This is a genomic window from Desulfatiglans sp. (genome assembly GCA_012513605.1).
In the GTDB taxonomy this organism is placed as follows: Bacteria; Desulfobacterota; DSM-4660; order Desulfatiglandales; family HGW-15; genus JAAZBV01.
Genome location: JAAZBV010000094.1, coordinates 1 through 57,671, shown reverse-complemented (window position 1 = coordinate 57,671; position 57,671 = coordinate 1). Strand labels below are relative to the sequence as shown.

Sequence of the window (57,671 nt, the reverse complement as noted above, 5' to 3'; positions counted from 1 at the left end):
ACCATAAAGATATCAGCCTGAACCTTGTATATGTTAAGGATGATCTGCTTGATGTAAGCCTTTATGCCGATTATGTGGATCGTGAGATGGGCAGGCCCGGTGTAAGGCCTCCAGCAGGTACAACAGATTTTTATGTCGGCACTACAAAGCTCTATGATGGCGAGGCCTCAAATCTGCTTAACCGCCAGGGCGATGAGAATATGTCAGCTTCATTAAGGATAAAAAGCAGGCCATTTGATAAGGCAGGCATAAATTTTAGTGCAAGTTATCTGGATATGGAGAACTATAACCTTAACAGATATAATAGCATGAATTATGAAGGGGAAGAACCTGTACCAGTGATCGCCGGGAGTGATTCATGGGTTACCAATAATGTTTTTACTGTTGAGGCCAATACAGATATTGAACCTGTTGATGATCTGAAATTCCTTTTTGGGGCAGAGTATAAAAGGTATGACTGGAAAAATTCAACTATCTCCCTCAATGAAAACGGCACTTTTTCAGCCCCTTCCAGGGCATCTCAGCATCTTGATACAAAGGGATATTATGGTGAGGGGCAGTACAGGGCATGTGACTATTTCAAGATGATTGCCGGTTTAAGACTAACTGATCACTCAGAATTTGGTAGAAAGTATGTGCCACGTTATGGAGTTATAATAACCCCGAATAAGGATAAAGCAATAAAGATTAATTATGGCAAACATTATAATGCCCCAACACCTAATGACCTCTTCTGGCCCCTTGAAGACTGGGGCTGGGGCATGGGCGCTCAAGGAAACATCAATCTGCGTCCTGAAACAGGAAAACATATGGATGCAGGGATTGAGCAGGGTTTTCTTGATAATAAACTCTCCATTAACCTTACATATTACAAGTGGGACATCAATGACAAGATAAGGTGGGTGCCTGATGAGAACTATTTTTACACACCTCAGAACCTCGACAAGTATACCGGTGATGGATACGAAGCAGGGGTGAATTATACCATTAATGAAAGTGTTTCTCTGAATCTTAACTATACCTATTCTGATGCAAAAGAGGAGCAGATTGGGGGTGTAACAAGAAAGGCGCGTTATACTGCTGATGATTACCTTAAGTTAGGGGTAAATTACTTTAATGAAAAGGGGCTTGGTGTATCTGCTGCACTCAGGTATACCGGAGAGAGACCCGGCTCATATGCCCTTGATACTGATGTGAACCCGGATGTCATGCTTGATTCCTACTACACAGTTGATATCAATATCAACCAGCGCCTGTATGATCACTGGTTGCTGGCGTTGAACATCTTAAACATGTTTGATGAGGAGTATGATACATACACAGAGAGTTTCAGAAATCAGTCAACCTCTGTAACTTCAATGGGTTATTACCCTGGAGCAGGTAGATCCATGTTTTTAAGCATCGCATATGAATATTAAAAAGGTTTTACATATCCCGGTACGAGAGAAATATATTGCTTGCCTGGCAATAATTCTGTTCGTAATTACTGCCTCCCTTAAGACAGGTCACTGCTATCCCGTGAATTTTCGGGATAGCAGTGGCAGGGATATTTCTATAGCTAAAGAGCCAGTATCGGTTGTTTCTCTTGTCCCCTCAATAACAGAGATAATCTGCCGTATCGGGGCAGGGGATAAAATCAAGGCAATCACCTACCACAGCACATATCCTTCTGAAACAGCTTATATGAAAACAGCAGGTGGGTTTCTGCATCCTGACCTGGATATTGTATCAGGGATAAAACCCGGTATTATTTTTTACAATGATATTCAGAAGGGTGTGGTTGAAAGATTTGAAAAAGAGGATGTGGTTCTGATCAACCTGAAAACCACAGGTATTGAAAACAGCTTTTGGCAGATCGAACTGCTGGGGCAGATATTTAACAAACAGGCAGAAGCCAGTGCAATTATTAAAGAGAACAGGCGATATATAGATATTATTCAGGAAAAAGTTGCCAGGATACCCTCTGAAAAGAGAAAGAGGGTTATGCGTCTTATGGGACGAACAGAGATCATGACCCCAGGGGATGATTCCTTCCAGAATGAGATTATTTCTCTGGCAGGAGGAATACCCGCTTCTCTCGGGAAAAAGGGGGCGGTGGTAGAGGTAAGTAATGAGGAATTTATTAAATTTAATCCCCAGTTTATCTATGGGTGCGGAGGAGATAAAAAGGCAGCGGACAGCATTTTTCCATTACCTGTATACAGAGATGTAGAGGCGATAAAAAATCGCAATATCCATTTTTTCCCATGTGATCTTACCTGCAGGGCAGCAACAAATACAGGTTATTTCATATCATGGCTCTCAGCAGAGATATACAGGGATGAATTTGCAGATAGGAATAATCTTGTATTGGCTGAAAGGATAGTAAAATCAAAAAATCTGGATGTTAAGCTTGATTACATCAATAACTGCCGGGTAGATTATATTGATTTTTATGATTATCCAAACAAGTCACTGGTTGTTGAGTTCAACAGACCTCTTAACATAGTATCAACGCTGGATGGATTGCGAAAGGGGATAACTGCTGTAGGGAACCACTATGCCCCTCTTTCATGCTGGACAGTAGCCCACAGGGAGGATATCAGCGTTATTAGGAAGCGGGTACTTGATATCCTTGGCAAATCAGAGAAGGATACCAGCCTCCTTTTTACAGGTGCGGACGTTGATAATCTTTCTATTGTAAAAAAACGTTTCAGGGATATGGAAATTACAGCCCTTGTCACCGGGGGTGTGACATCAAATGCAATGAGGATGTCTCGTGATGAAGGCAGTTTCTATGAACCGGGCACTATAAATATTATAATCCTGCCTAACATGAAGCTCAGTGAACCTGCAATGACAAACTCTCTCATTACTGCTACTGAGGCAAAATCCGCAGCCCTGCAGGACCTTGATATCAGGAGTTCCTACAGCCCGGAATATCAGGCAACAGGCACTGGAACAGATAATATCGTAATAGTTGAAGGGAATGGCGAGGTTACGATCGATACTGCCGGAGGTCATACAAAGCTTGGGGAGCTGATTGCAAAGGCAGTATATGAAGGGGTTAAAGAGGCTATATACAGGCAGAATGGCTTAACAGAAAATCGAAGTATCTTTCAAAGGCTTAAAGAAAGAAACATAGATATTTCTGATGATATTTCACCTGCGGAATGCGACTGTGGTATAAAAAAGGATTTCTTTTCAGGCAAGGTAGAAAAAATTTTAAATATGCCCCGGTATGCCTCATTTATAAGCTCTGCCCTTTCAATAAGCGATGATTTTGAAAATGGTCTGATTAAGGATCTGACCCAATTTAATGCATGGTGTTATGATGTGGCATATGATATATCAGGGCGGAAAATAGCGAAAATGGAGGAGTTTTATAATGACGAAAAAATACCTCCTGTTGTACGAATGGCCATTAATGCCCTGTTAAATGGCATATATCAAAAGGAATTGAAAAAAGAGTGAATAGAGCAGTTATAATTTTTTATCTGTTGCTGTTTTTTTTAGGGTTAGATGGTAACCTCTATGGTAAAACCTTTAGAGATGCCGTGGAGAGAGAGGTTGTTATTAACCATAACCCTGTGCGTATTATACCACTTGCCCCCAGCCTTACAGAGATACTCTATTATCTGGGACTGGGAGACAGGGTTGCAGGTGTAACAACATATAGCTATTATCCCCCTGAAGCCCTCAATAAACCACAGGTCGGGGGTTACCATGATCTGAATATCGAGAGAATAATAACCCTTAACCCTGATCTGGTAATAGGTACAAAGGACGGTAACAATCCCGGTATTGTGGATATGCTTGAACAGGCAAAGATACCCACATATATTGTAGACCCCAGGAATGTTGTTGAGGTTATTGAGACTGTCCGGATAATAGGCCGCCTGTGCGGTGTTGAAGAAAAGGCTGACCAGCTTGCGGACGGTCTTGAAAAAAGGCTTGACCGGATCAGGGAGGCCATTAAGCAAAAGGAAAAGCCTCTTGTTTTTTTGCAGATCAACCTGCATCCCATTATGAGTGTAAATAAAAACACCTTTCATCAGGATATTATATCCATTGCTGGCGGAATTAATATGACTGCTGATTCAGCCATAAGCTACCCCAGGATCAGTATTGAGGAGCTGATCAGGCGCAAACCTGAGGTGCTTATTATCTCTTCCATGGACAGGGGAGGGGAGTTTGAAAAGGCAAGGCAGGAGTGGCTTAAATGGAATGCCATACCAGCCGCAAAAAATGGCCGGGTCTATCTTATTGACTCTGACCTTATAGACAGGCCGTCACCAAGGATACTGGACGGGATAGAGGCAATGGCAAGTATGATACATCCGGAGGTGGAGTGGGGGAGAGTCAATGATCAATGATAAATTATCAGTAGGGGCAGACCTATGTGTCTGCCCGTCTGAGGCGGTAAGAGGAACATAACAGGGCTGATACACAGGTCAGCCCCTACATATGACAAAAGGCATATGAAAAAAGAATATAAAATAAAAGGCATACTGACACCGGGAAAGGTTATCTCTGTAACTATTATAATGTGCATTATACTTGTTATTGTTGTTGCCCTTTCACTTGTGCTGGGAACCGCTGATGTAACATTGAAACAGGTGATAGGGCTCATAACCGGTGCTGTTGCGCAGGAAGACCCTGTAAGGCTTATTATTTTCAAGATAAGGCTTCCCAGAATATTACTCGCCGGGCTTGTAGGCTTTGCCCTCTCCCTTGGCGGTGTAACATTTCAGGCTATATTGCGTAACCCGCTTGCTGACCCTTTCATTCTGGGGGTATCAAGCGGTTCGGCATTCGGGGCTGTTCTGGCAATCACCTTTGGCCTGAGTTTCAGCCTTGGTGTCCCTGTAATGGCATTTATGGGGGGGCTTTTAACCATCTATCTTGTAATGTCTCTGGGTGCAAAAAAGATGGGCATGGAGTCATCAACCATACTCCTTACCGGGGTTATAGTTAATGCCTTTTTTACCGCCATAATCATGTTTTTTATATCCACCTCTGCCAATGACCGTCTCCACACAATGCTTTTCTGGCTCTATGGTGACCTGAGCCAGAGCCAGTACACTCAGCTTCTTATAATCGCCCCATTTTTACTGCTTGCTTCTATAATAATCTTTGGTTATGCAAAGCATCTCAATATCATAACAACAGGTGATGAGATAGCATCCCAGCTTGGTGTCAATGTTGACCGGACTAAAAAGGTAGGGCTCCTGTTAATATCACTTATAATGGGTCTGGTGGTGGCCTTTTCAGGCCTGATCGGTTTTGTCGGGCTTATTGTGCCGCACCTTGCCAGGATGGCATTCAGGTCAGATCACCGCATTCTCATACCTGTTGCCTCAATCGGAGGGGCAATCTTTCTTATTGCAGCAGATACACTTGCAAGGACAATAATCTCCCCAAGCGAACTACCTGTTGGCGTTATAACCGCTTTTCTCGGTGCGCCATTCTTTTTAATACTTTTAAGAAAAAGAGGAAGCCAATGGAGCCGATCCTGAAAATTAGCAATATAGGCTTCAGATATGATGATAAACAGGTGCTTGATGATATCAGCCTTGATGTTTATCCGGGGGAGATCATCGGAATACTTGGCCCCAACGGCTCAGGAAAGAGCACACTCTTAAGGGTAATGGATGGGGTGCTTGCGCCTCAAAGGGGAGAGCTGGAGATAAACGGAAAACCATACGGCCATTTGAGCAGAAAAGAGCTTGCAAGGGAGGTGGCAATGGTTTCCCAGGAACAGCATTTCAGGTTCAGCTTCTCATGTATTGAGGTTGTTATGATGGGCAGATTCCCGCATCTCAACGCCATGCAGTTTGAAAATAATCATGATCTAAGTATTGCAATGGACGCACTGAGAGCAACCCATGCCCTTGAATTTTTAGAAAGGTCAATATATGACCTTTCTGGCGGTGAAAGACAGAGGGTACTTATTGCGCGTGCCCTTGCGCAGGAGCCAAGGATAATGCTCCTGGATGAACCCACCTCTTTTCTTGACCTGAAATTCAAGAGGGAGGTATTCAGGCTTGTCTCATTCCTCAGTAAAGAAAAGGGGCTTGCAGTGGTTATTGTCTCCCATGATATTGATCTGGTTTCACAATATTGCAGCAGGGTTATCCTGCTAAAAAAGGGGAGCGTGTACCGTGCTGGCGCGCCTGATGATGTGATAAGATCGGAAAATATAGAGGATGTTTATGAATGCCCTGTGCTGGTGGATCAGAACCCGCTGTCAGGCAGGCCGAGGGTAAGTGTAAGATAAAAATGGTTTACGGTGTCCGGTTTGAAGTTTACGGTGTCCGATTTGAGGTGTTAGGTTTTTCCGTATACCTCAAACCTTAGACCTCAGACCATTCAATATATGGGTTGGGATTTCATGAAATATTTGATGAATATGTAAGGAGAGTTCATGGTTAATTTCTTTTTTAAAGGCGGGCCAGTCATGTACCCGCTGTTATTATGTTCCATAATTTCACTGACTGTTATTATTGAAAGGGCTATCTTCTGGATAGGCGTGGGCATGCGCAAGAACCATGCGCTGGTTGATGAGGTGCTTGAGCTATCCAGAAAAGGGGATTGGGAAAGCATAAGGGTTAAAGCTGCTCACTCAAAAAATTATGTGATCAGGGTGCTTATAAGCGGGATACTTCACAGGGAATATTCATTAAGCAAGGCCATGGAATCTTCTGCTGCTGATGAAATTGGAAGGATGGGAAGATTTATGGGTGTGCTGGATACCATGATCACGGTTGCTCCCCTGCTTGGCATACTGGGCACAGTGATTGGTATTATAGAGTCATTCGGTATGCTTGGTTCAATGGGTTTGGAAAACCCGCAGGCTGTCACCGGAGGTATTGCAGAGGCGCTTATTACAACAGCAACAGGGCTTATAATAGCCATCGCAACCCTCTTCCCATATAACTATTTCAACTCACTTATCGATAAGGCCGCCAAGACAATTGAAAAATATGCAACAAGCTTTGAGATTGTCTATGAACGTATTGTATTGGCAGACGATAAAAAGGAAGAGAAATAATGAAGGTCAAACTCCCGACAACAAGCAGGAAAAGCCGTGTTGAGATTATACCCCTCATTGATGTGGTATTTCTTCTGCTGGTTGTATTTATCTATACCATGCTTTCAATGGCTGTTCATCGCGGACTGAATTTAAACCTGCCAAAATCAGAATCAGCAGAGATTGAAAAACAGGTTATGCTCTCTGTGAGTATAGATGAATCCGGACATGTTTATATAGATAAGGAGAGGGTTGAACTGGAAGCGCTCACCGGAAGGTTGGCTTCCATGACAAATAATCAGAAAAATCCCGGTGTGCTTCTGTTTGCAGATAAGGTGATTACATACCAGGAGCTCTTCAGGGTGCTTGATAAAATAAGGGAAGCAGGGTTGACCAGAATATCACTCCAGGCTGAGGCTGAATAACAGATGAAGAGGATGGCTGCGGCTGTTGTTATGGCCCTGTTGTTTCATGGCCTCTTATTTTCCCTTAATACCGGGTTGTTAAGGAGCAGCAAAAAGGTTATAACCCGGCCTGATCAGATTACTGTGACCATGTCATACAGAAAACCGGAGATGCCGGCGCCTGTTAAACCTCCTACCGTTGAGACAAAAAAGAGAGAAATTAAAAAACTTCAAAAACCGGATAATGCGCCAGCACCTGTAAAGGTGCAGGAAATATCTGATGCACCGGTGCCGGTTTCAGAAGAGAGAGTTGAAATAACAGAGGATGTGGATTATCCTGCAAGCAGCTCTTATGAGGAATCGATTGAATCACAAATCGATACTGAACCCGTTGTATATGAAGAGATTTTTGAAGCAGAGCCCTTATACAGGGTCAACCCTGAACCTCCATATCCCAAGATGGCAAGGAAGAGGGGATATCAGGGGAAAGTGCTGCTGAGTGTCCTGGTAAACAAGGAGGGCAGGGTAGACAATTTATGGGTATTTGAATCAAGCGGATATAATATCCTCGATAATGCTGCGCTTGAGGCGGTCAAGGATTGGCTGTTTGAACCGGGCAGGCAGGGTGATAACCCTGTTGAAATGTGGGTGCAGGTGCCGGTGAAGTTTGAAATTAAATAACTGTGTACGGTCTGAGGTCTGCGGTGTACGGTTTGAGGTTTGCGGTCTGAGGTTTAAGGCAAGACAGGCTTTTCCGTATACCGTAAACCTCAGACCGTAAGCCTTATATCATAAACCAGTTAGAGCATGAAAAGAATTGATTAGCAAGAAGAGTTTAATTTTTATGACAAAATCAATAATGTTCTTAGGCACCGGCAGTGATGTTGGTAAATCTATTACAACCGCTGCCTTTTGCAGGATATTAAAGCGGCGTGGATACAATGTTGCACCATTCAAGGCACAGAACATGTCCAATAACTCATATGTTACAGTTGAAGGTGGGGAGATCGGGCGTGCGCAGGTGGTACAGGCAGAGGCAGCAGGGCTCCTTCCATCCGTGCATATGAACCCTGTTCTCCTTAAACCATCTACAGCGCTGGGCGCACAGATAGTGCTCCAGGGAAAGGTCTTCAGCCAGATGGATGCGGTAAATTATCATGAATATAAGCCAATGCTCAAGAAGAGCGTTATGGAGTCATATAATACACTGGCAGAGAGTTATGACATTGTTGTTCTTGAAGGTGCTGGAAGCTGCTGCGAGATGAACCTCAAGAAGAATGACCTTGTAAATCTTGCAATGGCTGAGGCGGCTAATGCAAGATGTATACTTGTTGCAGATATAGATCGGGGCGGTGTATTTGCACAGGTGATAGGAACATATGAGCTCATGACCCAAAAAGAAAAAAAGATGATCATCGGTTTTATCATCAACAAGTTCAGGGGCGACCCAGCGCTTTTTGATGATGGCATTAAATATATTGAACAAAATACAGGTAAGCCGGTATTCGGACTCGTCCCATATTTTTATGACATACAGATTGATTCTGAGGATTCTGTTGCTGTCCAGTATGATAAGTTACCCGTGAAGCCCGTTGGGCGGAAGACTGTTAATATAGCTGTAATAAGGCTCCCTGCTATTTCCAATTTTACTGATCTTGAGATACTGAATGTGGAGAGGGATGTTATTGTAAACTATCTCTCGAATAAAAAAGAGCTTACAGATGATTATGACTGCCTCATAATGCCAGGGACTAAAAATGTCATGGAAGATATGGCATGGCTTTCCCGAACTGGCTGGAAAAAGAGGATTAAGGAATTTGCCTTAAGCGGGAAATTTATTTTGGGCATATGCGGAGGTTATCAGATACTGGGTAAAAAGGTATATGATCCATATGGTGTGGAATCAAATAGAAAAGAGATATCAGGTTTAGGCATGCTTCCTGTTGAAACCACCCTTGAGGCAGAAAAGGTGGTGAGAAAGGTTACCGGAAAGAGTCTGAAAAATAATAAGCCTGTAGCCGGATATGAGATCCATATGGGCCAGACCAGGATTATTAATGATACAGGAATACCCCTTTTAAGATTAAAAGGAGAAGATGGTAATGATAGCTGGGAGGATGGCTGTTATTTAATAGATAAGGAAATTGCAGGGTCATATCTGCACGGGATTCTTGATTCACCGGGTTTCAGGGGGGATTTTTTAAATAGTGTAAGAAGAAAAAAGGGGATTAGGGAGAAAAGACCCGGAAAGGGCAGGGCAGCAAGGTTTCGTGAGTATGACCGTTTGGCAGACCATTTTGAGAAATATTGTAATGTGGAAAAGATTTTAAAAGAGATTTGATTATAAAATGTAGGGGCAGGCCCCCGTGCCTGCCCGGTGAATCGATAAATCCAACGGGCAACCACAGGGGGTTGCCCCTACAGTAAAAAAATGAATAAGGTAAATGAACCAAATAGAAAATCCATCAGGTTGAAGGGGTATGATTATTCTACACCTGGGTATTATTTTGTAACTGTATGTACAAATGATAGAAGGTGTTTGTTTGGCGAGATAATTGATGATGTTATGATATTAAATGATGCAGGCAGGATGGTTAAGTCGGTGTTGTGTGAGATTCCAATATTTTATGCAGGTATAGATATAGATAAGTTTGTGGTGATGCCAAACCATATACATTGCATAATAATTATCAATTCTGTAGGTGTAGGCCCCCGTGCCTACCCGGAACACCACGTTGCAACCGACGGGCAACCACAGGGGGTTGCCCCTACATATTCAAACTTATCCTTGTCGGATGTTGTTCACAGGTTCAAATCATTGACTACCAATAAATACATCAAAGGTGTAAAACAAAACAGGTGGGAATCATTTAATGGTCAACTCTGGCAACGAAATTACTATGAACACGTCATTCGAAACGAGATTGATTTATCAGAAACAAGAGAATACATACTAAACAATCCTAAAAAATGGCATCTTGATAAATATAACCCGCAAACAATGGAAACACAGAGGATATAAAATGTTTAAAACAGAATTTACGCATGGGTGCATGCTTGTGCTTGGCGGTGTGAGGAGCGGTAAAAGCTCACTGGCCCTTGACCTGTGCAATAAAATGGAGGGTAACAGGTACTTTCTCGCCACGGCCCAGGCCTTTGATGATGAGATGGAATACCGGATAAAACGGCATCAGGAGGAGCGGGGCAGCAGTTGGACAACAGTTGAAGAGAGTATTGAGATAGTAAAAAAGATCAGGGAATTGGATGATGAAAAATCTATAATACTTGTTGACTGCCTTACACTGTGGCTCAGTAACCTCTATATGAAATATGAATCTGATACTGATATGGTATACAAGGAGATTGAGAAGCTTGTCACAATGTTACCTGGCATCAAGGGGAGGCTTGTATTTGTGAGTAATGAGGTGGGTATGGGTATTGTGCCGGAAAACAGGCTCGCGCGGATGTACCGTGATGCATCAGGCACAATGAACAGGAAGATAGCAGGGGTTGCTCAAAAGGTGGTTCTTACATTTGCAGGGCTTCCGATGGTGATTAAAGAGATTTGAGATTTGATATTTCAAATTTGAGATTTGAAATTTAAAATGAATATTTTCGCATGCCGGGGGATTGAATGAAAGGATATATTCAGGTTTATACAGGTGATGGCAAGGGTAAAACAACAGCAGCGCTTGGCCTTGCCATGAGGGCGTATGGCGCAGGGCTTAATGTGTATATTGCCCAGTTTGTAAAGGGCATGAAATACAGTGAGCAGGAGACCTTCAAGGTTTTATCCAAACACATCACTGTAAAGCAATATGGCAGGGGATGCTTTATAAAGGGTGACCCTACTGAAGAGGATATAAAGGCAGCAAGGGCCGGGTTAAAAGAGGTGAGAGAGATCATGCTTTCAGGAAAATACCAGGTTGTAATTCTTGACGAGGCAAATATTGCCACATATTACAAACTGATAAGTGTTGATGACCTGCTTGAGTTAATAGCTGATAAACCGGAAGGGATGGAGTTAATTATTACCGGAAGAAATGCTGATCCCAGAATTATAGAAATAGCCGACCTTGTTACAGAGATGAAAGAGGTAAAGCATTATTACCATAGTGGTGTAATGGCAAGGGAGGGGATAGAGAAATAGGTATAAAACAGGTCTAAGGTGTTAGGTCTACGGTCTTCGGCCTTCAACATACAGTAACTGCTTTTCCGTAAACCTGAGACCGAAAACCTTAAACCCTTTTTTGCTTGTCTGGATGCCCGTTTCTCTGGCATGACTTACATATAGCATTACGGCTTGTGAACTATCTTTCCCCTGGTGTCATATTTAACACGATCTTCCACATTGGCCTTTCTTCGGTTGTTTTCAAATGCCTTTCTCTTCTGGTTAATCTCTTCATCAGGAAAATAAGAGAGTATCCAGTCAAAGTTTTCCTTTACCTCTTCTTTCATTTCTGCATGGGTGAATATAAAGAGATCCCTGTTTTTCATCCCTTTTAAGATCCTCTCGCCAACCTCAAGGGGTGACATGCCAGGAAATTTTTCAGGGTCTTCCATATCCAGATACTTACCTTCACCAGTATTGTAGCCGCTGTTTTTAAACCTGTCGGGTCTTAGCTCTTCGGTCTTTCCTATCTTTGAATTAACAAAACCGGGGCATACGATCGATACCCAGATATTCTGAGGCGCGAGGTTGTACCACAAGGTCTCTGACATGCCCCTTATGGCCGCCTTTATGGAGCTGTGGATTCCTGTACCATGTGATGTAACAAATGCCGCCATAGATGATGTGTTTACAACATGACCGCCTTCACCGTGTGCCTTTATCTTCGGCAGAAAATTAACAATGCCATTTACCTGTCCCCAGAAGCAGACATTGAACATCCAGTCCCAGTCGTCGAATGTCGCCTCATCAAGCGGGCCAAATATATTTATACCGGCATTATTACAGAGGATGTGGATTTTGCCGAATGCCTTTTCTGCTTCATCAGCAGCCTCTTTCATGGCCTTTCGGTCTGAGACATCGACCGCAATGGTATATACATTTTTATTATATTTTTTAACCTCTTCGGCTGATTTATCAAGGTCTGCTTTTCTGATATCACTCATTATGACATTAATGCCCTCTTTTGCAAATGCGATGGCCATACCCAGCCCCACACCATTTGCAGCCCCGGTGATAAAGGCCGTTTTTCCTCTGTATTCACTCATCTTCTACACCCCTGAATTGGAATTGATATTTTCAATCGAATATAGGAGTTTAGACCAATGGTGTCAAATAAATACATAAGGTTTACGGTTTAAGGTCTAATGTGTACGGAATGTAATTATGGTTTATGAAACGAGTAAGATAATGAAAAAGTTTGACAAAATTGGTCGCTTTGTATATCTGTTTATTGAATTGTAAAAAGATTCTTTAGACCGTAGGCCAAGACCTTAAACCTGTTTCTTAAAACTAAGCAAGGTCATTTAATTACGATCTAAAGTAAAATAGAAAAGTTGTTAAACAGACAATCATTCTTCATACGGAATCCCGTTAAAATCGGGAACGGTCCCGCCGCTGTGACCCCGTAGAGAGCCCTCAGGCATTAATCAGTCACTGTTTTGATTTATCAAAATGGGAAGGCAGCCGGAAGGTAAGGGGAAGTCAGAAGACGAGTTGAATGACTGTAATATAAGAACTTGATGGTAAAGGGTTCTGAAAGGCCTAAACTGCCTTTCAGAACCCTTTTTTTTTACATGATTTGTTATGTAAAAAATAACCACAGCGTAGCTCGATAGAGCAAAGCCGGGTTAGTTGTTGTAAAATAGTGTAGGGGTAGACCCCTGTGTCTACCCGGTATTTGAAAGGCAAATAATGAAAGCAGCACTGATCACAGGTCTTAATCAACTTGAAATCAGGGAAATCCCTGATCCTCTTCTCCCATACGGCGGTGTCATCGTAAAAATGGTGAGCGCTGCTATATGCGGCACTGATGTCAAGATGTTACTGAATGGACACAGAGACCTTGTACTCCCAAGGATACCAGGCCATGAAGGGGCAGGGGTTGTGATTGAAACCGACAATGAAAGTTTTAAAACGGGTGATGTTGTAGCTGTCTACCCGGGCATATATTGCGGCAGATGTCTTAACTGCCTTGATGGCAATACATCACGCTGTGATTCAATAAAGATATATGGTTTTAACCAGGACGGGCTGTTCAGAGCATTAGTGCCCTTTGACAGTAATGAGATAAAAAGCCTTGTACATGTAAGAGAAAGCGGGAACATTGAGAATATGGCGCTTGCAGAACCTCTTGCCTGCTGTATATCGGCTTATAACAAAGTGCATGTGAAGAATGGATCAGCCCTTATTATTGGCGCAGGTTCAGTTGGCTCGATTTTTGCCGCACTGCTGTTATCAAAGGGATTTAATGAGGTGGTAGTTATTGACAGGGAGAGGCAAAAGCTTGAGGGTCAGATCCCTGTAAATGCAAAGACAATAGAGACAGATGTAAATTCCATTGAATCATCCTTAAAGGCCCATAATCATGTCAGGGGGTTTGATCTTATTGTCCCCTGCTGCCCTGACGGGCTGAACTGGGATTTCTGGCGTTTTATGAAGCCTGGAGGTTCTGCGCTCCTGTTTTCAGGAAATAACAGGGGCGTGGATAATAACAATATAGACATGAATGAAATACATTACAGGGAGCTTGTTCTGGCTGGTTCATACGGGTGTAATGCCCGTGATTTCAGGGATGCCATCAGGATGATAGAGGATGATGAAATCGATCTCTCATTCCTGTCACCACGTTTTGCATCACTTGATGAGATACCTGAGTGTATATCAGCATTAAAGAACAGCACTGTTAAAAAGGTGATTATCAATAAGTTTTAGGAGGCAGATATGGCATATAATGAAAATTCTCTTAAGCGGTTTGGTGATAATATTGCCATGCTCATGGCAGGGAATAATATATCAAAAGAAACAGCAAAGGAGATGATGATAGAGACATTAAAGGGGGATCAGCCTGATCTTCAACAGGGGGCATTTCTTGCAGCGCTCAGGATGAAGGGCGAGACTGATGATGAGATAGTAGGCTGTTTTGAGGCGATAATTGAATCCGATACAAACAGCATAAGCCTTGGGGATCTGCCAGTTGTTGAGAACTGCGGCACGGGTATGGATACACTTAAGACATTCAACATAAGCACCATTTCCGCCATTGTTGCCTCATCCCTGGATGTGCCAATAGCAAGGCATGGTGCAAGGGCCATAAGTTCAAAATGCGGGACAGTAGACCTGTGTGAAACCCTTGGCGTGGATGTTGATTGCAGTGTGGAAAAGGTAAAGGAATCCATAGAAAGGTGCGGCCTTGGCCTCTTTAATGGGACAAGCGCAGAGGTTCACCCGATGGGTCTTGGGAGGATACTATCTCAGATACGTTTCGGAACAACCCTTAACATTGCCGCCTCTCTGGCCAACCCCGCATTACCCAGGATAGCTGTAAGGGGCGTTGGGGCGCCTGAACAGATTGAGCCTACACTTAAGGTAATGCAGAGGATAGGGTATGAGAAGGGGATAGTGTTTCATGGGTTTAACAATGACATGAGCGCAGGCATGGATGAACTCTCAACTCTCGGTATCTCAAGGATAGGGCACTTTAATAAAAATGAGGTTGAATATTTTGAGATAACGCCGGAGGCGGCAGGGCTTTCAAATGGAGATTACAATGATATAAGGCCGGAAACCGACAAAGAAATTGAGGCAGCTAAGGCTGTATCTCTGCTGGCAGGTAAGGGTGATAAGAGCCGGTCTGATATTGTGGCATTAAATGCCGGTGCAGTTTTATGGATGGCAGACAGTGTTAATAGTTTAAAGGAGGGTGTTTCAGCCGCTAAACAGATCATTTCTAAAGGAAGCGCCATTCAAAAACTTTTAACATGGGTAAGGGCTCAAAACAGGGAACCTGAATCAGGATATGAAATAATAAAAAGGCTATGCAATAGATGCAATATAGAAATGCGTTCTATACAGTAGTTTTTTAAGATGAAAAGGAGAGATCAAATGTACAGAAGGATAATAGATGAGATAAAACCAGTCTCAAAGGAGTGGATAACAAAGGCTTGGTCAAGGCTTGATAACCTGAGTAAACCAAAAAGGAGCCTTGGTTATCTTGAGGAGATGGCAGCAAGGGTTGTTGCAATGTATGAGGATGAAAGGCCACGGATAAAGAAAAAGGCAGTGTATATATTTGTTGGTGATCACGGCATTGTTGCTGAGGGTGTAAGCGCATATCCTCAGGAGGTTACTGCCCTTATGGTGAAAAATTTTCTGGCCGGGGGCGCTGGTATAAATGTCCTTTCAAGACGAGCGGGCGCTGATGTCTATGTGGTTGATATTGGTATGAAGGAAGAGCTTTCAGATTCACCGGGTTTTATTAAGAAAAATATAAAAAGGTCCACCGCGAATATGTCAAAAGAGGCAGCCATGACAAGGGATGAGGCTGAAAAGGCAATTAATACAGGAATTGAACTGGCTATTAACGCATGGGAAAATGGTGTAAATATGATTGCCACAGGCGAAATGGGCATTGGTAATACGACACCATCCTCTGCACTTTATTCTCTGCTTCTCCCGGCAGACCTTGCGAATGTTACTGACAAGGGCACTGGTCTTGAGGATGAAGGCGTAAGACTAAAAATAAAGGTTATTGAAAAAGCCCTTGAAATAAACCGCGGTTTATTGGATGATCCGGTCTCGATTCTTGCGGCTGTAGGCGGGCTTGAAATCGCCGGGATTTGCGGGCTGTGTATCGGCGCTGCATCGAGAAGAATGGCGGTTGTGGTGGATGGCTTTATATCCGGTGCAGGGGCACTTGTGGCGATGAGGATCTGTCCTGCGGTCAAGGATTATCTCTTCTTCTCGCACAAGTCCTCTGAAAAGGGGCATATGATTTTCTGTGAAAAGGAGAATGTAAGGCCGATACTTGATCTTGATCTGAGGCTTGGCGAGGGTACAGGGGCAGCATGTGCCATGCAGATTATAGAGGATGCAGTATGTATATATAATGAAATGGCGACATTTGATGATGTTGGCATAGAGGCAGGAGCTTAAGTAAAAGTAAATATGTTTAAAGGGTTGATAACAGCAATAAGGACACTCACAGTATTACCTGTTCCGGGAAAGGAGGGTGATGATTTTTCATCGGCATTGCCCTGGTTTCCGGCAGCAGGGTTATTGCTGGGGCTGATGCTCTACCTGCTCTCGTATCTGTGGGCTCTTCTGCCATTTGATAAATGGACATGGGGCTGCGCTGTGGTCCTCACTGCTCTTATTATATGGCTTACCAGGGGCTTGCACATGGACGGTCTTGCTGACTGGGCAGATTCCCTTGGCGGGTTTGGCAGGGAGCGAAGACTCGCAATTATGAAGGATTCATCCCTCGGTGCATTCGGGGGAATGGCCCTTGTTTTAGGGATCATCCTCAGGCTTGTTGCATTTGAGCGGGTTATTGCATCAGGGACTTTTATATTTTTTATCATCATCCCCGTGATATCAAGAGACATGCTTGTTGAACTACAGACCACCATGCCCTACGCCAGAAGCGAACAGGGGATGGCAGGCGTGTTCATTAAAAACGCAACTAACGGCCACCGAATTATTTCGCATGTGGCCGCAATCGTCATTTCCGCATGTTTTGGAATAACAGGGATATTGCTTTTTCTTTTGGCATTTGCAATTACACTTTTATTAAAAGGTATGTTCAGGAGACAGTTCAATGGCATAACTGGTGATCTTTTAGGGGCATCAAATGAGATTATAGAGGTTGTGCTTCTTATGGTAATAGCCGTTCCAGGTAAAATGATTTTTTGATCCCTTTAGACGGGAAACCACAGGGGGTTGCCTCTACAAAAATAAACCTGGATCAAAAATATATTTATTAAATAATGTAGGGGCAGGCCCCCGTGCCTGCCCGTTTTAAAAGGTGTCAGAAGGTAGCGTGAAAAAAGAATATGACAACTGAACACAAACATGGCGGAAACCCCCTTGCTGATCTTGCAAGGCTTCATCTGTCTGAAACAAAGATAATAGATTTCAGTGTGAACCTTAATCCCCTTGGTATGCCTGATGTTATAGCTAAAAACTGGCAATACCTTTTTAATGCGGTGCAGGATTATCCCACCATCAATGGCCAGGGAATCACCGATTTTTACACACATAAAACAGGTGTAAAACATGATGAATTCCTTGCAGGTAACGGGTCAACCGAACTCATATACCTGATACCGCGTGCGCTCAAGTTTAAAAAGGTGCTTATTCCTGCGCCATCATTTTATGATTATGAAAGGGCCTCGACACTGGCAGGGGCTGAGGTAGTCACCTATCCACTTAAACTAAAAAATAATTTTGCGCTGCCTTCAGTGGACGAGCTTGAAGCTGTTATTAATAATGTTGATGCCATCTGGGTGGGCCGCCCCAACAACCCGACAGCAGGCATGTTTAAGCGGGATACGATAATCTACCTTAGAGAAAAATATCCTGATAAGTATTTTATAATTGATGAGGCGTTTATTCAGTTTGTTGACAGGTGGAAGGATGAAAGCCTTATTTCATGCAATAGATATCCAAATCTCATAATTATCCATTCATTTACAAAGTTTTACTCCATTGCCGGGCTTCGCATGGGGGGTGTAATCGGCCACAGGGATACGATAGGGCTGTTAAATGAATTTAAGGAGCCCTGGACTGTTAATGGCATAGCAGAAAATGCGGCCATCCTTTTAAAGGATTGTGAGGATTTTGAAAGAGATACTATTGTTTACCTGAATTATGAAAGGGAAAGGATATTTACTATTTTGAAAGAGATGGATGGCTTAGAGGTGTTCCCATCCTGTACTAACTTTTTTTTATGCAGATGGAAAATGACAGAAAACCTTGATGATCTTTTAAAATATCTGCTCGGTAACGGGGTCTTTGTAAGGGATTGCAGGAACTTCAGGGGACTTGAGGATAACTATTTCAGGTTTGGCATCCGCTCTGTTAAAGATAATGACAGACTGTTATCCCTTTTATCATCATTTAGAAAATAAAAGAATATGGAAGATTACATACCTCTAATAATACTCATTTCAGGATTTCTTTTTGACCTTATTCTGGGAGACCCGAACTACAGGTTTCACCCTGTAAGAATCATTGGCAGGTTAATAGACCTGCTGCATTATTTTTTTATAGGCAGGTCTGTGAACATGAGGTTCAGCGGGGTGCTTCTAACATTGCTGACGATCATTATTTCTGTTACTGTCTATTTATTTATTATAATGCTTTTAAATCTGGCCCATCCGATTTTGGCCATACTCATGAATATCTATTTTGTCTATTCCCTGATTGCACTTAAAGACCTCTTTAACCACTGCCGTCCTGTTACAGATGCACTCAAGAACAATAACCTTTTAAAGGCCAGGGCGTCTGTTGCCATGATTGTTGGCCGGGATGTGAACTCTCTTGATGAAAATGGGGTTATACGCGCTGCCATTGAAACACTGGCAGAAAACTTTGTGGACGGGTTTCTTTCCCCTGTTTTCTGGTATAGTGCAGGATGTCTGATCGGTATTTATGTTGACATTGACCCTGCCTTTTCCGGCATTGTCTTACTCATAATATTCAAGGTGGCATCAACCCTTGACTCCATGATAGGTCACAAGACAGAGGAGTTGATAGAGATTGGCTGGGCAGGCGCAAGGCTGGATGACCTTATGAATTTTATACCTGCGCGCCTCTCTCTGATACTGCTTTTCTTTGGAGCCCTCTTTTCAGGATTACACCCTCTAAGCGGATTAAAAATCTCTTTACGTGACAGGCTTAAACATGATTCTCCAAACTCCGCCCACTCTGAAAGCTTTGTGGCAGGGGCAATCAGTGCTAGACTAGGCGGGCCTGTAAGGTACCCTGAAGGGCTAAAGGAAAAGCCCTGGCTGGGGGAAGAGTTCCCTGACCCCGATCTTCTGGATATCAATCGTGTTATAAGGCTCCTCTTGATCACAGCCTTAATTATTGTTGCATTGTTTCCTCTTATTATTTTAATAGTAATTTAAACAGGTAATGCACATTTTAGTGTGCATGATGCACATAAAGAGATGCAAATTTCAGAATCATTTGCTTATTAAAATAATGGCCTCTTCTCAGCAGGTTATGCCCACTGATTAACTAAAATAATTAAATCAGTAAGTTATAAAATTTATACTGAAAAAAATCCGGTCATGAAAGGATTTGGTATGTTATTTGTAATGCTTTCTAATATCTCAGGGGCGCGTGCATCTGTCAGTGCGATCTTCAACAGGGTTGAGATACAGGGCCTGATAAAACGACTCAATGGGAATTTTCATTTATAGATTATGCTTCGGTATCGATAGGACCTGTTTCAGGGATACCGTCTTTCTTTACTTTCCTCCAGGGTTTTTCTTCACCCAGTTGTTCATCACACCATTTTGCAGCCATGTTCAGGCTCTCTTCAAGCTGTTTCCTGTACATTTCAAGATCCTCATCAGAGGCTGATTCCGGCACCAAGATCGGCTCAGTATGACAGTATACTATCTTTGCAAAGGGTTTTGGAATAATAAATCTGTCCCAACTGTTTAAGACCCAGCATCTGTCTGTTCCCCACATAACAGGCATAAGCGGTGTCCTGCTGTTTTTTGCAAGCAATACAGCCCCCATTTTAGCAACACGTGCAGGGCCAAGGGGGCCGTCAACCACCATGCCACCGTTTGTTTCACCGGCAAGGATCTTCTGTTTGAGTTTTATCAGGGCGCCTAGACCGCCACGGGTTGAAGAGCCTCTTACATCACCCAGGCCAAGCGCGTTAATAAACCTTGCGGCAAACTCACCGTCACGACTCTGGCTGACCATCACGGTTACCCCTCTTTTTGAGAGGTATAAGGGATGAAATGCCAGCCTCTGATGCCATGAGCAGTAAACGGCCTTTCCTCCTGATCTTGCGAGTGCCTCTTTTTCAAGTTCAGTACCTTCAACCCTTATGAGTCTGTATGAGGATAGAAGAAGCTTAAGTAAAGAGGTGATTAAGGGAAACAGTATATAGAAAATGAGTGGGTCATACCATCGGTATGACGTTGTTCTTTTACTTCTTTTTGGCATCATGCTCCCTTGTTTAAAAAAAAGAGAAAACATACAGTTAACCTTGCCTTATGTAAAGTGGAAATATTTCGATTTGTGATGTTATAAATGGTTATTAATAGTAATAAACGGTAAATAAAATAAGAGAAAAAAATATAAGAAAAATAACTTGACAATAAATATCGATGAAAGGTATTAGGGTACACTTTACATCATAGAATTATTTGAACTTAGTATTTCAAGCTGTGCTAATTAAAATTATTTTAAATTAAATAGTTACTGATTAAATTACGTTAAATTTTTTTGTAATGCTTTATGTTAATATTGATATAATAGAGTTATTAATAAATAATTAAAAAAATGCTTGCAACGCTTTATTATTCCATATTTATTCTCTATTTTCTGCTTCTTCTAACCTGCATCATTGGTTTTAAGAAAATAGAATTGGTCACTTGCATATGCGCTGTAACAGTAAACCTTGCGGGACTTTTATATATCTATACCTCTTCAGGCACCCTGCCTCTATTTAACATCTACGAATCATTCCTTTTTAGTTCGTTTATAATGGGGGCAACCGGGCTTTTTTTCTTGTTCAAAGGTAATTTTGCAATAAAGGTACGCAGGTGGGTATGGGCAGGTAGCATTGTCCTGCTGCTGGTAATGAGCTTCTTCCCAAAAGAGGTAAGCCTGCCTGTCTACGACCACGGGTATTCTTATATCGTGATGTTTCATGCTTTCAGGTGCATAGCGCTCAGCCTGATGCTTGTATCAACTGCATGGTTTGTTCAGTTTATTATTCAGCGTGAAATGGATGAACGCACGAGCATGCTGTCACATATGGGCAGAAACTATCTTGTGCTTGCTTCTGTTTTTTATCTTGCTGCTGAATATGTCGGAATCATCTGGTGCCAGAAGGGATGGGGTGATTTCTGGATGTGGAGCCAGACCTTTTTCCAGTCAACACTTGTTGTTATTTATCTAATGCTAGCCTTTCATATCCCAGGAAAAGGCAGAAAGGCAGAGGATATAAGGTCTGTAATAGGAGCTCTATCCGGTATCTTTTTCCTTACTCTGATTATTTTAAGGAGCACATATTGAGCAGGGTTTCTGAAAAACTTTCTTCAATGTACCTCACCGTATGGACACTGGTTTTTCTGGCGGTATGGATCGGGCTTGGATTATACCTGGCTGGTTCAGATGCATATATAAAAGATTTCAGGGTTATGAATAATATCCTTGTTCGTGATTGGCTGTTTTCCGAAAAATCAGGTTCTGGGTTTCTGAAGATATGGTTTGCGGTGCTGTGTGCTGTCATGGTTGTAATGGGCATAAACCTTATCTTCTGCTCATGGAGCAAGATATTCAAAATAATGAGGGCAAGATTTAGCAGAAACCAGTTATTCATGCTGATAGTGCACGGCATATTCGGGTTTGTCGCCCTTGGCCACCTTGGCGGCTTTATGCTTGGTTTTGAATACAATGATATCAGGCTTGGGAAGGGCATTAAACATCATATTAAAGAAGGGTATGAAATTGAAATAAAGGATGTACTCTTTGTTGGCAATAGAAAGGCTCTTGCCAAATCCAAAAGGGATATTAGCAGGGATGACCTCGATTATACGAAAAGTTATGTGGATGTTTCCCTGTCCAGGGATGGTGAGTTATTAAAGGAACAAAGATTATACCTTTTAAAACCAATGAATCACAAAGATGTGCATGTAACACTCAGAAGTTTTGTGCTGCCGGAGGGTTTTATAGGTGAACCAGCCCCTGATACAGAGGCATGGGCCATGTTTACCCTTTCAAGAAATCCTGCGCTCAAGACCTTCTTGATCATATACCCGGTAATGATTGCCGGTATATTTATTTACCTGGTTATGACATGGCGAAAGCCCCATATTAACCAAAATAGCAATAATAAATAGAAAAATAGGAGGAGTTTTTATGATAAGAGCAAAGTTGTTTTTTATTTTATGTATCCTTGGATCTTTCTTTTTAAGCGGGTATGTAACTGCTGAAGTACAGAAAGAAAAGTCAGGAGAAGTCTTTGAGCTCGGTGAAATAGTTGTAACAGCCAATTCCGAGGCAATATCAAAGGTCGCTACAACCGAGACAATAGACAGGGATCAGATCCAATTAAACGATTTTAATAGTATCGCAGACGCTCTTGATGCAATGCCCGGCTTGGCTATCAGCACAGGTTCTAGAAATGAGGCATATGTCAATGTAAGGGGATTCAATCAGAGGTATGTGCCTATTTTTTTTGACGGGATACCCTGGTATATCCCCTACGATGGTTATGTTGATCCGGGCGAGATCTCAACAGGAAATATTTCTAGAATTACCCTCAGTAAAGGGGCTTCATCAACACTGTATGGAGCCAATACAATGGGCGGTGTTATCAACATAATTTCAATGAGGCCGACAGAGTCTTTTGAAGGATCAGTAAAGTTTAATTATGGTCTGGATAATTACAGGGGTACTGTAAATTTAGGTTCCATGATAGGTAAGTTTTATATCATGGGTGGTTTTACAGGCCTCAATAGTGATTACTTTGAGATGTCCGAAGATTATGTGCCACCAGATGAACCAGATCAAGATTCACCTGAAAGAGGCGACGAAAGGGACAACTCTTATGTAAGAAGTCATACAGAGTCTATAAAGGTAGGTTTCATGCCAACTGAGGGCCATGAGTATGCATTAGGTTATTATAAAACCAGCAGTGATAAGGGTTTGCCTCCAAACGTTTATCCTTCCGAACGTCCCCGTTTCTGGCGTTTTCCTGAATGGGAAAAGACAACCTATTATTTTATAGGTGACAGCAGGATAACCGATAACCTGTCAGCTAAGGTCAGGCTGTATCATGATGAATATTACAATGTTCTTGACGCATTTGACGACGCTAACTATACAACGCAGAATGCCCGTTCTTCCTTTCACAGCACATATGATGACCATACAGACGGCGGTTCATTGATTCTCAGGACTGATTATTTTAATAAAAATATCCTGAGCTTTTCATATCATTTAAAGAATGATGTTCATAAATCACAGGGCAACACCGGTGATCCATGGGAAAAATGGGAAACAAGGACATCATCATATGGGGTTGAGGATTCTATTGAACTGACTGAAAAGGCCTTTCTTGTAGCAGGAATGAACTATGATGTTCAGGAGGCAAAGTATGCAAATGGCGGACCGACAAGGGATGATGATGATTCATTAAATGGTATCCTGGGATTGACCTACGGGTTAACAGACAAGACTGAACTCCATGTTTCTGCAGCTAAAAAGACAAGATTCCCCACTCAGAAGGAATTATTTTCGGCCTATCAGGATACTGCCATACCTAACCCGAATCTTAGAAAGGAAGAGTCTATAAATTACGAAGCAGGGATATCAAGTGCTGTTCCTTTTGAAAGCATTTTAGATTTTACCCTTTTCTATTCAGATGTAACAGATTTAATCACACAAATAACTGTAGGCGAAGACCTGGATTTCAATGACAATATAGGTGAGGCGAGTTACAAAGGTTTTGAATTTTCACTTTCTAATACATATTTTGATAAAAACAAAATCCAGTTGGCCTATGCCTATGTTGATGCTCAAAATGAAAGCCCCGATAGAGATAGTGATTATCTCCCTGAAACCCCAAAACATCAGTTTAAGATTACTGACCTGATCACATTTAATGATTATCTCTCCTTATTAGTCAAGGCAAGATATGACAAGGGTCAGAAAGAGGAAAAAAGGAATGGGGATTGGGTTGAACTTGATGACTACTGGGTATTTGACATTAAAGGTATGTTTCAGATGACCAAAAATTTTCAGGTTAACATGAGTCTACAGAATCTACTTGATGAAAATTACAGTACAGGTTATGGTTTTCCGAGGGAAGGAAGAAGTCTTTTTATTGGACTTGAAGCAAATTTTTAATTTTTTATTTGGAATATTTGAAATCGGTTAAAGGTAAACTTCCCCGCGCTTTTTGGCGGGGATGTTTATTTTTAGAGGTAGTTGTATCTTAAACCCTGTAACAAAAGGGGGAGCATATGAAAAAATTTCTATTATCAGTTATTATTTTTTTCTCAGTTTTTATATGTACTAATATATATGCCGCATCCATCAGCATCACAGGTGCGGTAAAGCAGCCTTTGAACCTTTCAATGGAAGATATCTGCAGGTTCAAGACCGTCCGCATCCAACTGAATGAAATATTAAAAGACAAATCATACAGGGGTGCGTGGTATTATAATGGTGTGCCCCTCCGCACACTGCTTGAGACAGCCTTTGTTGCAAAAGAGGAGTCTGCATATAATAAGGCAATTGATCTGGCAGTACTGGTCAGGAACAGTGAAGGGCAGGAGGTTGCCCTGTCATGGGGTGAGATATTTTATAAAAACTCCTATGACATCATAATAGCAACCTCTGCCACACCGATCAGGCCACACCATGACTGCAGTTCATGTCATAAGCCAGAGGAATCAGAACCAAGGATGAAGCAGTTTGACAGAAAAATAGGTTTCCCAAAACTGGTTGTGGCATGTGATGAATATACTGACAGGTCTATTGAGAATATCGTAAGTATAGAGGTCATTGATCCTGCTCCCAGGATGCCCGCTGATAAATCCGCTAAACTTGATGCGCCATCATTTACTGTGACAGGCAAGGTAAAACAGGAGTTGACAATAACCGATCTTTCAGGATTTAAAACGCGTAAAGATATGCATGTACTGCACATGGGAGAAGGGAAGGGGTATCATGGAAGTGATGATTATTCCGGGGTGTTGTTTAATGAGATCATAAACAAGGCGGGTATAGAACCTGTACTCTCACAGATATTCCATATATCAGCCCCGGATGGCTACAGGACAACCTTCTCATATGGAGAGGTATTCCTTAACAGAGTTGAGGATAACACCATAATAGCTGACATGAAAAATGGAAAAAAGATTGATAAGGAAGGAAAATTCATATTTGTCCCTTCTGATGACATCATGGCAGATCGTGATATCAAATCAGTTAATAAAATAGAGGTAATTGACCTGAAAAGGAGACCAAAGCTTACATATATCGGGATAGGCCCTGGCGATACAGACCTTATAACCATAGAGGCCATTACTGCCATGTCAAGGGCAGATGCATTCATATGCTCACCGGACATAAAGAAGAGGTTTGGCAAATATATGGGTGATAAACCTGTTCTCTTTGATATCTATGATTTTTCACCACCTGAGGTGAAAAAGAAAAATCCGGGTGCATCTCAGGATGACCTGAAAAAGATAGTAGAAGATAGACGAGCTGCAATGGCTGATTCTATAAAAGCAGAGCTGAGCAAGGGCAAACACGTTGCAATCCTTGAATATGGCGATCCTACGATATGGAGCGGGTCCGAGTATATCAGTGAACATTTTGATAAGGATATGTTTGAAACAATCCCTGGCTTGAGTTCATTTAATGTCGCAAGCTCCCTGTTAAACAGGCATACAGGTTGTAAGGGGTCTATGATTCTAACCACATCAAGGGGAATTCTTGAAAACAAACCCCTGTTTGAGGCTGCTGCTAAAAATGGCGAGACCATGAGCGTATTTATGGCCATGAAAGACCTCGTTGCTATGGTAGAGTTTTTCAATGCAGTATATAAACCTGATACACCGGTTCATATTGTCTACCGTGCAGGATATTCAGGAAGTGAAAAGATAGTTATTACTGATATTAAAGGTCTTAAGAATACTATTGATACAGAAAAGGAAAAGAACCTCTTTCTTGTGTTTGTTGGCCCGTGTCTAACCGATACAGCAAAGGCACACAGACATTAGGATTTATATGGATGAAAACGATCAGCTAAAAAGAACTATAGGTCTTGGGACTGCTGTTATACTTGTTATTGCCAATATGATAGGCACAGGTGTGTTTACAACCTCAGGCTTTATCATGGCAGACCTGAAAAATCCCGCCGCAATGATCCTCTGCTGGTTTATAGGTGGTATACTGGCACTCACGGGCGCCCTCTGCTATGGGGAACTGGGGGCAATATTCCCAAAGGCCGGGGGTGAATATGTGTTTTTAAGAGAAAGCATCGGGAAACCATTTGGCTTTCTTTCAGGATGGGTATCCCTGATTGTGGGTTTTTCTGCACCCATAGCTGCTGCATCCATTGCATTTTCAAAATATCTCTTCAGGAGCATTGGCGCTGAGGCTTCAGGTCAAGATGTGTTTAATCTGTTTGGTATTCTTCCATTAACTTTTTATACGATAACCGGCATCTCTGTCATTATTCTCTTTTCTATTGCCCACTGGTATAGCCTGAGTTTTGGCAGCAGGGTACAGAACATTCTAACCTTATTTAAGATAACAGTGATACTGGCCTTTATAGCGCTCGGTTTTTATTTAGGAAAGGGCAGCCTTGAAAATTTCAGTTCAGGGCCTGTATCAAAATCATTATTTACCGGCGAGTTTGCAACATCTCTGATCTATATATCATTTGCATACAGCGGCTGGAATGCGGCCGCCTATATAGGCTCAGAGATAAAGGAGCCCTCAAGAAACATACCCCTTTCACTGTTGTGGGGTACAATGGTTGTTATGGCCCTTTACATGCTCCTCAACCTTCTCTTCATATATGCACTCCCCATATCTGAGATGACAGGTATTGAAGATGTGGGCGCAACAGCGGCAATATCCCTTTTCGGTGTAAAGATCGGGACTATTTTTTCGGGTGCCATTACTATCTGCCTTTTATCTGTCATAAGCGCAATGATAATGACAGGGCCCAGGGTATATTATGCAATGGCAAAGGATAATGCATTTCCAAAATGGTTTGGCGATGTTAACCCGAAACATACCACACCTGGCAAGGCTATCCTGCTCCAGGCAGCTATTGCTATAATAATGGTTATCACCTCTTCATTTGATAAACTCTTGATGTATATAGGGTTCACACTCTCTCTATTTGCCATGCTTACTGTAATAGGTCTTATGATCCTCAGATTCAGGTTGCCAAGCATCGACCGCCCATACAGGACTTTCGGTTATCCTGTAACACCGGTATTGTTTATACTAAGCAATCTGTGGATTATTGCACATACAGTAAAGGGTAATCCATTTGTGCTTATATATGGAGGCGGGACAATCGTTTTAGGCCTCTTTGTTTATCTTTATTATTATTTTAAACCAGCGAAGTAGGTTTACTGGATATATCATAATTACATAGGAAAGGGCACGGCGCACCGTGCCCTTACACTAAAATAGCACCATGTTTCATAGGTGCTAAAAAAGAAATTCATACCTGATCGTAGAGACAAGGCATGCCTTGTCTCTACAGAAACTCATGTCATCCATTATTCAGTTTGTCCTGGTAATATGAAGGATGCCTTTACCCCACCCTCCGGTCGATTCACAATCATTATCTTTCCATTGTGAAGCTCTGCAACCTCTCTCACAAAATTAAGGCCAAGGCCTGTGCTCTTTTTTTCTGTGTCCGGCCTGTTTAGTGAGAAGAATTTATTAAATATCTTTTCAAGGGCATATTCAGGTATGCCTGATCCATTATCAATGACCTCAATTACAATCACGTTATCATTTTTTGATGCTGAAACAGTGATCTGTGAACCGGAGGGACTGAAATCTATTGCGTTCTGGACAAGGTTTGATACGGCCTGATGTAACAGGAATGGGTCACCGGTTGCATGCAGCTCTTCACCAATCTTTATATTAACCGCTATATTCTTTTTAAGCAGCATGGGTTGTTTGCTCTCAATGACTGTTCTTATCAGTGCTCCTGTGTCTATCTCCTTAAGTTGACGCAGCCTGTTCCGGCTTTCAAGCTCTGATAATTCAAGCATTCGGTCTATGATATTCTGAATCCTGTTTGCCTCAGTTCTGATGTTTGTCAGAAACCGCTCCCTTCTCTCCTCAGGCATATTCTCTTCAAGAAGCTCTGCTGCACCCCTTATGGCAGAAACCGGGCTTTTAATCTCATGTGTAAGTGTCTGTATGTACTGTTCAACATATTTTTTGCCCTCAAGCGCCTCCTTCATCCTTTCAAAGGCAATACCCATTTCACCTATCTCTGTGCGGTCAAGCCTTGGAAACGGGGTGCGTTTTCCCTGCCTTATATCCTCGGCATATATCTTCAGGCGGTTGATGGGTCTTATTATCCAGAGTGTTGCTACAAGGCTCAACATAACAGCGCAAAGGGCTGAAAAGAGGCTTACCCTTGATATTTCCGGTTTCGCATTATCTATATATGTATTTATATTGGTGGTGGGTTTTGCTACAGTCAATACACCTGCGATTTTGCCTTTTATAATTATAGGTGCAGCAATATAGAGTACTGATGATTTGTTGTCATTTTCATATTTTTTTGTTGTACGCGCACCATATTCTCCTCTCAGGGTGAGTCTTACATCCCTCCATTTTATATAATCCTTGCCGATATTCTCTCTCTCTTCAGAATCAAAGATGAGCCTTCCAATTTTGTCTGTTATATAGATACTCATATCCACATTCGTCTTGTCAAAATCATATATCCTTGATGAGAGTTCCCGCGATTTGACTTCCCTGAATATTCTTTCCCACTTTTCAACATCAAGGGAACCCTTTTCCATATCTCTGCCAGCAATGGCAGCCAGGATATTGGCCTGATCAACAAGCACATCTTCAACCCCTTCAAGGTAGCGGATCCTGAGATGATCAAGCACCCAGTTTATCGGGTAAAAGAAACATGCCGCAAAGATCAGCAAATAGCAGAGGAATATGCGGAGGCCCAGTTTCATAGGTCATCCCTCAATGAATATCCTACACCCCTGTGGGTTATGATAGGGTCAGTATCTGGATCGATATTTTTGAGTTTAGCCCTTATGTTTTTTATGTGTGCATCAACCGTGCGGTCAAGGCTTGCCTCCGGTTCTTCCCATGCCATGTCCATAAGCCTGTCACGTGAAAAGACATGGCCCGGTCTTTGGATGAATGTCTTTAAGATATTGAATTCATACTTTGACAGATCGACCGGCTTACACTTATAGGTTATCCTCCTGCGTGATTCATCAATATCAAATATCCCCTGCTCATGTGAGTTTTCATCGGAACGGGCTGTTCTTCGTAGTACTGCCCTGATCCTTGCGGTGAGTTCCCTCGGGCTGAATGGCTTTGTAACATAGTCATCTGCGCCTATCTCAAGACCAACAATCCTGTCAACCTCCTCTGTGCGTGCCGTAAGAAAGATGATCGGTGTGTTGGTTTTTTTACGTATGTCCTTGCACAGTTCAAAACCGCTTATGTCAGGAAGGCCAATATCCAGTACTATAAGGTCAATCGCCTCTCTGTCCAGATATTCTAGGGCAATTTTACCCTCAGAAAAGCAGATTGTTTCAAAACCCTCAGTCTCAAGGGCATACTGGATATTATCGGTAATGGCCGGCTCATCTTCAACAATCAGGATTATGGGTTTCATGTTTTCCCCCGGATTATGGTTTTTTTCACTTTATCCTACATGGATTACAATGACAATATTTCTAATTTAAACTCATTCGATGAAATGAATAAGAATAAAAAATGAAAAATGTGTGAAAAATTGCCCCGATATACTTAAGGAGTATCTTGTTTTATAAGCAAAACTCTGTTAGAGATTCAGGAAAAAGGGTGTTAACATCAATATTAAGGAGGTCATTATGGGGTACAGAAAATTTCTTAGATTTTGGCATTATTTGGTTGTGTTGCTGATTACAGGTCAACTGATTAACAATGCCTTTGCCGCAGAACCGGAATGGGGTATGGTTGATAAAAAGGAGTGTGACAGGGCCTGCCTGGTTGCGATTATGGATGGCTATATGAATGCGATATTCATGCAGGATAAGGGGATTGTCCCCCCTCTGGCCCAGGATCTTCGTATGACCGAAAACACCGGGATGATGGATGTGGGGGAGGGTGTCCTGTGGCGCACAAAAAGTGAACCAACCGAATTTAAAATTTATGTGGCTGATCCTGTTAATGAGCAGGTTGCTTTACAGACACGTCTCATAATCGGGGGGCAAAACGCCCTGGTTGCTGTAAGGCTCAAGATAGACCGTGGTAAGATACAGGAGATAGAGCATCTCTATGACCGTGATATAAACGATGCGGCAATACCGCTTCTTACAACACCTGTGCCCCTGCTAACAGAGGATGTACCGCTCAAAAAAAGGGCCTCAAGGGATATGCTTAATCGTATTGCAAACACCTATTTTGATGCACTTGAAGGGGATAATGGCAGGATAGGGGCCTTTGCAAAGGAGTGTGTCAGGCACGAAAATGGCTACCGCACAGTAAATAACCCGCCACCCGGTGGACGCATGATGCCAGCGCCTTTTATTCCTACTGCTGATACAGAGCAGGGAAAAGAGATGCTCAGGTTCAGTATGCTCACCTGCACCGAGCAGATCAATGAAAAGACATTTGCCCATATGAAGCGCATCAGACCAAGAAGGGTACTTATTATTGATGAGGCAAAACAGATTGTGGGCACCTTTCCCCTGTTTGTTCATGACGGGACAAGCCGCACTGCAAAACCGGGTGATCCGCCCGGTATGATGCTGAACCTTGTAACAATGGAGACCTTTAGTATACGTGACGGGCTGATTCACCACGTGGAGGCAGCTCCATTTGTTACCCTTCCATACGGGCTGGGTAATGGCTGGACAATGGATTCAGGGAGATAGTTAAAAACAGGCTAATACTGTCAGCTTGATTTGAAACACGTATGGAAATAAAAGCCTTTATAGATTCCCTGAAGAAACAGGGGGAAATACTTTTTAACGAAACATGGAAGACCAGCCTTATCCTGTTCAAGATCGTTATCCCTGTCAGTATCGCTACAAAGCTTTTAACCGACTGGGGTGTTGTGGATTATATTGGTCTTTTCCTAGGGCATGTTATGCAGTATGCCGGTCTTCCCGGGAGCATGGGGGTTGTATGGGCAACTGCCATGTTCTTAAATCTTTATACTGCAATCCTTGTATTCTCCTCCATGGTACTTATTGAACACCTTACAGTTGCACAGGTGACTATTCTTGCAACAATGATGCTTGTAGCCCATAGCCTGCCAATAGAACTGGGGATTGCTCGTAAAGCAGGGATAAAATTGTGGTTTATGCTTGTTTTCAGGGTGTTGGGTGCTTTTGTTTCAGGGATACTGTTGAACCAGATGTATCATTATACCGGTTTACTCCAGACAGAGTTTATTGCTGTATGGAAACCGGAGAGAGTTGACCCCTCATGGGGAGTATGGGCAATAGCCCAGTTAAAAACACTGTTATCTATCTATATAATAATCCTCCTCCTGCTTATTACTGTAAGATTATTGAACTGGCTTCATATCACCGATCTCTTAGGCCGTGTACTCAGGCCGGTCCTCAAAATGATGGGTATCAGCAAGGATGCGGTTCCTGTTACCATAATTGGCATGACTATGGGTATTGGTTACGGGGGAGGTCTGATTATCCGTGAGGCCCATTCAGGCAGGCTATCTGAAAGAGAGATATTTTTTTCACTATCTTTTATGGGGCTGATGCATAGTATGATTGAGGATACCCTTTTAATGATATTCCTGGGCGGGCATGTTTCCGGTGTACTGTTATTCAGGTTTCTTTTTGCCATGCTTGTTATTTTTTTAATGGTGAGACTTATGAGACGGTTTTCCGATGAGAGGTTTTATCGTTATTTTTTCAGGTCTCAGAGGGGCGCCTTATAATATTCAGATTGATATTTTAGCCGGAATCTGTAATCGTTATCATAGTAAAATAGGTATTATGTGAATCCCAAAAAAGGCGTAATGATGTTGGAATATAAAAATTAAAAAAAAATGTCGTCATACCCGCGCAGGCGGGCATCCATTTTTTATTTGCCATTGTGGTATTGACAATGGATTCCCGTTTTCACGGGAATGACGAATAGGGTTAGATAATATGGATATTTTACTCACAAATGAAGAAATCAGGGTTCTTGGTTGCCTTATGGAAAAGGAGATGGCAACCCCTGAATATTATCCCCTTTCCATTAATGCCCTTATTAACGCTTGTAACCAGAAGTCAAACCGTGATCCTGTTACATCCTATTCGGAAGGTATGGTAGCAAGTGCTCTTGAGGGGCTGCGCAAAAAGAAACTCGCAATGGAAAGCAGCGGGAGCAGGGTGGCAAGGTATGCCCAGACCTTTTCAAATGAGTATACTTTAAAGCGCAGTGAAGGGGCTGTAATGTGTATCCTGTTTGTACGAGGCCCCCAGACCATGGGTGAAATACGCAGCCGCACAGATAGGCTTTATCCCTTTGCAAGCCTTGAAGAGGTACAGGTGACCATATCAAATCTTGAGAGGGTGGGTCTTGTAATTAAACTCGAAAGGCAGCCGGGCAGAAAGGAACACAGGTATGCCCATCTTTTAGCCGGAGAACAGGATATCGAGACTCATGAGGATATTACACAACTTGATGCCGCTCAAAAGAGCCCAGATGATGAGGATAATCTGAACCTGTTAAAGGATGAAATTACCATGCTGCGGGAAGAACTTTCAGACCTTAAAAAGGAGTTTGAGGCATTCAAGGCACAGTTTGGCTAACATTTAAAAGAGAAAGTAGATAATAAAATGCGAGAGTATGAAAAATCAGGTAGACAGGGCGAAAAAGGCAGGATAATTGTAAAACGCAGGCCCCGCCCCGAACAGGTAAAGGAAGAGATTAAAGAAATTGAACCAGTAGAGTTAAGGGTTGGGGAACCAGTTGATCTTGTAATAGGTGAGATCACCCCCATGGGATACAAGGCTATTGTGAACAGTAAGTACCTTGGAATGCTGTATAAAAATGAGATTTTCCAGCCATTGAAACTGGGGCAGGAGATAAAAGGGTATATTAAAAGGATCAGGGAAGACGGTAAGATTGACCTCTGCCTGCAGAAGCGGAACATTGAGGATATTGACCTCCTTTCTGAAAAGATATTGAAAATCCTTAAAGAAAACGGGGGCCGCCTTGATATCTCGGACAAGACACCCCCTGAAGAGATATACAGCATGTTTGGGGTGAGTAAAAAGATATATAAAAACGCAATAGGCTCCCTGTACAGGAGGCGTCTTATAACGATTGATGATTATTCAATAGCCCTTGGACAGAACAGGGATCAGGACAAGTCTAAAAGGCAGGGAAAGAGGGGCATGGCTGAAAGACCTAACAGGCAGGGAAAGAGAAACATGGCCGAAAAGCCTGTAAAGAGATTTCGAATAGTGGAAAACAAAAAAGGAGATAGAAGATGATAAATGTAATTGCAACAGTTCACGTTAAAAAAGGTAAGGTCCAGGAATTTTTAAAACTATTCAAGACTATTGTTCCAAAGGTGAGGGCAGAGAAGGGGTGTATTAACTATTTTCCCGCTGTTGATTTCAAGACAGGGCTTCCTCCACAGGAGCTGGATGAGAATATGGTAACTATAATGGAGAGGTGGGAGAGCCTTGAAGACCTTATTAACCATATATCAGCCCCATATATGGCTGAACATCTTGAAAAAGAGAAGGACCTCGTGGAAAAGAGCTCCATAAAGATACTTAAGGAAGCCTAGAAAAAGTAACAATGGAAGCAAAGATATTTGAAACAATAATGTTGTTATGCTTTGGCCTTGCCTGGCCCTTTTCCATCTACAGGACATGGAAAACAAAGTCATCAAAGGCCAAAAGCATGTTTTTCCTGTGCATAGTATTAGTGGGTTATGCCTCCGGGATCATGTTTAAGATATATGGCCGTATGGATGAGGTTATCTTTCTCTATATCCTGAACTCAGTTATGGTTTTTATAGATATGATGCTGACCTTGAAATATAGAGCAAAGGGTTAGGGCTGAGTGATTTTTTGTGAAGACTAAAAATTCCCAATGTCAAGGGCAGCCCCCGATCTTTCAGAAAATAATCAGCAAATCCATCGTGACCGAATTTGTTTTTGCAACCTGTCTGCCACGCTCGATGCCCTACCTTAAACGCGAACTTGCGCGCACGCGCCCTGATTTACGGCTGGCATACTCCAGGCCCGGATTGATCACCATGCGCACAGATGCAGTGCCATCTGGCCTTAACACACCAGAGCCGCAGGCCGTTTTTGCGCGGGCAACCGGGCGCTCACTGGGCTTTGCTGACTCGCTTGATCGCATTGTTGAATTAGCGGGATTGATCGCAGCCCCGGAAATCCGGGTTCACGTATTCGCGCGGGACCCTGTAAAGCCCGACGATCAGCTCCCAGACTATGAGGGGATAAGAAAGTGGAGAGAAAGCATCCGCGGGCAATTCGGTACCAGAGTATTAGAGGGTGATGATGCTAAACCAGGTGACACAGTGCTCGATGTAGTGCTTCCGCCACCAGGGGTAACCGATCCGATCCTTGTTGGGTGGCACATGCATGACCCCTGGCGCGGGGCGGAACCCGGTGGTGTTTGTCAGGTTCCTGTTCCGCCGGACGTACCTTCGCGGGCCTATGCAAAGATCGAGGAGGCGCTCAACTGGTCAGCTCTTCCGCTCCATGAGGGTGATGTCGTAGTGGAAATAGGGTCTGCTCCGGGCGGGGCAGCAATGGCGCTACTGCAACGTGGAGCCAATGTTATAGGCATCGACCCCTCACGCATGGATCCCCGTGTGCTCGACTGGCATGGGGCACGCGGAACTTTCCGTCACGTCAGTAACTATGCCGAGCGCCTGCGCACACGCGATCTGCCTGCACAGGTAGACTGGCTTGTGCTCGACGCCAACATCGCACCGCATCGTGCCCTAGTTGCGCTCAAGCACCTGATGTCACTGCGCGGGAACTCTGTTCGCGGACTGTTACTCACACTTAAGCTCCACGATGAAGGCGTTATCGAGGATCTTCCAATGTTATTTACTAAGATTCGTGAGATTGCAGGCGCTGTTTCATTACGCGCAACCCAGCTCCCGAGTGCACACCAGGAAGTGGTGGTGTGGGTCCAGCGCCTGATATGATGCATTTCTATTAGATTATTGGATGTCCCCTGGTCTCACCTTAATATTCTTGGTGATGCGTGCCCATAATCCTGTTAAATATCAAGGGCAGACCCTGTTTCACTGTACCGGTAAATTCTTCAGTTCAATGGTCCACTTTTAATCAGTACACAGGCCGCACTGTTCACCCACGAAGCGGGCAGCAGTTTTTGAATCACCGCGCAATTGCCAGTTAAGCCAGTCCACCGCCACCTGCTTTTGATCAATGCATTCGAAATACGGGCTGCCCTCACGGGTGTTCTCAGCCAGAGCTCAGTCAATGGCTTTGGTGAGGTCCGATGTTTTAGCGTGGAAAAGGCTTTTGCTCCGTGGCAGGTGCATGTGCGCCAGGGCCACTCAGTATGCAACCGGATGCAATCACCAGATAACCGTAGGACGCCACCTCGAGCAGGTGAAAGCGGGTGCTGGCAGCATCATCCGAACAGCCGCTATTTCCGCATGGCTTTGCCCACAGCAGGGATAGGGTTTAAAACCGATTCGTTCTGTTTCAAATCTTTCGCCCAGCTCCTTAATAAGAATTTGAGGGTCATAATCCCCTCCATGGTAGACATTATAAAATCCGGCTTTACCTTCGAGACAATTCCTGATCCCGGAAATACCTTTTTCGGCCATTATACTGGCAGTAACACCACCTTTTTCTGCCAATCCTGCTGCTACTGCCTTGGCAAAAAAGCCGTCGTGGATGGATTGCATATTGCCTGCGCATTGATTGTAAGCAATACCCAGGGCGCTGAGCATTGCTTCATTGTCCAGCTTCATTAGTGAGGTCTATGTTTTTATTCTTTTACTTAAAAGGGCATCGCCCGCTTTTTCATTCATACAGATTTATCCTTGACAACCTGATGTAATTCTGGGGTATAATTTCACAAAAAATATGAACCTATAGGTGCGCTTGCGCAGATGTTCGTGTATAATTTTCACCTTTGGACCGGGAGGAGTTAAATGGATGTTGTAGGAGTTGATATCGGATTCGGTTTTACAAAAGCCACTGATGGTAAAGAGTCTATTCTGTTCAAATCCGTTTTAGGGGAAGCGGCTGACATCCAGTTCAGGCTGCCCATAGTAAAGAACGAGGCTGGCCCCTGCATGCATGTCGAGATGGATGGTCGGGCCTATTTCGTGGGAGATTTCGCGGAGCAGCACTCCGATACGCGAGAGTTTACCCTCGATCAGGAGAAGCTTCTTACCGAATTCAACAAGGTCCTGACTATGACGGCCATAAGCAATCTATTCGATAGCTATGCCAACGTCAATCTCGTAACCGGACTTCCGGTCGGCTTCTACAAAGAAGATAACCAGCGCCTGATGAAAATGCTCAAGGGGATTCATGAAATCACCTTTCATAAGGGCGACGGAACAAGCGAAAGCAAACGGGTTAATATCAACAACCTGAAGATTCTCCCACAGCCACTCGGCAGCTTTTTAAATCTGCTGATGAACGAATCCGGTAAATTTATAAATCGTGAACTTGCCAAGCAAAAAATCGGCATCATCGATATCGGTTTCCGGACGACCGATTGTTGTGTTTTCCAGGGGATGGAGTATGTTCAAAGAGGAAGCAGCACCTTCAATACCGGGATTTCCGAGAGCTTCAGAGCCATCGCCAAAAAGTTGCGCGAAGAGAGCAATGTAGACATCGAGCTGTACCGGCTTTACAAAGCAGTTGAAACCGGATTAATCAGAATCCGGGGCAAAGAGTACAACATCACAAAGCTACGCGATAAGGTGTTCGAGCATTCGGCCAGCATAATTGCTACCGATATTGCGCGCCTGTGGGCTAACGACTGGGATATCGATCTAATTATCATCAGCGGTGGCGGAGCCATGGAACTGGCGAAATACCTGCGGCCTTTGATTTCCGGCAACATTATGCCTGTTGAAACCAATATTGACGCCCGCCTCAACAATGTGCAGGGCTACCTGAAATATGCACGCTATATTTGGGGAAGTTCCGAGCCACCTGCAGAGCCGGTGAAAAAATAACGGCCTCACCTGCTGTCACCGACTGTGTAATGCAGGTAAAGAGTGACGCTGTAAGGTTATAAGGTTGATGCTATAAAACCTCGCACCTGGACCTGATGCAGGCAAACGTATTGCCTGAAAAATGTAAAACCTCGAACAGCCATAATGTGTAGTTCGTAGCTGGCGGTCTGCTGAAAGGGAAGCTTGAAAAAATATCCATGTGACTGAAAAATTGAAAGAATCACTGCTCTATAGATATGGGATAGCTAACCCTGTATTTGTTCCTGCCACAAACATGGAGTTGATTTTTTCAACAGTCCTTTTCAGGTAATTTTAATGCAATAATTTTAATAAGGAGTTATTTAACAGGAACTACAACAGAACTTTTTACAGTGTTGCAATAATGCCTCAATATAATTGCATAAGTTTGTGATACAGATACATATGGATTTTGAGTTATTTGATAATGAATACCTGAACCTGAGCGGCAGTGCTGGTATACATTCAGGCCAGGATTGACTCTCTGGAAAAAAGCTGAACAATGGGGAATTTCGGTGTCGTAGGTAAAAAGGTAAATCAAATAAATATTTATACCAATTTACCTGCGTACACTTGTCCGCGCTCTTTCATAGTCCATAAGGGCACAGGCAAGTTTGCTCTGGAATAGAAAATATGTAGATACGCCCGGCCGGGCGTATCTACGTGTGGTCTAATGGTTGTATCTGATTGCGCTGCTCTTCTGATCACGTGAGAACTGAGTCAGATAGTCCCACGCTATCATGGCGAACTGTGGATACAAGGCATGAATCAGATCTGCCGTATAGTTTAGGGCGACCATGGGAACACCCTGGCTGTTATTCAGATACCATATGAAATTCCTGTATTCATCATTCAATAAGGTTTCGGACCATGCATCTGCCCTGAATCCGCACTTCGGGTAGGCTTTGAAGTCGTAGCTTATCTGGTTCATGTTATTGAAGAGCAGGAACTTATTAAGAAGCACCTGTGAATTGTCTGAAAGGCTCCCGTCTTCAGGGTTTATATTGGGCTCAAGATCATGGGCGCTGGTCAAATACATGAATGGCAGGTCTATCTCTTTGAACTTAATTAAAGTGTCCATCCAGAAAGCATTATTTTCCGGATTAAAGTTTCATCATAAATAGAATGTTTATGTATGGACACTATCGATCTTTTAATAACAGCCTTTATACTAAATTGTTTTAGCCTGCCTTTCTAACTATAATAAAAAGCTAAGCTGATATTCAACTTTTCTTCAATACTATTTATTTCTGATAATCAGCATCGCCACATATGGAACAACATTGAAAACAATCCAGATGATTTTGTACAAACCTAGTAACGAATAATAGGCCATGTTAAAAAAATCACGGGATATCGGGAATAACTTGCCTTGAGTAGAGTATGCCAAGTCAAGACCTGCAATGCCTATTATTAGCGAGAGAACCAATAAGACCCCGTTTATGATGGTGCACCACATAAAAAATGCCGTTACTTTTTGAATGTTCATGACAGCCTCCTATTTTTAACTAAGGGATTGATAAATATCCTAAAGCACCTCCTCAACCGGTACAATATTTACCTTTTCAGCTTTAAAATCAAGTTTGTAGTTCTCAATGATTTTGTCCTCATTGAGAATATCTTCCGGTTTCTCCGCCTGATACACCATTTTTGATGTGGTGTTGTTTATCAGGCGGTTTTTCATCTCCTCAGCATCCTTTGTAATAAAAACAAATTTCACATCTTCGCATTGCAGATACTTTTTTATAACCCTGTTGACATCATCAAGGGTAATCCTGTTGAGTGCGCTTATCATGGTTTTAGTGAATTCGCCTGTGCCGTAAAAATCACTGTCCAGTGCATAACCAAGCTGGCGTCCCTGGGTTTTGCTGAGAAGATTGACAAACTTGGTCAGGTAGAATTTTTTTCAGCTCAAAATCCTTTTGACTTTTCTCCTGTTTTATCAGTTTATCCACATGTATCGTGCCTGTGAATACAGTAATCTCCTTATCCACCTGACTGTTCAAGCCCGCTGCCATAGGATAAATGGCCCGCTGTATCTCCTTGTAGTTCATTAACCTGCTGCCCGCTTCGGTTATCATGGATGCGGTAAGCCGGGCAAGACCTTCCTTGCCTTTTGGATCACTTGTAGCGTCGGTATTGAAGAGTATTCTGAAATTTACAAGTGGTGATTCTGATTTGAGCAGAACGGTTTTTATTTCAGGTAATGCCAGTTTCTCCATCTCCACAAGTCTATCGATAGAGCCTGTTTCAATTTCTATAGAATGCAGGGCCATGAAATACCACCATTAGCAACGGTAATGTGGGAGAGTGCCATTCCAGATGTTCATATATTGGCCCTTTTGGCTCCGGCTCCTGTTGAATATCGGAAGCATAATTACCTCGCTCCCAATCTCCCCAGTTTTTTCAACCACTTTAAATGCCATTTCAGTCTGCAGATCACCAGCCATGGTTTCTCCAGATACAGTTAATGTAAATAAACATGCAAAAAAAGTATTAATGGACATAATTCCTCCAGGGTTTATTAGAAGTATATTATTTAAGAAAAATGTGGAATTGATTCCGGTTTATACATCAACCGGTTAAAAGTTACAAACCTTATAAACAGGTCAAAAAGGTATGCTAAAGAATCCCGGGCATACCCTGTATTGTTCAATCGGGTTGCCATAAATGCAGGATAAATAATAGTCGACTATCCTGATATAGCTGTATTATAAAGGCTATTATTTTTTCACCAGATATCCTGAGATATTATGACAGACATTCAAAACAGGAAACACTCTTCCATATTGATTTTAGCATCGCTGGTTACTGCCGCTTTGTTAACTGTACTGGTTTCACCATTTTCATTCGGGGCCTGCCCAAAGCTACCCCAGCCTTCTGGGAACACAATAACAGTTGATACTGTAGAGGAGATCTGGAACGCGGTAAACAGCGCCGCTCCGGGAGACATGATCCTTGTAGCAGACGGGAAATATAATCTTGGCGCAACAGGTCGTTACATATGGATCAATGTCGCAGGTATAACCATTCGTTCCCAGAGCGGAGACAGAGAGAGTGTTATTTTTGATGACCAGTACCAGGGCTCAGAGGTAATTACCATTGCGGCCTCTAATGTTACCATAGCAGACCTGACTATTAAGCGGGCCAGGACACATGCTGTTCATGTTACTTCTTCCGGGTCGGCTGATACCCTGAACACCCTGATTTACAATGTAAGAATTATTGACTCGGGGCAGCAGGGATACTTTAGTGGAGAGAAACATATTCGTTGACAATGCCAGGGCTGTTGGGTTCGGGCTCACTGAAAGTGGAGAAGGCCGAACTTACATTGATAATCCGTGCCCGAATGCCAACGGTTACATGGGCCATTTCGGAGGAATAGTCAGAAACAATTTTATATTTGCCTCAAACCCGGCACTTTTTGCATCGGAATCGGGTGCGGATACAGGAATTGCCCTGTGGCAGTCATGCAATTCAAAGGTATATCATAACTCCCTTGCCTTTACCGGAACACCTTTTAGCGCGATTGAATATCGGTTCAGTAATACACAGGCTGATATAATGAACAATCTTACCACTCATAACATAATGCAAAGAAATAACGCCAGAGCGAATCTGGCCGGAAATCTGCAATCACAGCCGCTTGCTCTTTTTGCTGATGGCATTTCAGGTGACCTGCATCTGAGTAAAACGGCCACATCAGCCATTGACATGGGAATCGATTTAGCAGAAGGGCAATGCGATGATGATATTGATGGTAACCCAAGACCAGGTGGAGCGGCCAGGGATATAGGCGCTGATGAAATCGTTAGTACAGTTAAGAAACAGAATAATACATTGCCTCTTATGCTTTTGCTGGAGTAGTGTTAATGAACCGGGTTTCCAGGTTTTTTTAAAAAAATTAAACATGAAAGATCAGTGTTCATCTGTGTAAATCCGTGTCCTGTGAATCCTGATATCAACCTTAAGCGATAAACCTCTTTGCGATGCCCGACTTTTACAACCCATACTGTACCTGATTTTGAATGGAATAAATAATTTTAAAGCGAACATCCTGGCTGACCGTGTGGGTTAAAATCTCCCAATCAGCCTTGAAGCAGCGTATGCGGTGCTGGTTGCGTAAAGGATGTTTGCAGCCTTCCGGCATTCGCCGATCATATGGAAGTCCTTTGAAGAGAGGCTGAATTTCAAGGCTTCATCATAGAGAGGTTTCATACCGACGGCAAGAATGACCGCGTCGGCTCTATAAAATATCTCACCATCCTGGCCAAGGCATTTTACCCCGTCATGGGTGATCTCAATAGCCTTTGCATTAAAGTGGATCGGTATATTTTTCTGGGCTATCATATCGTTAATAGCCATCTTGTGCGTGCTGTTGCCGCCGTCGCTGATATCACCGAGCATTTCTACTATTTCTGCGTCGATTCCAAAGTCTTTAAGGTATATGGCGAGTTCTGTACCGACAAAACCAGCACCTAAAATTACAACTTTTCCTTTAACAAGCGAGGGGTTTTTATACACATCTATCGCCTGATACACGTTATGGTTGTTGACACCAGGGATATCGGGCGTTTCTGGGACAGAACCCACAGCCGCAATGATGACATCCGGGCCTTCAGCTAGCGCGTATTCCGGTGTCACCTCTGTATTGAGCCTCAGGTCAATACGCGATTTCGCTATCAACGACCGCTGCAAGAGTATGTAATGATGCAGATCCTGCTTAAACGGCACTTCAGCCTCGCACAATATTTTCCCACCGAGTTCACCGCTCTTTTCACACAAAACTACCTCATGCCCGTTTTTGGTCGCGGTTATAGCCGCCTGCATCCCGGTGATACCGCCCCCGATCACGAGTACACGCTGTTTCAAAGGCGTGGGAAGTGCCCTGTACACCTCGCGTTCCCGGCCTATTTCAGGATTGATGGCGCAAACGAGGTCTCCGTGAAACACCCCTTCCGCAAAACAGTTAAGGCAGCGCATACATCTGCGTATTTCATCGACAAGACCGCGCCGAACCTTGTTTGGGAACTCAGGGTCGCAGACAAGCTCACGGCCCATATAAATAATATCTGCTTTACCCGTTGCCAGGATCTGCTCCATCTGATAAGGATCGCTCAAGCCGCCTACAGTGGCGACCAGAGATTTTTTTACATGCTTTTTGACCGCCGCTGCGTATTCAACGTTCACGCCATGCGGGTAAAACATGCTGACATGGGTGCGCGACATTGTTTCGGCCCCGAATCTTTGTATCGCACCGACTGAGACGTGGATAATATCCGCGTGCCCGTCGAGCTGTTCGGCGATCCGGCAACCCTCTTCAATGCCGTAGCCCTCCTTGACTATTTCCGTACCGCTGATGCGAATTTCCACGGGGAAATCTAAGCCGCAGCGCTGCTTTATTTGATCAATTGCCATGACAGCAAATCTGCAGCGATTTTCAGGGCTGCCGCCCCATCTGTCTGTTCGGGTGTTTATGGTTGGTGACATAAACTGCTGCAGGCCAAAGCCATGGGCGCCATGCAGGCATATCATTTCAAAACCGGCATTTTTAGCGGCAAATGCAGCATTTCCAAACTCGTTTATAATCTGGAGGATCTTATCCTCAGACATTGCTGCGACTTTCTTGCCAAATGGCAGGTCCATATCAACCGGCCCCCAGGCGGGTTTATCTCCTCCAGTATACATACGGGCATGGATGCCCGCAAAGCACAGCTCTAAAACAGGGACAGCGCCCTGACGCTTAACAGCGCTTGCCAGACGTGCGTAGTTATAATTGCTCATCCGGGTGATCTCACGGGGATACGGCCCTTCCCGATAATCTTCAGGGTCCACGTCGGCCTCTCCGTATGTGACTGCCGCAGCTCCGCCCATCGCCTTCCTTTCAAAATATGCGACAGATTCAAGGGAAGGTTGACCATCGGATATAATATCAGCAGAGTTAACCGGTGCAGCGAACATCCTGTTACGGAACAGTACATTTCCTATTTTCAGTGGGGATAAAAGGCGCGGAAACGATTCAAATGCATTTACCATAGTAAATCACCCTCCTTTTTTAATATACAGGTTGGGTTACTCGAAGCAACCCAACAAAAATATTGCATTAATGTAATCTTTAAAACTCAACAGCGTTCCACAAGAAACTAAGTAATTAAATTGACCGCTGAGTTATTTAGTTTTTATGGAGTTCTTTGTTCTCATTGGAAACAAAATTTCCAAAGGATTGTCCTGCTACACTAAATTCTGATATCAACCTTTAGCGATAAACCTCTTTGCGATGCCCGACTTTTACAACCCATACTGTAAGTTCCTGATCTTGAATGGAATAAATAATTCTATAGGTGCCCTGGCGGATGCGATACTTCTCCTGACCGGAAAGTTTCTCACAGCCCTGTGGTCTTGGTTCTTGTGCAAGCGTTTCTATGCGCGTGAGGATTTTCTTTATATCTTTTTTGGGGATGGAGCGAAGGTCTTTTTCTACGGATTCTTTAAAGAATATTTTATATTCGCCCATCTTTTTTAAGCCTCTTCACCATCGCTTCATAGCTGATGAGTGGTTCTTTTGCCCTATCTTCAAATGCCGCGATATCTTCCGCATCTTCTGCGAGAGATTCCTTAATAGCATCATTGACCAGCTTTGATAAAGACTGTGATGTCTCAACGGCCTTTAACCTCAGGGCTTTGTGTAATTCCGGATCTAAGTATACTGTGGCTCTCATTGCTGTTCCCATAATATTACCTCCATAACGTTGTGTAACTATAGCACCATAACGGCATAGTGGCAATTATATTTTTTAAAGCGAACATCCTGGTTACACCGGAACCTGACCCATTGAGCCACCACGATATCTTTTGCTTTAATCCATTTAAACTCAGAAAATCTACGGTCCACAAATAATTTCTCCAATTTTGCCTTTTCCATTATTTCTTTTTCCTTATTAACTTAATTGATGATGGTTGATTTCTAAACCCGCTTTATCACCCCATGATACCGCCCATCGCCTTCCTTTCAAAATATGCGACTAAATCAAGGGAAGGTGGACCATCAGATACAATGTCGGCTGAATTAACCGGTGCAGCGAACATCCTTTTACGGAACAGTACATTTCCTATTTTCAGCGGGGATAAAAGGCGCGGAAACGATTCAAATGCATTTACCATAGTAAATCACCCTCCTTTTTTAAAGCACAAATTCTCTAAATTTCAGAACAGGCTATTTAATTCCTCTGATAATGATCAAATTATATTCACAACACAATTATATTTTTCTTCTTCTGTCCTTCCTAACAGCCTACAGTCTATCATCCTGTTTTACAAACTGATCATTGTAGAGAGTTATTTAGTTTTATGGATGACCATGTTTTCAATTATCTTTTTAACTACGTTATATCCACTGATTATTTTATTATTGAAGGATTGTCCCCCTATACGTCCCTCTATACATTCCCGCTTAACATGAAATTCACTAACCAGATCAGCACTGCGTTGAACACTCTCCAAACAACCGGAAGATTTATGAAGATAATCAAAATAATAAAACCAACGCCAGTCCGGCCGAGATTTTCATATCCGCTCCGTAATCCCTGAGGCAGCAGGTATTTGAAAAGATGGCTGCCGTCAAGCGGCGGGATGGGAATCAGGTTGAACATGGCAAGGACAATGTTAAGGAGTGCAACCTTCAGCAGCACATGCCCGGCCAGTTCTGCCTGGGCCCACCCTGAAAATAATAGAACCACTTTTAGCAGCAGGATCATCACTACTGCGATCAACAAGTTTACGGCAACACCGGCAACCGAAACGCAGATGTCTCCCAATACCTTTCGCCGGAAATTATAGGGGTTTACCGGAACTGGTTTTGCCCCGCCGATGATAAAGGAACCTTTTGAAAGGATATAGGCAATGACCGGTATAACAACAGTCCACGTGGGGTCAATATGGGGGATCGGGTTTAAGGTAAGACGACCCCTCTCTTTAGCCGTCCTGTCTCCGAACAACAGGGCGACATAGCCGTGCGCCATCTCGTGGAGCACGATACTTTCAACCGACAATATAATTATGAAAATGGTTGTTATCATTTTGATCCTTCACAACACGTGGAAAACGATACGCCTGAAGTATTAATATCCACGCTTATTCTAGTAACTGCTTTCATTTGTATATACTAAAATTTCTCAATCTTTGATACTGAAAATAGAAAATTTGAATTATTAAGGAGTCCGCTTCCACCTTTCCCTTTTATGGCCTAAAACTCCACACGGGGAACAGCCCGTTGTGCTTCGTCGTCCAGTTCAAAATACTCGCGCTTCTGAAAACCGAATATATTTGCAATGATATTGGATGGGAATACCTCGATCCTGTTGCTCAAGTCGCGAACGTTTCCGTTATAAAAACGTCGGGTGCGCTGGATGCGGTCTTCCGTGTTGGAAAGTTCCTTTTGCAGTTCGAGAAAATTCTGATTGGCCTTCAGGTCGGGATAACTCTCAGCCAGTGCAAACAGTTGCCGGAGACCGCCGATAAGGATGTTTTCATCCTTTGCCTGCTCCACAGGAGTCCCGTTGTTGGCCATCGCCTTATTGCGCGCCTGGATAACACCCTCCAGCACCCCTTTCTCGTATGCTGCATATCCTTTGACCGTCTCAACCAGATTGGGGATCAGATTGTATCGACGATTTAGTTCAGTATCGATATCCGACCACGATTCACCGCAATGGTTTTTGACGCGTACTAGGCCGTTATACATTGCCACTATAGAAATAAGTACGATAAGACCCAATCCAAGTAAAATGAATATACCCATCATGATATTTCTCCTTTCAATTCACGCATAAGATAATCAGGTAAGAGGCCGAGTAAATTCTTAATGACTTTAAACGCTTCATCAAATTCGGCTATTTTAAATTTACGATTACGATAGGCCATGACATACGACCCTTGGAATTCCAGTGTGTAACGCGGGGCTTGCAGCAGGTACTCCATCGATTTCTGGTGGAGCACGTCATAGGCCCATTTTTTATCCGGTGATTTTACATAAAACTCGCGGCTGAACTCAGCCGACTCGAAATCTATATCGTCAAATCCCGCAAACTCGGTTATTTTATCAATAAAATGTTCAGTGCGTATAAAAAGTTGTTTAAGGGGGAGCCTCGTGTTGACCATTAACGCCGAAAAAGAATGGCGGCTCTGATTTTTTCCGCTGCCGGTAGTGTAATGATAATCGAACGCGCAGACCCACGATCCGTGATATACGCCGGTCAGGATATTTTTGGCATAGCGGCTGTGCCCTTTATTCAGGCAGGAATATTGAGGGAATTCATCATCCATACGGCTTTCTTTTTGGGTGAATTCCAAACCGTTACGTTTTCCCCATTCACTCATTTCCTTCGTACGTTCATTCGCCTGAATGGCGGTGAAAACGATAATAACAATGACGACTATAAAAATAAGGATTAGAAAGAATTGTTCCAAATGGGGCGCTCCTTGAAATAGATATTCTTTTTTTGTTATAGCTCCAAAAACCTGTTATCCCTAAATTATAAAAACAGAAAAACACATCATGAAAATGCCTGTCAATAACAATTGCGATAGTCATGGTATATACTGGATTTTGATTTTTTACAGATACAAAAAATAAAAACATCCGTTTCTGTACCAAACAATGTCGCAGGTTTTACTGTAATCAGTCAACATTTAAGATTCGAGATTCATAATAATGCTCTGCTACCAGCCAACTCCGTTCGTCATTCCCGCCCCGCATAAAATGCGGGATAAACTTAGGCGGGAATCCACTTTTAATTTGGCTTTTCCTAACAGCCTACTGTCTAAACTGCCTCAGCATTCTTGAATAATTGATCATTGTAAAGCGTTACTTAGTTTCTTACGGACGTCCCGCGAAACTTACAGTCACCTTTTTTTAGTATGCAGGTTGGGTTACTCGAAGCAACCCGACAAAGAGGTTAATTTCATCTTTAAAACTCAAAAGCGCCCCACTTCAAGAAATATCTCCATAGGCCTGATAAACCTATATCTCCACATAAATGGATTTAGTAAAATGTGTAGGCATGACACCAGTTTCTTTATTTTTCCTCAATTTTACCTTCAACGTTAAAGGAGACCAAAGCCCCTAAGTCAAGGTCCATGTAACTTCTTATATCAAAACCGGGATGCCTTGGAGAGTTCTCGAGCATAGACCAAAGTGTCTCAAGAAATAGAAATAACGCTTTGGCAGGGTCGACTTCTATTGTCATATTATTTTCATCTGTTGTAGCGGTAAAATTATTCCCATAGCCCTCATCTGTAGCGATTGAGAGCCATCTTTGAACGTTATCGCCTCTACAGACTATGAGACCTTTATCAAGGGAACACACAATAAAAGGGTTATGATGTAAATAGATTGGAGCAAACTTTTTGTCTGAAGTACTCGGTAATGTAGAAAACCATTTTAAAAATGTACTAAAGTTTGAGGTCTCTGATCGATATCCAAAAATACAATGAATTGGGGGTAGATGAACTATTTGATCTTTCTTTGTACGTGACTCCCAAAAAGGAACTAGTAGAGGATAATAAGCTAGTCTTCGAAAGTCTTTTTCATTTTCTAAAGCGATATTTACTTGTTGCTTTGTAAATTGAGTTTTAACTTCAATGACCGCATATACCATCTCGATAGGATATACTTTTCGAAAATATCTAGGGAGACGATTATCATAAATAACTATATCACTTTGACGACTAGTTACCCCATTCCTATCAATTATTAGGACATTTGATTCAACACCATATTGTGTGGGGAGGAATTCTCTAATGACGTCAGCTAATGCATTCTCATTTTCAGAACCCTTAAGCCCTTCATGAGGCAAAATCCTATTAAACAATAGAGCATCAGCTTCTAATTTATTATAGACAGCACGAAAATACCGATTTAAAATTTTTTTGTCTTGTGTTTTAGTCATTGTTTATGTTTCCAAAGGGGTGCCGCTGCAAGGTTATTAGGTTAAATCGAACCAACCTTATAACCGATCCCTGAGAAATAAGTGCCTTTTTTTGAAGAACCGTCACATAAAATTATACGTAAAAAACTCGTTCTTTGAAAAAATGATATCCGAATAATATATTGAACAAATATTGTATTCCGATCCTAAGTATGGATAAAAAGCTGTATAATGGCCTTTTGGAGGCCTTCTGGGCCCTGGCCCATCTCTTTATGTTACATGCTATCAACTTACAGGCTATTGCAAAGCACACTTTCGCTATCCTGCGTACACGAAGCTTTGCCAGACCATGAACCCGTTTGAGCTCAGAGTTGGTGGCTTCGATCCCTGCACGGATGCTATACCGCTCTTTCCATTCAGGAGTTTTCTGAATGGAATACATTTTATCCCGCAGGATAATTCCAGGGGTAACCTCAAGACGAAAATTACCGATAGTGTCTCGTGGTCTACATCCCTTACTGCGGTGGTTTGGTGCCCTTACAGGGCAACTGTCAATCTGACTGCACTTACGACAGGTATCTCCATTAAATATAGCATGAAGAGATTTTCCCTTTTTATTATTATGGCTGAGCATCCTGTGATCTATCGGGCTGTGCCCCATAGGGCATTTGGTTACAAATCCTTCTGAGTTATAATCAAAACTATCTCTGCCTGTAATTTTGTCAGATAAGGGGCCACGGTTGACTGGGGCAATGAACTCCACTCCCTGTTCTGTTATTTTTAGTGCTGATGGAACAGAGGGATAACCGCCATCAGCAAAAAGAGTTTTAGGTTTTAGCCCGGCATCATCTAATCTCTCTACAACTGAAAGGGCCTTTCCAATGTCTGACCTGCCAGCCCCGTGGACTTCATAATCAGTGATCATTTCAGTCTTTTGTGAGTTATTACATGTCTCGGTTATATGAACGCTGTATCCTGTGCCCTTGTGTCCAAAGGATGCATCAGGATCATAGGGAGATTGAAGGTTTGTACCTCCTTCCAGCGTCTTCTTAACCTGAATTTTTGATGACCCTTCATCTGTTTTTAGGTCGCTTTTTAACTCACACTGTTCACTAAAGAGTCTATTCAGGAGTTGGTATGGTTCACTGTTTATTACTTCATTATCATGTTCAAAGAGCATGATAAGCTTGTATAGATAGCAGGCCAGATCCTGTAGCTTATCCCTTTGTTCAGAAGGTCCCAATCCGAACCAGCCTTCCGGATCAGTTGTATGCCATTTTTGTATTGCTTCAGGAATTTTTGAAAACTGGTCTTCATTAAGGCTTTTAAGAAAATTGGAGATAGTATCGGAAAACAGGGATAGTCTTCCCCTGATTCTTATGTTTGAGATAACATGTGTTGAATCGACCCTCTGATCACCAGTAGAAAGGCCAAGCTTCTTTAAGGCATGATTCCTTACTGTGTCGAATACATTGCGAACCAGTTTCATCTCTGGGTCTTTGGCGGCTAGTCTTCTGCGGAACTCAACCAGTGACCTTCGAGACAGGTAATCTCCTTCGTCACTTATGTCCAATGCATACCGCCACCTAATATCGAAACTGAATGTATCAAGGGCTTGTTGATCGCTCAAGTTGTTAAACTCTTGCAGCAGGCATAAACCAAGCATGCGTGCAACGCTGAAATTGGGGCGGCCTGTTTTGCCATACAGTATGGCATACTGATCTTCATTCTTGAACAGTATCGGTAAAATCTCTGTTTTAAACAGGTGCGCCCAGGAAGTTTCAAGACGGTTACGCAGGCTGGCTGATAGCTGTGTGCCTACACCAAATAACTTTTGTTGGGGGTTGGTTTTTTTGTACATGATTTTTTCTAACACATGCTTGTACCATGCGCAAGAGTTACTTCTCAGGAATCATAACCTAACAGCGTCTCCTTTAACGTCCTTCCACACTTCAATATCCAAATTTCATAGCCCATTCTGAAACAAGTTCACTTAGCCTCTCTTCATAACTTTCAGCTTCATAATAAGATATAATCGTTTCAATTGCACCTACTACATCAACACTCTTCATCCCATACATATCTTTTGAAATACATCCTAATGAGGAAAAGTATGATTCGATATCCTCACCAGTTTCTAAAGCATCCTTTGATCCAGTAAGTGAGAACTCAAGCTCATTAATAAAATGCTGAATCGAACCTGGTAACATCTCTCTCAAGCTAAATCTTGTTATTTCATTCCACTCAGTTTCAATATCCTCTATAACCGTTTTAACACCTTCCTCATCATTTATATCAGCAGCAACTTTTGCGCTGAGAACAGCCCACTCAGAATCCAAAAGTGGGTACTCTCGAATGCTCTCCACAGCATCATCAAGTTTATTCCTAAGTTGATCATCTTCGAGTATCTCTTTGACTTACTGGATTGTCTCCACTTCAGCTTCTTCAAGATTCAGCATCCAATCATGGAGTGACCACTCATATAAATCATCATCATATTTTTGCTTATAGAGTAAAGCTAATTTTTGAGAGGATATGGAATCAGTATCTTTTATATCTTCAGCTTTTTCTGCGGGTTTTTCCAATTCATCTCTTATAAGCTGGGCATGCTTATCTATTGCCGCAAGTTGGTCTGATAACACCTTAGTAAACTCTGATATTATTTTTGGTGGATTCTTGCCATAAATGTCTTCTCTCGAAAGTCGTCCCCAAGTATCTTGTGATAGTGTCCGGATCTGTATTTCACATGGTGTCCCTTCAGTGTTTCCATGTCCAAAATGACGTGTGGTCGTACGGACATGGATTGCCCTATAGCCATCTTCTCTCGGATTGGACACCATGTCGTAAACCTTGATGTTATCAAACAACCCGGTTTCATGCTTAAGCATTTCGACTACTGATTGTGCATCAGAAAGATTATTACAAACAATCCTTAGACCTATGATATCAATAATTTTTTTAAATGCTTTCGAAGGTGAATAGCCACGTTTAACTGCGGTTTTCCAAATCTTTGCAGGTCTCTTAATCCTTGAATCAGTAATCCGGGCTCGGGTTCCCTCCATCCTATTTCTTTGCTTTAGCCGTAAAAGCAATATTTCCTTGAGGGATTCTAATTCTGATTTCAGATCCTCTTTCCTTTGATAATATTCATCTAAAAATTCCTGTGGGACATCTTTTTTCATGGATCAGCTCGATATGGAAAAATGTTTTCTATATTGAAAAGGGGTTAAGTTTACCTTTGACTCTTGGCATTTTCAATAATTACAAATACAAAAACGTCCATAAAAAGTAAATATCTCCTTCTTCATCGCTATATTCCTTTTCACCATATATTGCACCATCTTCTTTTTAGGAGTATTTATATTTCTCTTTTATTATGCGATATTTTGTCATAAGCTTATGTAATTGTCTTGTACTTATTCCTGCTATTTGAGCCGATTTATTGATTGAACCTTTGCAAATTTCTAAAAGGTTAGAAATATAATCCCTCTCAAATTTTTCTATTACCTTCGCCCGTTCCTCACTTAATGTTCCCAATGTTCCGACTATGAAATCAGAGTTTTTAATTTCTTCAACGCTTTCAATTTGTAAATCTTTATTAAGAAGTAGGGTAAGTATGCAGTATAAAAATTTGGAGTCAGGGTTAAACCATTCCCCATTCAATCGGTAAGACTGAAAAAAGTTATGAAGCTGTGCTTCTTTTTCGGGAGTACCCTCAATACTTCCCAATAGTTTCAATTTTTCAGGGCTTGCCTTTTCCAGTAAAGAAAGTCGGATTTCAGGGTCTTCTTGAGTGTAGCCAATATTAATGGGGCCAGAATGACCTTGCTGAATAAAACAAATCAATTGCTATCCTCCTTTTTTCTACTTCTCACTTAAATCAAAAAATCTCATGTCTGCCTTTGACTCTTGCCATCTTCAATTCAACCCAGGCGGACAAGTATTACAAATCAAAAACGCCCATAAATAAGTAAATAACTCCTTATTCATCGCTATACTCTTATTCACCATATTTTGCACCATCTTCTGCTACTGCATATCTGTTTGTATCTGTTTTCCGCTCAATTTTGACCTGAACTGTTGCACCCAAAACTTCTGCTACACGGCGGAGCATACTCAAAGAATGTCCCTCATAAGACGGTGATTCCAGGCGGCTGACCTGCTGTTGAGAAGTTTTAAGGCGCTTTGCTAATTCTTTTTGGGATATACCGGCCTCTTTACGAAGGGCCGCTATCTGCAGGGCAATTTCCCATGCATCTCCAGCCTTTTTGAATCGTTCGGTAAAGTCCTGGTCCTTAAGCTGGGTTTCCAGGTATTTATCGAAATTTGTTTTTTATTTCATGCCTTAAACCTCCTCAGCCAATCCTGCATTCGATCTGCGCGACCTGATGAATATCAATGTGGCAGTCTACTGGGTGTTTTTACAGTTGTTTTAAGCCTGCCGCGGTGGTTGGTACCACACACCCCAATTAACCCCGAATTGGTCCAAAACACTGCCGATATACCCCCAGGGATAGTCGGTCATCTCCGTAATTGCTCTGGCCCCCTTTGCCAGTCCGTTAAAAATCCTGTCAGCTTCTTCTTTACTGTCAGGTAAAACACCGATGCTCATCATGTTGCCGGGAGATAACTGTTTTATATCGGCTTCAGGCGCGTCATCCCCGCCTATAATGACATTACCCAACTGTAAAGCTACATATGCTACTTTACCATGTTCTTCTTTAGGAGAGTTGGCTTTGGTATATGGGTCATCCCCGATTTTGATGAAGTCTATAAACTCCCCGCCGAATACGGATTTATAAAAGTTGAATGCCTTTTCGCAGGTTCCCGGAAACCTTAACCCGATGCCCGTTTTTAACATTGTTGTTCCTCCAAAAATTGATTCAAAATTGAAAATTCAATACTTAATATTTCCGCCTGCGTTAAATAAAAATGGCAGGATAAAATGGTGGTCAGGGAGGTCAGAAGTCAGAAGTCAGAAAACAGGGCACAGGCATGACTAAAATTCAAGTCCTGGCTTTCACACTATATCAGATTACTATCTCCTCACCCTCACGTGCAAAAAATACCTCCATGCCTGAATCCTTTTTAACAGTACCCAGTTTTTGAGCAAGCTCATCTATCTCTTTATCAGTTCTTAGAGGCTCATGATGAAACAGGGCGAGTCTCTTTACACCGGCCCTCTCGGAAGAATCTATTGCGTCTTCTATTGATGTGTGCCCCCAACCCCTCTTATTAGATAGATACTCTTCTGTTTTATACTGGGCATCATAGATGAGCAGATCTGATCCTGAAAAAAAATTTTCAAGACGCTGATTTTCTTCTCTTGCTACCTCTTCTCCCTCTTTTGCCATGCCTTCATCATAGGATGGGTCATCAGGGTCATTACAAAACACATTTTGAAAGGGCTCGGTATCATAGGCTGTGCAGAAGATTTTACCCTTATATTCGAAGCGATAGCCAAGACATAGTACAGGATGATTAAGATACTTTGTGGTAAGATTTATCCCATCCCCCATGTCCAGTTTTTCTTCCTTAAGACTGATATACTCTATTTTGGCTGCAAGCTCTGCCTGTCTTACAGGAAAATAACGATAGGTCAGCTGACCTCCAACTGCCTCTGCCAGGGTCTCATCCTCATATGTTACTGGTCCATATACCTTTAAATGGGCGCCGGGGATATAAATGGGCGTAAAGAAGGGGAATCCCATAATGTGATCCCAATGGGTATGGGTCAGAAGGATATCCGCCTTTATCCCCTTCTTTACTATATCCCGCTTCATTATATCATTGCCAAGCTCCCTTATACCGGAACCTGCATCTATAATAATGAGCCTCCCTATCTCCTCAAACCATATTTCCAGGCAGGAGGTGTTTCCACCATATTTTACTGTATTTGGCCCCGGACACGGGATAGAGCCTCTTACTCCCCAAAACTTTATTTTCATATGCCTACTCCTTTTCACTGGTCAGCTGCAGGAACACCCTGGCTTTTTCTATCTCGTCCAGCACTGTTGTATGAATCTCCTCGATAGCCTCCCATTCCACGCCAACAAGGTTAAGAAATTTTAACAGTGTCTGGTCTCTTGGAGCTCCATCACCCGCTGATCCGGTTTCAAATTTATTCGCGCATGCGTTTGCCAGGGCTATGATAGAAACCATATTGCGGTTTTCTTCTTTAGCGCCTTCCGGATTGTGGTGAAAAAAAAGACTTTCTTTCATGGAATCACCCAGTTGCCATTTTTCCGCTATCATTTTGCTGACTTCCATATGGTTGATCCCCAGGACTATCTCTTCAGTCCTGTACAAAGGGAGTTGTTTAATAGAGGCAAACTCCAGGGATTTTTTATAGATTTCAGGAAATCTGTTGTTTAACGGGATCTTGCCCAGGTCATGGAGAAGGCCTGTTAAAAAATATTCATCTCTCAGAGACACGTGGACTCCAAGCTTTGCTGCAATTGATCTGGCTGTAACTCCGACACAAATGGAGTGAGTCCAGAATAGTTCCATGGAAAGTCCTCCTGAGAGCGCATCCTTTGTCAGGTTTTCCAGTATTGCCGTGCTTAGGGCAAGATTTTTGACCGTATTCAGCCCCAGCATGATAATAGCACGGGTAAGTGATGCTACCTGATCCGGCAAGGAATAGTAGGCCGAGTTAATGAGCTTTAAGACCTTGCCAGCAAGAACCGGATCAAGTGAAATTACCTTGTTTAGATCACCCGGAGATGTTGTTGGACTGTTACATATCTCAAGAACCTTTGATACGGTCGTGGAAAGGCTTGGCATCTTTGAGATATAGGTCTGTATCTGCTTGATCTTTAATCTTTTATCTTCGGTTAATTCTTCCATAATTCAAAAACAAAACAATGAAAAGGGGGCAAGATTGCCTTTGACTCCTGACATGGACGAGGACGCAGATAAAAAGGTAAAAATAAATGTTTGAATTACCTTTTTACCTGCCCTGCTTTCCAAATTACCTGCCTATGACATACCTTTCCGGGTCCACCTCTTCCCTTAGTATCCTCAGCTCTTCTGCTGTAGGCGGCGCGGTTTCAATTATCTTATCTGCCTTAAGGAGTTCGAACCCGCAGTTTTTCTGCACATCTTCCACAGTATATCCGGGGTTTATGGATATTATACGCATCCTCTTTGATACGGGTTCAAAATCCATAACCGCCATATTGGTGATTATCCTGTATGGGCCGCATCCCTTTGGGAGCCCGGCCTTTTCTCTTGCGTCATCGCCGGTAAGGTAGCCCGGTGTTGTTATAAAATCACATTTTTCCACAAAGCGCCTGCTGTCCTGAGGGGTTACCACCATGGTTCTCCAGCATAAGGAGGCAAAGTCGTTTGCCCCGCCGCTCCCCGGGAACCTTACCTTGGGTCTGTCATGATCAAAACCGATCTGGGTTGAATTTAAATTTCCGTACATATCTATCTGTGCGCCGCCAAGAAAGGTGTAATCCACTGTTCCCCTTGCGCAGGTTTCCATAATCTGTACCATACCACTCGCCATGATCCCCTTGTAAAAGGTCCTTGAATCTCCAACAGAGATCGGCATTTCAGGCAGCAGAGGTGCAACGCCCCCTGCCTCAAAAACAATTAATAGATTAGGCGCGTGGGTCTTCTGGGCAAGCATGGTGGCTGCGCATGGCACGCCTGTTCCAACGCCTACAGAAGCGCCGTCTTCCAGTTCACGTGATGCAACACATACCATAAGTTCCATTACATTATAATCAGGCATATTTATTCCTCCTATCTTTCCTGGGCCAAAATTAGTAGTTCTTTTTGCCTGAGTTTCATCATCTTTTCCATCCCGCCGTTAATGCTGATGTAATCATAATGTGATTTACAGTTATAAATATTTTTGTCCAGAAATTCTTTAAAGGTATCAGGATCCTTTTCCACCTTCATCCATTCCCTGAGATGCTCTTCATCGGAAAAATACTCATATGCCATATTGCCTGGGTAGCTCCCGTACGGCACTTCACAGACCGCGTCCACAAGATAATATGGGATTACTGTTAGATTGGGCTCTCTGCGGATTTCATCACTGTGGATAATGCGCTCAGTGGTAATAATCAGTCTCTTCGCAGCCCTCGCAACATCAAGGTCTGCTATGGTTATTCCCCTGATCTGAGAGTTGCCGTAAATATCACATGCATGCACGTGAATAGCAGCTACATCGGGATATAGCGCCGGAACGGCTAAATAAGATTCACCGGTAAAGGGGCATGTGATTACCTTGCCTGCACCGTATTTATATGTTTCAGTGCCAAGCGTTGTTCTTATGGGGAGAAAAGCTACCCCCATCCCTGCCGCCCTGAACCGAGCTGCAAGACCGTAATTGCTCCATTCGGTTACGTCCACTTCGCCGCTCTGCAGGTAATTACGCGCATTGGGGGAAAGCCCCCTGGCCTCAAGACCCACCACATAGGATGCGTCAAGCTTGTTAAATACCTTTCCGGCCGCTAAAATCTCAAAATCATGGGTTGCAGTGTGGCCGGCAAACCCCATGTTTTTTCGTCCCTGCCTCAGGATCTCATGACATACCGCCGTGGGAATCCTGTTTGCGCCGAATCCGCCAATGGCCAGATATTCCCCATCATGGACGAATTTTTCGACGGCCTCTTTTACCGTCATGACCTTGCTTTTCATTTCCCTTGATTTTTTTCTAAAAAATGCACGGGCATTATCCGGATCAGGGTCTGTGAAAAGCGTTCCAACACCATTTTCAAAAGCTTCCATTTATCAACGACTCCTTTCCTCGTTTAATGAACAAATATTAAATTTTATCCGTTAAAAACCGGGGTCTTCCTTTGACAATAGAACTTTTACAATCTGCAAGGAGCAGAGATTTATTTAAAACGAGACCTGTATCCACCTTTGTATGAAAGCTTCAGTCCTCGCTAAAGCTTCGTCCTGACAAGATGGCGGACAAGAGACAATAAATTTTTTTAACCGAAAAAATAATTGGTTAGGTGTAAGATTAATTGTTTGAAAATGCAAGAGAAAAGATAGAGGTCAGATATCAGAGTTCGGAGGTCAACAGGCTATAGGCTTTAGTTGCTATGTATAAAAGGAGTTAACACCATAAATAAATTAGGCTACCCTCTTTCTTATTAATATTAACGTGGTCGCCAAGCGCCACAAATTTACAAACGAAAGAGAGGTAGCCAAATGAATAGCC

Annotated in this window: 61 protein-coding genes and 1 riboswitch (1 of these 62 running past the window's edge); of the genes, 33 read left to right on the top strand and 28 right to left on the bottom strand. The window is 42.8% G+C overall.

Annotated elements, in window-relative coordinates; genetic code table 11:
• The 12 genes from GX654_12850 to cobO form a co-directional block, all read left to right on the top strand.
• Positions 1-1,418, top strand: the 3' portion of a protein-coding gene (locus tag GX654_12850) for a TonB-dependent receptor (protein NLD37748.1). 652 nt of this gene lie to the left of the window's left edge; the window shows 1,418 of its 2,070 coding nt (coding positions 653-2,070); its start codon lies off the left edge, out of view; it ends in the stop codon at positions 1,416-1,418.
• Positions 1,408-3,453, top strand: a complete 2,046-nt coding sequence (locus GX654_12845) for an ABC transporter substrate-binding protein (protein NLD37747.1) — start codon at positions 1,408-1,410, stop codon at positions 3,451-3,453. The genes GX654_12850 and GX654_12845 overlap by 11 nt, the downstream gene beginning before the upstream one ends.
• Positions 3,450-4,355, top strand: coding sequence for a cobalamin-binding protein (locus GX654_12840; GenBank protein ID NLD37746.1), 906 nt, complete (start codon positions 3,450-3,452; stop codon positions 4,353-4,355). The genes GX654_12845 and GX654_12840 overlap by 4 nt, the downstream gene beginning before the upstream one ends.
• Positions 4,356-4,460: 105 nt before the next feature.
• On the top strand, positions 4,461-5,498 hold the full coding sequence (locus tag GX654_12835) for an iron ABC transporter permease (GenBank protein NLD37745.1): 1,038 nt from the start codon (positions 4,461-4,463) through the stop codon (positions 5,496-5,498).
• Positions 5,483-6,259, top strand: coding sequence for an ABC transporter ATP-binding protein (locus GX654_12830; protein NLD37744.1), 777 nt, complete (start codon positions 5,483-5,485; stop codon positions 6,257-6,259). Before GX654_12835 ends, GX654_12830 begins: the two co-directional genes overlap by 16 nt.
• Positions 6,260-6,406: 147 nt before the next feature.
• Positions 6,407-7,033 (top strand): MotA/TolQ/ExbB proton channel family protein, encoded by a 627-nt coding sequence (locus GX654_12825; GenBank protein ID NLD37743.1) that lies wholly within the window; start codon positions 6,407-6,409, stop codon positions 7,031-7,033.
• A complete protein-coding gene (locus tag GX654_12820) occupies positions 7,033-7,437 on the top strand; it encodes a biopolymer transporter ExbD (protein NLD37742.1) in 405 nt (134 codons plus the stop codon). Before GX654_12825 ends, GX654_12820 begins: the two co-directional genes overlap by 1 nt.
• Positions 7,438-7,440: 3 nt before the next feature.
• Positions 7,441-8,097 carry an energy transducer TonB gene (locus tag GX654_12815; GenBank protein ID NLD37741.1) on the top strand — a complete coding sequence of 219 codons (657 nt, stop codon included), beginning with the start codon at positions 7,441-7,443 and terminating at the stop codon, positions 8,095-8,097.
• A 163-nt stretch (positions 8,098-8,260) separates the two neighbouring features.
• Positions 8,261-9,757: a cobyric acid synthase gene (locus tag GX654_12810; protein ID NLD37740.1), complete on the top strand. Its 1,497-nt coding sequence runs from the start codon at positions 8,261-8,263 to the stop codon at positions 9,755-9,757.
• Positions 9,758-9,847: 90 nt separating this feature from the next.
• Entirely contained in the window at positions 9,848-10,438 is a 591-nt protein-coding gene (locus tag GX654_12805) for a transposase (protein ID NLD37739.1), read from the top strand.
• A 31-nt stretch (positions 10,439-10,469) separates the two neighbouring features.
• Positions 10,470-10,985, top strand: a complete 516-nt coding sequence (gene cobU / locus GX654_12800) for a bifunctional adenosylcobinamide kinase/adenosylcobinamide-phosphate guanylyltransferase (protein NLD37738.1) — start codon at positions 10,470-10,472, stop codon at positions 10,983-10,985.
• A 65-nt stretch (positions 10,986-11,050) separates the two neighbouring features.
• A complete protein-coding gene (gene cobO, locus GX654_12795) occupies positions 11,051-11,566 on the top strand; it encodes a cob(I)yrinic acid a,c-diamide adenosyltransferase (protein NLD37737.1) in 516 nt (171 codons plus the stop codon).
• A 146-nt stretch (positions 11,567-11,712) separates the two neighbouring features.
• Here cobO and GX654_12790 read toward each other — a convergent pair whose 3' ends face one another.
• Entirely contained in the window at positions 11,713-12,633 is a 921-nt protein-coding gene (locus GX654_12790) for an SDR family NAD(P)-dependent oxidoreductase (protein ID NLD37736.1), read from the bottom strand.
• A 276-nt stretch (positions 12,634-12,909) separates the two neighbouring features.
• Positions 12,910-13,101: riboswitch (cobalamin riboswitch) on the top strand.
• A gap of 178 nt (positions 13,102-13,279) precedes the next feature.
• Here GX654_12790 and GX654_12785 point away from each other — a divergent pair.
• From GX654_12785 to cobD, 6 genes are all read left to right on the top strand, one after another.
• Positions 13,280-14,299, top strand: coding sequence for an alcohol dehydrogenase catalytic domain-containing protein (locus GX654_12785; GenBank protein NLD37735.1), 1,020 nt, complete (start codon positions 13,280-13,282; stop codon positions 14,297-14,299).
• A 9-nt stretch (positions 14,300-14,308) separates the two neighbouring features.
• On the top strand, positions 14,309-15,442 hold the full coding sequence (trpD, locus tag GX654_12780; protein NLD37734.1) for an anthranilate phosphoribosyltransferase: 1,134 nt from the start codon (positions 14,309-14,311) through the stop codon (positions 15,440-15,442).
• A 27-nt stretch (positions 15,443-15,469) separates the two neighbouring features.
• The gene (gene cobT / locus GX654_12775) at positions 15,470-16,519 is read left to right on the top strand and encodes a nicotinate-nucleotide--dimethylbenzimidazole phosphoribosyltransferase (GenBank protein NLD37733.1); all 1,050 of its coding nucleotides are present in this window, start codon (positions 15,470-15,472) and stop codon (positions 16,517-16,519) included.
• Positions 16,520-16,531: 12 nt separating this feature from the next.
• Positions 16,532-17,278: an adenosylcobinamide-GDP ribazoletransferase gene (gene cobS / locus GX654_12770; GenBank protein ID NLD37732.1), complete on the top strand. Its 747-nt coding sequence runs from the start codon at positions 16,532-16,534 to the stop codon at positions 17,276-17,278.
• 140 nt (positions 17,279-17,418) lie between these two features.
• Positions 17,419-18,495 (top strand): threonine-phosphate decarboxylase, encoded by a 1,077-nt coding sequence (locus GX654_12765; GenBank protein NLD37731.1) that lies wholly within the window; start codon positions 17,419-17,421, stop codon positions 18,493-18,495.
• 6 nt (positions 18,496-18,501) lie between these two features.
• Entirely contained in the window at positions 18,502-19,497 is a 996-nt protein-coding gene (gene cobD / locus GX654_12760; protein NLD37730.1) for a cobalamin biosynthesis protein CobD, read from the top strand.
• A 298-nt stretch (positions 19,498-19,795) separates the two neighbouring features.
• On the opposite strand, the gene GX654_12755 is transcribed toward cobD, so the two are convergent.
• Positions 19,796-20,560 (bottom strand): lysophospholipid acyltransferase family protein, encoded by a 765-nt coding sequence (locus GX654_12755; protein ID NLD37729.1) that lies wholly within the window; start codon positions 20,558-20,560, stop codon positions 19,796-19,798.
• Between the two features lie 420 nt (positions 20,561-20,980).
• Between GX654_12755 and GX654_12750 the strand changes: the two genes are divergently transcribed.
• The 5 genes from GX654_12750 (at position 20,981) to GX654_12730 (ending at position 27,721) form a co-directional block, all read left to right on the top strand.
• The gene (locus tag GX654_12750; protein ID NLD37728.1) at positions 20,981-21,634 is read left to right on the top strand and encodes a hypothetical protein; all 654 of its coding nucleotides are present in this window, start codon (positions 20,981-20,983) and stop codon (positions 21,632-21,634) included.
• A complete protein-coding gene (locus GX654_12745) occupies positions 21,631-22,461 on the top strand; it encodes a hypothetical protein (protein ID NLD37727.1) in 831 nt (276 codons plus the stop codon). The genes GX654_12750 and GX654_12745 overlap by 4 nt, the downstream gene beginning before the upstream one ends.
• A gap of 19 nt (positions 22,462-22,480) precedes the next feature.
• A complete protein-coding gene (locus tag GX654_12740; GenBank protein NLD37726.1) occupies positions 22,481-24,472 on the top strand; it encodes a TonB-dependent receptor in 1,992 nt (663 codons plus the stop codon).
• A 116-nt stretch (positions 24,473-24,588) separates the two neighbouring features.
• Positions 24,589-26,355, top strand: a complete 1,767-nt coding sequence (locus GX654_12735) for a hypothetical protein (GenBank protein NLD37725.1) — start codon at positions 24,589-24,591, stop codon at positions 26,353-26,355.
• A gap of 7 nt (positions 26,356-26,362) precedes the next feature.
• Complete coding sequence (locus tag GX654_12730; GenBank protein ID NLD37724.1) at positions 26,363-27,721, top strand: amino acid permease; 1,359 nt, start codon at positions 26,363-26,365, stop codon at positions 27,719-27,721.
• Between the two features lie 155 nt (positions 27,722-27,876).
• On the opposite strand, the gene creC is transcribed toward GX654_12730, so the two are convergent.
• Positions 27,877-29,313 (bottom strand): two-component system sensor histidine kinase CreC, encoded by a 1,437-nt coding sequence (gene creC, locus GX654_12725; GenBank protein NLD37723.1) that lies wholly within the window; start codon positions 29,311-29,313, stop codon positions 27,877-27,879.
• On the bottom strand, positions 29,310-29,990 hold the full coding sequence (creB, locus tag GX654_12720) for a two-component system response regulator CreB (protein ID NLD37722.1): 681 nt from the start codon (positions 29,988-29,990) through the stop codon (positions 29,310-29,312). Before creB ends, creC begins: the two co-directional genes overlap by 4 nt.
• A 217-nt stretch (positions 29,991-30,207) precedes the next feature.
• On the opposite strand from creB, the gene GX654_12715 reads away from it, so the two are divergent.
• The 7 genes from GX654_12715 to GX654_12685 all read left to right on the top strand — a co-directional run bounded on the left by GX654_12715 (position 30,208) and on the right by GX654_12685 (position 35,516).
• Entirely contained in the window at positions 30,208-31,233 is a 1,026-nt protein-coding gene (locus tag GX654_12715) for a hypothetical protein (protein NLD37721.1), read from the top strand.
• Between the two features lie 41 nt (positions 31,234-31,274).
• Positions 31,275-32,264: a hypothetical protein gene (locus GX654_12710; GenBank protein NLD37720.1), complete on the top strand. Its 990-nt coding sequence runs from the start codon at positions 31,275-31,277 to the stop codon at positions 32,262-32,264.
• Between the two features lie 214 nt (positions 32,265-32,478).
• The gene (locus GX654_12705) at positions 32,479-33,126 is read left to right on the top strand and encodes a DUF480 domain-containing protein (protein ID NLD37719.1); all 648 of its coding nucleotides are present in this window, start codon (positions 32,479-32,481) and stop codon (positions 33,124-33,126) included.
• Between the two features lie 27 nt (positions 33,127-33,153).
• Positions 33,154-33,813 (top strand): hypothetical protein, encoded by a 660-nt coding sequence (locus GX654_12700; GenBank protein ID NLD37718.1) that lies wholly within the window; start codon positions 33,154-33,156, stop codon positions 33,811-33,813.
• Positions 33,810-34,115, top strand: coding sequence for an antibiotic biosynthesis monooxygenase (locus GX654_12695; protein ID NLD37717.1), 306 nt, complete (start codon positions 33,810-33,812; stop codon positions 34,113-34,115). The genes GX654_12700 and GX654_12695 overlap by 4 nt, the downstream gene beginning before the upstream one ends.
• Positions 34,116-34,126: 11 nt before the next feature.
• A complete protein-coding gene (locus tag GX654_12690; protein ID NLD37716.1) occupies positions 34,127-34,387 on the top strand; it encodes a hypothetical protein in 261 nt (86 codons plus the stop codon).
• Between the two features lie 16 nt (positions 34,388-34,403).
• Positions 34,404-35,516, top strand: a complete 1,113-nt coding sequence (locus GX654_12685) for a hypothetical protein (GenBank protein ID NLD37715.1) — start codon at positions 34,404-34,406, stop codon at positions 35,514-35,516.
• 396 nt (positions 35,517-35,912) lie between these two features.
• Here GX654_12685 and GX654_12680 read toward each other — a convergent pair whose 3' ends face one another.
• A complete protein-coding gene (locus GX654_12680; protein NLD37714.1) occupies positions 35,913-36,314 on the bottom strand; it encodes an MmgE/PrpD family protein in 402 nt (133 codons plus the stop codon).
• Between the two features lie 183 nt (positions 36,315-36,497).
• On the opposite strand from GX654_12680, the gene GX654_12675 reads away from it, so the two are divergent.
• Entirely contained in the window at positions 36,498-37,538 is a 1,041-nt protein-coding gene (locus GX654_12675) for a ParM/StbA family protein (protein NLD37713.1), read from the top strand.
• A 688-nt stretch (positions 37,539-38,226) separates the two neighbouring features.
• On the opposite strand, the gene GX654_12670 is transcribed toward GX654_12675, so the two are convergent.
• From GX654_12670 to GX654_12650, 5 genes are all read right to left on the bottom strand, one after another.
• A complete protein-coding gene (locus tag GX654_12670; GenBank protein NLD37712.1) occupies positions 38,227-38,637 on the bottom strand; it encodes a hypothetical protein in 411 nt (136 codons plus the stop codon).
• Between the two features lie 159 nt (positions 38,638-38,796).
• Positions 38,797-39,045: a hypothetical protein gene (locus GX654_12665; GenBank protein NLD37711.1), complete on the bottom strand. Its 249-nt coding sequence runs from the start codon at positions 39,043-39,045 to the stop codon at positions 38,797-38,799.
• 39 nt (positions 39,046-39,084) lie between these two features.
• Positions 39,085-39,351, bottom strand: coding sequence for a hypothetical protein (locus GX654_12660; GenBank protein ID NLD37710.1), 267 nt, complete (start codon positions 39,349-39,351; stop codon positions 39,085-39,087).
• A gap of 31 nt (positions 39,352-39,382) precedes the next feature.
• Complete coding sequence (locus GX654_12655) at positions 39,383-39,832, bottom strand: hypothetical protein (GenBank protein NLD37709.1); 450 nt, start codon at positions 39,830-39,832, stop codon at positions 39,383-39,385.
• Positions 39,833-39,844: 12 nt separating this feature from the next.
• Positions 39,845-40,063 carry a hypothetical protein gene (locus tag GX654_12650; protein ID NLD37708.1) on the bottom strand — a complete coding sequence of 73 codons (219 nt, stop codon included), beginning with the start codon at positions 40,061-40,063 and terminating at the stop codon, positions 39,845-39,847.
• A gap of 246 nt (positions 40,064-40,309) precedes the next feature.
• Between GX654_12650 and GX654_12645 the strand changes: the two genes are divergently transcribed.
• Positions 40,310-40,831 carry a hypothetical protein gene (locus GX654_12645; protein ID NLD37707.1) on the top strand — a complete coding sequence of 174 codons (522 nt, stop codon included), beginning with the start codon at positions 40,310-40,312 and terminating at the stop codon, positions 40,829-40,831.
• Complete coding sequence (locus GX654_12640; GenBank protein NLD37706.1) at positions 40,809-41,423, top strand: hypothetical protein; 615 nt, start codon at positions 40,809-40,811, stop codon at positions 41,421-41,423. Before GX654_12645 ends, GX654_12640 begins: the two co-directional genes overlap by 23 nt.
• 207 nt (positions 41,424-41,630) lie before the next feature.
• On the opposite strand, the gene GX654_12635 is transcribed toward GX654_12640, so the two are convergent.
• The 18 genes from GX654_12635 to GX654_12550 all read right to left on the bottom strand — a co-directional run bounded on the left by GX654_12635 (position 41,631) and on the right by GX654_12550 (position 57,229).
• Positions 41,631-43,592: an FAD-dependent oxidoreductase gene (locus GX654_12635; GenBank protein ID NLD37705.1), complete on the bottom strand. Its 1,962-nt coding sequence runs from the start codon at positions 43,590-43,592 to the stop codon at positions 41,631-41,633.
• A gap of 220 nt (positions 43,593-43,812) precedes the next feature.
• The gene (locus GX654_12630; protein NLD37704.1) at positions 43,813-44,070 is read right to left on the bottom strand and encodes a type II toxin-antitoxin system RelE/ParE family toxin; all 258 of its coding nucleotides are present in this window, start codon (positions 44,068-44,070) and stop codon (positions 43,813-43,815) included.
• Entirely contained in the window at positions 44,057-44,287 is a 231-nt protein-coding gene (locus GX654_12625) for a CopG family transcriptional regulator (GenBank protein NLD37703.1), read from the bottom strand. The genes GX654_12630 and GX654_12625 overlap by 14 nt, the downstream gene beginning before the upstream one ends.
• A 247-nt stretch (positions 44,288-44,534) precedes the next feature.
• Entirely contained in the window at positions 44,535-44,717 is a 183-nt protein-coding gene (locus GX654_12620) for a hypothetical protein (GenBank protein NLD37702.1), read from the bottom strand.
• A gap of 275 nt (positions 44,718-44,992) precedes the next feature.
• Entirely contained in the window at positions 44,993-45,631 is a 639-nt protein-coding gene (locus tag GX654_12615) for a site-2 protease family protein (protein NLD37701.1), read from the bottom strand.
• A gap of 167 nt (positions 45,632-45,798) precedes the next feature.
• A complete protein-coding gene (locus GX654_12610; protein ID NLD37700.1) occupies positions 45,799-46,347 on the bottom strand; it encodes a LemA family protein in 549 nt (182 codons plus the stop codon).
• Between the two features lie 5 nt (positions 46,348-46,352).
• Positions 46,353-47,021, bottom strand: coding sequence for a hypothetical protein (locus GX654_12605; protein NLD37699.1), 669 nt, complete (start codon positions 47,019-47,021; stop codon positions 46,353-46,355).
• 608 nt (positions 47,022-47,629) lie between these two features.
• Positions 47,630-48,502, bottom strand: a complete 873-nt coding sequence (locus GX654_12600) for a hypothetical protein (GenBank protein NLD37698.1) — start codon at positions 48,500-48,502, stop codon at positions 47,630-47,632.
• A gap of 112 nt (positions 48,503-48,614) precedes the next feature.
• A complete protein-coding gene (locus tag GX654_12595; protein NLD37697.1) occupies positions 48,615-50,342 on the bottom strand; it encodes a transposase in 1,728 nt (575 codons plus the stop codon).
• Positions 50,343-50,433: 91 nt separating this feature from the next.
• Positions 50,434-50,820: a hypothetical protein gene (locus tag GX654_12590; GenBank protein ID NLD37696.1), complete on the bottom strand. Its 387-nt coding sequence runs from the start codon at positions 50,818-50,820 to the stop codon at positions 50,434-50,436.
• Positions 50,821-50,898: 78 nt separating this feature from the next.
• Positions 50,899-51,663 (bottom strand): hypothetical protein, encoded by a 765-nt coding sequence (locus GX654_12585; GenBank protein ID NLD37695.1) that lies wholly within the window; start codon positions 51,661-51,663, stop codon positions 50,899-50,901.
• Positions 51,664-51,829: 166 nt separating this feature from the next.
• Complete coding sequence (locus GX654_12580; GenBank protein ID NLD37694.1) at positions 51,830-52,327, bottom strand: hypothetical protein; 498 nt, start codon at positions 52,325-52,327, stop codon at positions 51,830-51,832.
• 154 nt (positions 52,328-52,481) lie between these two features.
• Positions 52,482-52,793: a helix-turn-helix transcriptional regulator gene (locus GX654_12575; GenBank protein ID NLD37693.1), complete on the bottom strand. Its 312-nt coding sequence runs from the start codon at positions 52,791-52,793 to the stop codon at positions 52,482-52,484.
• Positions 52,794-52,913: 120 nt separating this feature from the next.
• The gene (locus tag GX654_12570) at positions 52,914-53,342 is read right to left on the bottom strand and encodes a VOC family protein (protein ID NLD37692.1); all 429 of its coding nucleotides are present in this window, start codon (positions 53,340-53,342) and stop codon (positions 52,914-52,916) included.
• 169 nt (positions 53,343-53,511) lie between these two features.
• Positions 53,512-54,429 carry an MBL fold metallo-hydrolase gene (locus tag GX654_12565; GenBank protein ID NLD37691.1) on the bottom strand — a complete coding sequence of 306 codons (918 nt, stop codon included), beginning with the start codon at positions 54,427-54,429 and terminating at the stop codon, positions 53,512-53,514.
• 4 nt (positions 54,430-54,433) lie between these two features.
• Entirely contained in the window at positions 54,434-55,330 is an 897-nt protein-coding gene (locus GX654_12560) for an HDOD domain-containing protein (protein ID NLD37690.1), read from the bottom strand.
• Positions 55,331-55,454: 124 nt separating this feature from the next.
• Positions 55,455-56,225 (bottom strand): 3-oxoacid CoA-transferase, encoded by a 771-nt coding sequence (locus tag GX654_12555; protein ID NLD37689.1) that lies wholly within the window; start codon positions 56,223-56,225, stop codon positions 55,455-55,457.
• Between the two features lie 11 nt (positions 56,226-56,236).
• A complete protein-coding gene (locus tag GX654_12550) occupies positions 56,237-57,229 on the bottom strand; it encodes a CoA transferase subunit A (protein NLD37688.1) in 993 nt (330 codons plus the stop codon).
• Positions 57,230-57,671 lie beyond the last annotated feature (442 nt).

Excerpts from the sequence above, each read along its gene's own strand:
- cobS (NLD37732.1), top strand. The coding sequence starts at position 16,532 with ATGTTTAAAGGGTTGATAACAGCAATAAGGACACTCACAGTATTACCT.
- GX654_12830 (NLD37744.1), top strand. The coding sequence starts at position 5,483 with ATGGAGCCGATCCTGAAAATTAGCAATATAGGCTTCAGATATGATGAT.
- cobT (NLD37733.1), top strand. The coding sequence starts at position 15,470 with ATGTACAGAAGGATAATAGATGAGATAAAACCAGTCTCAAAGGAGTGG.
- GX654_12630 (NLD37704.1), bottom strand. The coding sequence starts at position 44,070 with ATGGGCGAATATAAAATATTCTTTAAAGAATCCGTAGAAAAAGACCTT.
- GX654_12625 (NLD37703.1), bottom strand. The coding sequence starts at position 44,287 with ATGGGAACAGCAATGAGAGCCACAGTATACTTAGATCCGGAATTACAC.
- GX654_12660 (NLD37710.1), bottom strand. The coding sequence starts at position 39,351 with ATGATAAGCGCACTCAACAGGATTACCCTTGATGATGTCAACAGGGTT.
- GX654_12555 (NLD37689.1), bottom strand. The coding sequence starts at position 56,225 with ATGCCTGATTATAATGTAATGGAACTTATGGTATGTGTTGCATCACGT.
- GX654_12730 (NLD37724.1), top strand. The coding sequence starts at position 26,363 with ATGGATGAAAACGATCAGCTAAAAAGAACTATAGGTCTTGGGACTGCT.
- GX654_12715 (NLD37721.1), top strand. The coding sequence starts at position 30,208 with ATGGGGTACAGAAAATTTCTTAGATTTTGGCATTATTTGGTTGTGTTG.
- GX654_12735 (NLD37725.1), top strand. The coding sequence starts at position 24,589 with ATGAAAAAATTTCTATTATCAGTTATTATTTTTTTCTCAGTTTTTATA.
- GX654_12665 (NLD37711.1), bottom strand. The coding sequence starts at position 39,045 with ATGAACATTCAAAAAGTAACGGCATTTTTTATGTGGTGCACCATCATA.
- creC (NLD37723.1), bottom strand. The coding sequence starts at position 29,313 with ATGAAACTGGGCCTCCGCATATTCCTCTGCTATTTGCTGATCTTTGCG.
- GX654_12810 (NLD37740.1), top strand. The coding sequence starts at position 8,261 with ATGACAAAATCAATAATGTTCTTAGGCACCGGCAGTGATGTTGGTAAA.
- GX654_12600 (NLD37698.1), bottom strand. The coding sequence starts at position 48,502 with ATGACTAAAACACAAGACAAAAAAATTTTAAATCGGTATTTTCGTGCT.
- GX654_12790 (NLD37736.1), bottom strand. The coding sequence starts at position 12,633 with ATGAGTGAATACAGAGGAAAAACGGCCTTTATCACCGGGGCTGCAAAT.
- GX654_12710 (NLD37720.1), top strand. The coding sequence starts at position 31,275 with ATGGAAATAAAAGCCTTTATAGATTCCCTGAAGAAACAGGGGGAAATA.
- GX654_12675 (NLD37713.1), top strand. The coding sequence starts at position 36,498 with ATGGATGTTGTAGGAGTTGATATCGGATTCGGTTTTACAAAAGCCACT.
- GX654_12695 (NLD37717.1), top strand. The coding sequence starts at position 33,810 with ATGATAAATGTAATTGCAACAGTTCACGTTAAAAAAGGTAAGGTCCAG.
- GX654_12705 (NLD37719.1), top strand. The coding sequence starts at position 32,479 with ATGGATATTTTACTCACAAATGAAGAAATCAGGGTTCTTGGTTGCCTT.
- GX654_12845 (NLD37747.1), top strand. The coding sequence starts at position 1,408 with ATGAATATTAAAAAGGTTTTACATATCCCGGTACGAGAGAAATATATT.
- GX654_12825 (NLD37743.1), top strand. The coding sequence starts at position 6,407 with ATGGTTAATTTCTTTTTTAAAGGCGGGCCAGTCATGTACCCGCTGTTA.
- GX654_12820 (NLD37742.1), top strand. The coding sequence starts at position 7,033 with ATGAAGGTCAAACTCCCGACAACAAGCAGGAAAAGCCGTGTTGAGATT.
- GX654_12635 (NLD37705.1), bottom strand. The coding sequence starts at position 43,592 with ATGGTAAATGCATTTGAATCGTTTCCGCGCCTTTTATCCCCACTGAAA.
- GX654_12835 (NLD37745.1), top strand. The coding sequence starts at position 4,461 with ATGAAAAAAGAATATAAAATAAAAGGCATACTGACACCGGGAAAGGTT.
- GX654_12815 (NLD37741.1), top strand. The coding sequence starts at position 7,441 with ATGAAGAGGATGGCTGCGGCTGTTGTTATGGCCCTGTTGTTTCATGGC.
- GX654_12550 (NLD37688.1), bottom strand. The coding sequence starts at position 57,229 with ATGGAAGCTTTTGAAAATGGTGTTGGAACGCTTTTCACAGACCCTGAT.
- GX654_12615 (NLD37701.1), bottom strand. The coding sequence starts at position 45,631 with ATGATAACAACCATTTTCATAATTATATTGTCGGTTGAAAGTATCGTG.
- GX654_12670 (NLD37712.1), bottom strand. The coding sequence starts at position 38,637 with ATGGACACTTTAATTAAGTTCAAAGAGATAGACCTGCCATTCATGTAT.
- GX654_12650 (NLD37708.1), bottom strand. The coding sequence starts at position 40,063 with ATGTCCATTAATACTTTTTTTGCATGTTTATTTACATTAACTGTATCT.
- GX654_12595 (NLD37697.1), bottom strand. The coding sequence starts at position 50,342 with ATGTACAAAAAAACCAACCCCCAACAAAAGTTATTTGGTGTAGGCACA.
- GX654_12690 (NLD37716.1), top strand. The coding sequence starts at position 34,127 with ATGGAAGCAAAGATATTTGAAACAATAATGTTGTTATGCTTTGGCCTT.
- GX654_12565 (NLD37691.1), bottom strand. The coding sequence starts at position 54,429 with ATGAAAATAAAGTTTTGGGGAGTAAGAGGCTCTATCCCGTGTCCGGGG.
- GX654_12570 (NLD37692.1), bottom strand. The coding sequence starts at position 53,342 with ATGTTAAAAACGGGCATCGGGTTAAGGTTTCCGGGAACCTGCGAAAAG.
- GX654_12740 (NLD37726.1), top strand. The coding sequence starts at position 22,481 with ATGATAAGAGCAAAGTTGTTTTTTATTTTATGTATCCTTGGATCTTTC.
- cobD (NLD37730.1), top strand. The coding sequence starts at position 18,502 with ATGGAAGATTACATACCTCTAATAATACTCATTTCAGGATTTCTTTTT.
- creB (NLD37722.1), bottom strand. The coding sequence starts at position 29,990 with ATGAAACCCATAATCCTGATTGTTGAAGATGAGCCGGCCATTACCGAT.
- GX654_12560 (NLD37690.1), bottom strand. The coding sequence starts at position 55,330 with ATGGAAGAATTAACCGAAGATAAAAGATTAAAGATCAAGCAGATACAG.
- GX654_12700 (NLD37718.1), top strand. The coding sequence starts at position 33,154 with ATGCGAGAGTATGAAAAATCAGGTAGACAGGGCGAAAAAGGCAGGATA.
- GX654_12755 (NLD37729.1), bottom strand. The coding sequence starts at position 20,560 with ATGATGCCAAAAAGAAGTAAAAGAACAACGTCATACCGATGGTATGAC.
- trpD (NLD37734.1), top strand. The coding sequence starts at position 14,309 with ATGGCATATAATGAAAATTCTCTTAAGCGGTTTGGTGATAATATTGCC.
- cobO (NLD37737.1), top strand. The coding sequence starts at position 11,051 with ATGAAAGGATATATTCAGGTTTATACAGGTGATGGCAAGGGTAAAACA.
- GX654_12655 (NLD37709.1), bottom strand. The coding sequence starts at position 39,832 with ATGGCCCTGCATTCTATAGAAATTGAAACAGGCTCTATCGATAGACTT.
- GX654_12680 (NLD37714.1), bottom strand. The coding sequence starts at position 36,314 with ATGAAGCTGGACAATGAAGCAATGCTCAGCGCCCTGGGTATTGCTTAC.
- GX654_12585 (NLD37695.1), bottom strand. The coding sequence starts at position 51,663 with ATGAAAAAAGATGTCCCACAGGAATTTTTAGATGAATATTATCAAAGG.
- GX654_12620 (NLD37702.1), bottom strand. The coding sequence starts at position 44,717 with ATGGTAAATGCATTTGAATCGTTTCCGCGCCTTTTATCCCCGCTGAAA.
- cobU (NLD37738.1), top strand. The coding sequence starts at position 10,470 with ATGCTTGTGCTTGGCGGTGTGAGGAGCGGTAAAAGCTCACTGGCCCTT.
- GX654_12785 (NLD37735.1), top strand. The coding sequence starts at position 13,280 with ATGAAAGCAGCACTGATCACAGGTCTTAATCAACTTGAAATCAGGGAA.
- GX654_12765 (NLD37731.1), top strand. The coding sequence starts at position 17,419 with ATGACAACTGAACACAAACATGGCGGAAACCCCCTTGCTGATCTTGCA.
- GX654_12805 (NLD37739.1), top strand. The coding sequence starts at position 9,848 with ATGAATAAGGTAAATGAACCAAATAGAAAATCCATCAGGTTGAAGGGG.
- GX654_12645 (NLD37707.1), top strand. The coding sequence starts at position 40,310 with ATGACAGACATTCAAAACAGGAAACACTCTTCCATATTGATTTTAGCA.